Origin of the sequence: Xanthomonas melonis, from assembly GCF_020783655.1 — a bacterium.
In the GTDB taxonomy this organism is placed as follows: Bacteria; Pseudomonadota; Gammaproteobacteria; order Xanthomonadales; family Xanthomonadaceae; genus Xanthomonas; species Xanthomonas melonis.
In genome coordinates, this window is sequence record NZ_JAJGQH010000009.1 from 57,672 (window position 1) to 115,342 (window position 57,671).

Here is a 57,671-nt window from a genome sequence, read left to right on the forward strand (position 1 = left end):
CTGCCGCGGCCGGCGTGCTCACCCGCGCGGTGGGTGCGCAGGAACCGTTGTTCGTCGATTGGGTGCTCATGCCCAGTCTGCCCGGCACGCAGTTCGTGCTGTGCAGCGACGGCATCAACAAGGAAATCCCCGACCCGGAGCTGGATGCCGAAAGTCACCGCTTCGGCGATCCGCGCGCGCTGCTGGCGCGCTTGTTCGAACTGGCGATGGGCAGGGCGGCGCGCGACAACGTCACCGCCGTCGTCGTCCGTCTGCAGGAGTGAGCGCATGCACCACGACACCGCCACCGTGACCGAACTGGTCACCGCCATGCGCCGCGGTGCACTGGATCTGGAGGCCGTACTGGCCGCACTGGGCAAGCGTGCGGCGGTGCCGGAGGCCGAGTACCGCGATGGCGTGGAAACGCTGTGGCAACTGCAGCGACAACAGCTGCTGGACGATGTCACCGTCACCACCCTGGTGAGCCGCCTGGAGGCCTTGCGCGATGGCGCTGGCAGTCACGCGTTCGTCGCGCCCACCGCATCCACCTCCCCGCCGATCGACGACGACGCCACCGTGGTGATGCCGCGCCGCGACGCGGTACATGTCGCCGACGACGACATCACCCGCGTGCAACCGGCGCAGCCACTGCCCGGCGACGCGCCCAGCCTCACCAGTGTGGGTCTGGGCACGCAGACCGGCCTGGGCACCCTGACCGGAACCGGCACCGGCACCGGCACGGAAGGCACCGCCAGCCTGTCCAACTGGCAGCAGCTGGCCGATGCGGCCGGCGGCGATCACGCCGGCGTCGGCAGCCTGCTCAAGGGCCGCTTCCTGCTGGAGCGCGAACTCGGCCGCGGCGGCATGGGCGTGGTGTATCTGGCACGCGACGAACGCAAGGTGGAAGCGCGCGACCGCGACCCATGGCTGGCGGTGAAGGTGCTCAGCGACGAATTCCGCCGCCACCCGGACGCGCTGGTGGCGCTGCAACGCGAAGCGCGCCGTTCGCAGAAACTGGCGCACGACAACATCGTGCGCGTGTACGACTTCGACAAGGACCGCACCCTGGTCTTCATGACCATGGAGTACATCGACGGCTGCGATCTGAAAACGCTGATCCGCGAGCAGGCCTACAACGGCATGCCGCTCAAGCAGGCCTGGCCGTTGATCGAGGGCATGGGCCGCGCGCTGATCCGTGCGCATGCGGCCGGGGTGGTGCATTCGGATTTCAAGCCCGGCAATGTCATGGTCACCCGCGACAACGTGGCCAAGGTGTTCGACTTCGGCATCGCGCGCGCCGGCAAACACGCCGCTGATGCGGCGGGCGAACAGACCGTGTTCGATGCCGCCACGCTGGGCGCGTTGACGCCCGCCTACGCCAGCCTGGAAATGATCCGCGGCCAGGCACCGACCCCGGCCGACGATCTGTACGCGCTGGGTTGCGTGTGTTTCGAACTGCTCACCGGCAAGCACCCGTTCGACAAACTCAGCGCCGAAGTGGCACTGCGCGAGGGGCGCCGTCCACCGCCGGTCCCCGGCCTGACCCGGCGCCAGTACGCCACGCTGTGCGCGGCGGTGGCCTTCCCGGCCACCCATCGCCTCAAGCGCGTGGAGCAGCTGCTCGATGGTCTGCGCCAGGTGCCGCTGCGCGAACGCGCGCTGCCATTGCTCGGCTACGGCGCCGCCGCGCTGGCGGTGCTGGGCACGGGCGGGTGGGGGATCCACCGCTATCTGCATCAGCAGCATCTGGCCGAGGTGATCGCACGTTTCGGCGCGCAGGATCCGCAGCGCTATCGCGACGAAGCCCAGGCCATGCAGGCGCTGTCCAGTCTGGAGCCGGACGACCGCCGCCGCCTGCTCACCGACCGCAGCGACCTGATCGAGGATTTCCTGCTGCGCCGCCTGGATGCGCTGTGGAATCCGGCCAATGGCCGCGACGACTATCGCGGCGCATTGCAGGTGTTCGCGTTGCGCGATCGTCTGCGGCTGTACTCGCCATCGCTGGATGCGCGCCGCCAGACCATGGAGCGCGAGAAGAACGAACGCCTCAACGCACTCGATACCGCGCTCAATCGCCAGCTCGATGCCGGCCTGCTGTTCCGCAGCCAGCCGGACAACGCGCTGGCCACGCTGGATCAGGTGCGTCGTATCGATCCGCAGAGCAGCCTGTTGCGCCACTCGGCGCTGGAGGTGGGCCTGGACGAGGCCATCGCGCAGACGGTGGCCGCCGGGCAACTGAGCGCCGCGCGTCGTGAGATCGACCAGGCCCGTGCCGCCTTCCCGGACTCCTTGCGCCTGCAGCTGCGCAACGCCGACGTGCAGCTGGCCGAACAGCAGGCCAGCCGCGCGCCGCGCACGGCTACGCCGCTCGACGCCGCTGGCGCCCGCCAGGCGTTGGCCACCGCCCTGGCACAGCCCGCCAGCGACCCGGCCTGGCGGCAGCGCGTGGCCGCCGCCCTGGCGGCGCTGCCGCCGGCCGAGCGCAGCACGCAGGCGGGCGCGGTGGCCGAGGCCATCGGCGGCGTGGTGGCCGCGCAGTCCGATCCGGCGCAGCTGGCCGGCGCACAGGCGCTGGTGGCCTTCGGCCTGGGCCTTGCTCCGCAGTCGGCCGCCTTGCTGGCCCAGCGCACGCGCCTGCAGACCCTGGAGCAGCAACTGCAGCGGGCGCTGGCACGCGAAAGCGCCGAGGCCGAACTGGCCGGGCGGATCGAATCGCTGCGCCGCGCCGCCGCCGCCAACGACCTGGCCAAGACCGGCGATGCGCTGACGCGCATCCGCGCCCTGCAACCGGAGCATCCGCTGCTGCGCAGCGAAGGCCCGCAGTTGCTGGCGCAGGTGTATCGCAACACCGCCGCCGATGCGTTCGCGCAGGGACGTTACGCGCAGGCCGCCGAGCTGCTGGCGCAGGCTGTGCAGCGGCTGGGTCAGCGCGCCGAGCTGCGCCAGACGCAGGCCCGCTATGCGGTGGTCGCCGCGGTGATGACGGCGGCCACGCTGCCGGCCGGCGAGCGCCAGGCACTGGGCCAGCGCCTGCAGGCGCTGTATCGCAGCGATGCCACCGCCATGGCGCAACTGGAAGCGCAGATGAAAACCGCCGGCCAGCTTCCCGAGGGCACGCTGTCCGCACGCCTGCAACGCGCAGCCGCCTCCGATGCGCCTGCGCCCGACAACGTGCCGACCGGCAGCGCCACCGAGGCGCCCGCCGCGGCCACGGCAAGGCCGGCACGCGGCAGATCCGCCGCCAAACCCGCCGGTGCCGCCCCGGCGACCGCGCACAGTGCCAGCGCCGCGGCACTGCCCGGCAGCGCGGACGAAGATGCCAGCCTGCCGCCGCTGCCCACCGGCCCGGACCCGTGCGGCGGCGCCGGCCTGCCCGGGCGTGGCGCGGCCTGTTTCGACACCCTGGGCGACACCCGCGGGCCGATGCTGGTGGTCGTGCCTGGTGTTGCCGGCGGCAGGCCCTATGCGCTCTCGCGTGGCGAAGTGACGGTGGCCGACTTCAACCTGTTCTGCCAGGCCACCGGCCGCTGCACCGCGCAAGCCGCCAGTACCCCCGAGCTGGCGCGGGCACCGGTGCGCAACATCAGCCTGAGCCAGGCCCGCGCCTATCTGCGCTGGCTGACCATCGGCAGCGGCGGCTGGCGTTACCGCCTGCCCAGCGATGCCGAATGGCTGCATGCCGCGCAGGCCGCCGCCAACTGGCGGCAGGCCGAGGACAGCAACTGCATACCGCCCACCGCCAGTGCAGGCGATGCGGCGCGTGCGCCGGTCTCGGCGCGAGGACGCGATGCCAATCCCTGGGGGCTGATCAACCTCACCGGCAATGTCTGGGAATGGGTGTCCAGCGGCGCCGGGATACAGGCGCGCGGCGGCAGCTTCGCCAGTTACTGGTCCGACTGCAGCGTGCAGGCCAGCCGCGGCGATAACGGCTCGGCGCAGCCGGACGTGGGCTTTCGCGTCCTGCGGGAACTGCCATGAGCCACGACGGCCTGCCGCAGCACCCGGCCAGTGCGCAACTCCAGGCCCTGGCGCAGGCGCACCAGCAGGGGCAGCTCGACCGCGCGCAATACCGAGCGCGCCGCCGTCGCGTGCTGGAGGCGGCGCGGCAGGCGCAGGGGGTGACCTTGCGCAACCCGCGCTCGCCTGCCGCGGGCGAGCGGCCGGGTCTGCCGCCACCGGCTAATCGGTTCAGCCGGTTCAGCGCACGTGCGGGAGGAATGCTCGTATTAGTGATCGCCGTCGCACTAATCTTGCTAACATTCCATAAATGTACGTCGGGGTTAGACCGACGTTCAGTCAGGGGCGAGCGCAACCAGGTCGAGCGTCATGGGGGCACCACGCTCGCCGCATGCGCAGTAAAGCCGTTCGGGCACGCGCGACAACGGAAGTTTTCAGGGGTGAGTGACGTATGCGTATGACGTATCTGGCCGCGGCGCTGTCCGCGTGCCTGCTGCTGGCCGCACCAGCGTGGGCGCAGGGGCAGGAGGATTCGGCAGCACCGGCCGCCGGTGCCGCCTTGCCGGCGCTGAAGGATCGTGGCGACGCCGCAGCGACCCTGCCGGTGCGCGGCTTTCGCGTGCGCGACGTCGGCAACTACCCCGATGCCGGTATCGACCCGGCGCGCATCCAGGCCGTGGCCGATGCCGCCTTCGCCGCGCTGGCGCAGGGCCAGCCGGAGGCGGCATTGCGCTTCGACCAGTTGCAGGCGGTCGCCGACACCATCACCCGTGCCTACCGCGAGGCCGGCTTCATCGTCAGCACCGCCTACCTGCCGGCGCAGACCCCTGGCCCGGACCGGATCATCGAGATCCGGGTCCTGGAAGGCCGCATCGGCCAGATCACCGTGCAGGGCGCGGCGCGCTACCGTGGCTCGGCGCTGTCTGCGCCGCTGCGCCAGCTGCAAGGCCGCCCGCTGCGCAAGCAGGACGTGGATACCGCACTGCTGTATACCCGCGATCTGCCCGGCGTGTCGTTGTCTTCGGTGCTGCAGCCCGGCCAGAACGCCGGCGAGACCGACGTGGTGCTGGTCGCCAGCGAGTCCACGCGCCCGTACGTCATCAGCCTGGGCGGCAACAACTACGGCACCGAACTCACCGGCCGTTACCGCGCGCAGGCCGGCATCACCTGGAACAGCCCGCTCGGCCTGGGCGATGTGTTCGCCGCCAACTACGCGTATTCGCTGTCGCCGCGGCAGAGCCAGATCGGCGCGCTGTCGTATGCGCTGCCGGTGGGCCAGGTGTCCGGCCTGAGTGCGGTGGTCGGCGCCAGCCGCAGCGAGCTGGAAGTGCGCAATGGCGTGTTCGCCCGGCTCGGTCTGCGCGGGCCGACCGCGGTGATGTACGCCGGCGCCGACTGGAAGTTCATCAACCGCGACCTGCTGCAATTGCAGGGCTCGGCGCGGTATCTGCGCGAGACCTCGCGGCTGGAGGCGGCCGGCACCCAGCTCTCGGACCAATCCTTCGACGTGGCCGAACTCGGCGCCTCGTTGCGCCGCACCGATCTGCGCTGGCGCGGCGTGGATCTGCTGCAGGTGAGCGTACGCCAGGCCTTGCGCGACGGCTCGGCCGACCCGGATCTGGTCAGCCCCGATCGCGACAGCCATTTCACCCTGGCGCGGCTGTCCTACACCCGCCTGCAATACCTCACCCGCACCCAGCGGCTGTATTTCAAGTTCAGCGGCCAATACAGCGACGACACGCTGGCCCCGCTGGAGCAGTTCGCCGTCGGCGGGCCGGACAGCGTGCGCTCCTATCCGGTGTCCGATGCGCTGGGCGACCGCGGCTACTACACGGCGCTGGAATACCACGTCGATGCGCCGGGCTTTGCCGATGTCGCCTCGCCGTTCAACGGTCGCCCGTGGCGCGAACTGCTGGAACTGGACGTGTTCGCCGATCACGCCCGCGTGTACACAGCCAACGGCGTGGCCGCACCGTCGACCTTCGACGCCGCCGGTGTGGGCTTCACCTTCCGCCTGCCGCAGTACGCCAATTTCGAATGGCGCCTCACCGCCGCCCTGCCGACCGGACGCCGCAATGCGTCCGATGGACGCGACGACGCCCGCATCTACACGCGTTTCGGCTTCACTTTCTGAGGGATCTGCGCATGCACGCCACCACCCATCCTGCGACGTTGCCGCGCACGCTCCCGTTGCGTCATTGCCCGCTCGCCCTCGCGCTGGCCGCTGCCCTGATCGGCATGCCGGCCACTAGCCGGGCCCAGGCCGTGGCGGCGAACCAGTTGCCCACCGGTGGCAGCATCGCCGGCGGTACCGGCACCATCAACGCGGCCAGCGGCGCGACCCTGACCATCGACCAGACCTCCAGCCGGATGGCGTTGAACTGGTCCGCCTTCGACATCGGCTCGGCGGCCACGGTGACCTTCAACCAGCCCTCCACCAACGCCGCCGTGCTCAACCTGGTGCAGAGCGGCAATCCGACGCAGATCTTCGGCAATCTCAACGCCAACGGGCAGGTGTTCCTGCTCAACAGCAACGGCATCATCTTCGGCAGCACCGCCAACATCAATGTCGGTGGACTGGTGGCCAGTACCCTGGGCACGACCGCCGCCAACTTCATGAGCGGCAACGACGTCCTCGACGCCGGTGGCAACACGGTGGCGCTGACCTCCAACAGCGGCACCATCAATGCCGCCGCCGGTTCGGTCAACCTGATCGGCGGCAAGGTGGTCAACGACGGCACCATTACCGCCACCGCCGGCAACATCAACCTCGCCGGTGCCGACCGGGTCACCCTCACCTTCGAAACCGGCGGCTTCGGCGTCGTCGTCGACAGGGGGCTGCAGCTGGCGCTGGACAGCCTGGCGGTGGACAACCGCGGCACCTTGAGCGCACCCGGCGGCACCATCACGCTGCAGGCGCGCGCGGCGTCCGGCATCTTCAACCAGCTGATCAACAACAGCGGCGTCATTCGTGCCGCGGCGCTGTCCGGCAGCGATGGCAACGTGTCGCTGGTGGCCAATGGCGTTTCCGGCGTGGCGATCGGCGGCAATGGCAGCATCGACGTCGATAGCGGCAGCATCAACTATTCCACCAACGGCAGCGTGCAGCAGACCGGCGCGTTGACCGCCGGAACCCTGTTCAGCCAGACCAGTGGCAGCGCCAGCTTCACCGGCAGCAACCGCATCGCCACGCTGGGCGCGGTGGATGCGCTGGGCAACCTGAGCGTGTCCAACACCATCGGCCTGACCCAGTCGGGCGCGCTGACGGTGGGCGGCACCAGCACCTTCTCGCTGGCTGGCCAGACGCTGACGCTCACCGACGGCGGCAACCAGTTCACCGGTGCGGTGAACCTGAGCAGCGGCGCCACCCGGATCACCGACAGCGGCGCGCTGACCCTGGGCACCCTGACGACCGGCAACCTCACCGCCATCAGTACCGGCGCGCTGAACCTGGGCAGCGGCACCGTGACCGGCACGCTGGAGGCCACCAGCAACAACGGTGCGATCACCCAATCCACCGGCAGCGGCCTCACCGTCACCGGCACCAGCAACCTGCAGGCCGGCACCGGTGCCATCACCTTGACCACCGGCAGCAACGACTTCCAGCAAGCGGTGAGCCTGACCGGCGGCGTCACCCAGATCACCGACGGTGGCGCGCTCACATTGGGCACGCTGGCCACCGGCAACCTCACCGCGACCAGCACCGGCGCAATGAACCTGGGCAGCGGCACGGTAAACGGTGCCTTGCTCGCCACCAGCAACAACGGTGCGATCACCCAATCCACCGCCAGCGGCCTGACCGTCACCGGCACCAGCAGCCTGCAGGCCGGCACCGGTGCGATCACCCTGACCACCGGCAGCAACGACTTCCAGCAGGCCGTCGGCCTCAGCGGTGGCGCGACCCAGATCGTCGACCGCGATGCCTTGCAGATTTCCAGCCTCAACACCGGCGCGCTCAGCGCCACCACCACCGGCGCCCTGACGCTGGGCAACGGCACCGTGGGCGGCGCACTGACGGCCATCAGCAACGGGGGCGTGATCGGCCAGACCGGCACCTTGAACGTCACCGGCAACAGCACCATCAACGCCGGTAGCGGTGCCATCGCGCTGGGCAACGACAGCAACGACTTCACCGGCGGGCTCAGTCTCACCGGCACCGACATCAACGTGCACGACCGCAACAATCTGTCGATCACCGCACTGAGCAGCGGTGCCAATGGCGCGGTCGATCTGTTCTCCAACGCCACCCTGACGCTGGCCGCCTTCGCCATCGACACCGGCACCGCATCGCTGCGGCTGGCCTCCAACGGCGGCGCCTTGAGCACCGCCGGCAGCTTGCGTGGCGGCACGGTGAACCTGCGCGCGCGCGACGGCATCGGCATCGGCCACGACATCGACGCCGGTACGCTGATCCTGACCACCGGCAATGCCGCGGTCACCCAGACCGCCGGCGACATCACCGTTGCCGGCGTGACCACCGCCGTCACCGGCACCGGTGCGCTCACATTGACCGGGGCTGGCAACAATTTCAGCGGTGCGCTCAACCTCACCACCGGCAACGTGCAACTCAACGACCGCGATGGCCTCACCCTGGGCACGCTAAGCACCGGCGCGCTCTCGGCCACCAGCACCGGCGCGTTGACGCTGGGCGGCGGCCGGGTCAGCGGCAACCTGAGCGCCGCCAGCAACGGCGGGCCGATCACCCAGACCGGCGTGCTGACCGTGACCGGCAGCAGCACCCTCGATTCCGGCAGCGGTACCACCACGCTGATCAATGCCGGCAACGACTTCCAGGGCGCAATGCGCCTGGCCGGCAACGGCATCTCGGTGCGCGACGCCAACGATCTCACCGTCGCCGGGCTCACCCCCGCCAGCAACAGCGCCGTCAGCCTGTTGGCAGGCGGCACCCTCAGCCTGCCTGCGCAGGCGCTGGACACCGGCACCGGCGATCTGTCGCTGATCTCGCTCGGCGGCGCACTGCGCACGGCCGGCGCGCTCGGCGGCAACCAGGTGACCCTGCGTGCGCGCGATGCGCTGGGCCTGGGCCACAATCTGCGCTCCGGCAGCGCGCTGACCTTGACCAGCGACGCCGGGGCGATCGTGCAGACCGCCGGCGCGATCGTTGCCGCCGGTTCCGCCACCGCCACCGCGGCGGTCGGCAGCGGTGGCATCAGCCTGGACGGCGCCGGCAACGACTTCGGCGGCCTGCTGTCGCTCACCGGCGCCACCGTGCGGGTGACCGACAGCGGCGCGCTCACCCTGGGCACGCTGACCACCGGCGATCTCACCGTCACCAGTGCCGGCGCATTGCAGCTGGGCAGCGGCACGATCGACGGCGCGCTGGTCGCCATCAGCAACAATGGCGCGATCAGCCAATCCACCGGCAGCGGCCTGACCGTCGCCGGCACCAGCAATCTGCAGGCCGGCACCGGTGCGATCACGCTGACCACCGGCAGCAACGATTTCCGGCAGGCGGTCAGCCTGGCCGGCGGTACCACGCAGATCGCCGACAGTGGTGCGCTGACGCTGGGCACCCTGAGCACGGGCGATCTCACCGTCACCAATAACGGCGCGCTCGATCTGGGCAGCGGCACGGTCAACGGCGCGCTGGTCGCCACCAGCAACAACGGTGCGATCGTCCAGTCCGCAGGCAGCGGCCTGACCGTCACCGGCACCGGCACCCTGCAGGCCGGTACCGGCGCGATCACGCTGACCACCGGCAGCAACGATTTCCGCCAGGCGGTGAGCCTGACCGGCGGCAGCACGCAGATCGTCGACAGCGGCGCGCTGACGCTGGGCGCGCTCAACACCGGCAACCTCACCGTCACCAGCAACGGGACGTTGAATCTGGGCAGCGGCACGGTCGCCGGTACTCTCGTCGCCACCAGCGGCAATGCTGCGATCGGCCAGGCAGATGAACTGATCGTCACCGGTGCCGCCAACCTCGATGCCGGGAGCGGCACGATCGCGCTCAATGACGTCGACAACGATTTCCGCAGCGGCGTCAGCCTGACCGGCACCGGCATCAGCGTGCACGATCGCGACGATCTGACGGTGACCTCGCTCACCAGCGGTGCCAACGGCGCCATCGCACTGACGGCCGAGGGGGCGCTGACGCTGCCCACGCAGAATCTCTCCACCGGCACCGGTGCGCTCAGCCTGACCGCCAATGGCAGCGCATTGAGCACGCTCGGCAGCCTGGCCGGCGGCAACGTCAGCCTGCGCGCGCGCGACGGCCTCAGCCTCAATCACGACGTCACCGCCAGCGGCACCCTGGGCCTGACCGCCAGCAACGCGGCAATCACCCAGACCGCCGGAGTTCTGGACGTCGGTGGTCTGGCCAGCGTCGATGCCGGCACCGGCGCGATCTCGCTCGAGCGCGACAACGACTTCAAGGGCGGGATCGCGCTGACCGGGCGCAACATCGGCGTGGTCGACGCGAACGACCTGAGCGTCACCTCCCTGGTCAATGGCGGAACCGGCAACATCGCGCTCACCGCACGCAATACGCTGTCGGCCACCGGCTTGACCAGCGACGGTGTCATGACGCTGCGCGCCGAGAACGGCGCGCTGGCGCTGGGCGGCGATCTCGTCGGCGACGCCATTTCGCTGTTCAGCGGCAATGCGCTGACACTGGCCACCAGCATCATCAGTCTCACCGGCAGCGGCACCTTGTCGGTGTCCACCAACAACAGCGCGATCAATCAGACCGCAGGCATCCTGAGCATCGGTGGCGCCTCCACCTTCAACGCCGGCAACGGCTCGATCGCGCTGGGCCGTATCGACAACGACTTCCGCGGCGTCGTGAACCTGACCGGCAGCGGCACCCTGGTGCGCGACAGCAACGCCTTGACGCTGGGCGCCGTGTCCACCGGTGCGCTCACCGCCATCAGCGACGGCGCGCTGACGCTGGGAAGCGGCAGCGCCGACAGCCTGGTGGCGATCAGCAGCGGCCATGCGATCACCCAGACCGGCGCATTGACCGTTCGCCAGGCAAGCGCGGTGATCGCCGGCGGCGGATCGATCACGCTGGACAATGCCAACAACGATTTCCAGAGCGGCCTGACCCTGGCCGGTTCCGGCATCACGGTGCAGGACCGCAACGATCTCACCCTCACCTCCTTGACCAGCAACAACAACGGCAATGTCGCGGTGACGGCCGGTGGCAGCCTGACCCTGCCGGCGACCAGCGTGAACGCCGGCGGCGGCGATCTCAACCTGACCGCCAACGGCGGCAGGGTGAACATCGGCGGCAGCCTGAGCGGGCGTAACGTGGCGCTGTCCGCGCGCGACGGCATGACGCTGAGCCAGTCGATCAACGCCACCGGAAACCTGGCGCTGAGCAGCACCAATGCAGCGATCACCCAGAATGCCGGCGCACTGACCGCTGGCGGCGCCACCACGGTCGACGCAGGCACCGGATCGATCGCCTTGCTTGGCGCCGGCAACGACTTCAACACCGTCAGCCTGGCCGGCAACGGCATCGGGCTGACCGACAGCAACGATCTCGGCATTGCCGCGCTGACCAGTACCGGAAACGGCGATGTCGCCGTGACTGCCGGCGGCACCTTGAGCCTGCCGGCGCAGCCCATCGCGCTCGGCAACGGCAACCTGACCCTGAGCTCCAATGGCGGCACGCTGAGCACCGGTGCAGCGCTGAGCGGCAATACCGTCACCCTGTTCGCCCGCGATGGTTTGACGCTCGGCCACACCGTCTCCGCCAACACCCTCGACCTGCGCAGCAGCAATGCCGCGATCGCCCAGAGTGGCGGCGCACTCAACGTGGTGGGTGCCACCACCGTCGATGCAGGCAGCGGCAGCATCGCGCTGAACGGCGCCGGCAACCGCTTCGGCACCGGCATCGGCCTCACCGGAACCGGCATCGCCGTTGCCGACAGCGGTACTCTGACCATCACCGCCTTGAATGCCGGCGCCAATGGCTCCATTGCGTTGACCGCGGGCGGCGCATTGAATCTTTCCGCACAGACCCTCGACACCGGCAGTGCGGACCTCAGCCTGATCGCCAACGGCGGCAGCGTGAGCACCGGCGGCGACCTGCGCGGTCGCAACGTGGCCTTGTCCGCGCGTGACGGCCTGACCATCGGCCACGGCATCACCGCCACCCAGGCGCTGACGCTGAGCAGCACCAATGCGGCGATCACCCAGACGGCCGCTGCGCTCGCCGTCGGCACCACCACCACCATCGATGCCGGCAGCGGCAACGTTGCGCTCGGTCAAGCGGGCAATGCCTTCGATGGCGTCATCGACCTCACCGCAGGCGATGCACGGATTACCGGCAATGCGCTCACCTTCGGCACGCTGTCCACCAATGCACTGACTGCCAGCAGCAATGGCGCATTGACTCTCGGCCGTGGCGTGGTGCGCGGTGCATTGAACGGCAGCAGCGGCAACGCCGCGATCACCCAGAGCGGCGCGCTCTCGGTCGGCGGTGCGTCAACCTTGAACGCCGGCGGCGGCGACATCTCCCTGATCAATCCCGATAACGACTTCGTGGGTGCGATTGCGCTGCAAGGTAACGCCATCGCGCTGCGTGATCGCAACGATCTGAGCATCGCTGCCGTGCAGGGCGGCGCCGATGCAGCCGTATCGCTGGTTGCAGGTGCAGGCCTGAATCTGCCCGCCAGTCGGATCGACACCGGCAACGGCGCACTGACCCTGATCGCGAACGGCGGCAGCCTGCGCACCAACGGCGCCTTGCGCGGTGGCGATGTGCAAGTGACCGGTGCCAATGGGATCGTCCTGACCGACGCGCTCACCGCTGGCGGCACGCTGAGCTTGAACACCACCAATGCGGCGATCACCCAAACCGGCGGTGCGCTGCTGGTCGCGGGCAACACCGTGGTCAACGCCGGCAGCGGCACCATTGCGCTGGACGCGGCGGGCAACGATTTCCAGGGACTGCTGGCGCTGACCGGCGGCGCCACGCGCGTGCGCGATGCCAATGCGCTCACCCTGGATGCACTCGACACCGGCGCAATGAGTGTCGCCAGCAACGGTGCATTGAACCTGGGTCTTGGCCTGGTCAATGGCGATCTGGATGCCGCCAGCAACGGCGGTGCGGTGACGCAGACCGGTGCGCTGACCGTGACCGGCGCCACCCGCATCGACAGCGCCGGTGCGACCATCGTGCTGGCCGATGCAGGCAACGATTTCCAGTCGGCCCTCAGCCTAAGCGGTGGCGATGCGCGTGTGCGCGATCGCTCAGGGCTGACGCTGGGCAATCTGGACGTTGGCGCGTTGGACGTTGCCAGCGGCGCCGGCCTGGATCTGGGCCAGGGGCGGATTGGCGGTGCGCTGGTCGCGCGTAGCGGCGGCGCAGCGGTATCGGCCACGCCAGGCGCGATGACTGCCCAGGCGCTTGCCGTGCCTGCAGCCGATGCTGCAGGTATCAACCAGCAAGGCGCATTGACAGTGGTCGGTACCAGCACGCTCGATGCCGGCACCGCCGCCATCGTGCTCACCGATGCCGGCAACGATTTCCAGGGCAATGTGCAGGCCCGTGGCGGCCGCATCGCCATCGTCGACCGCAACGATCTCGCCGCTGCCGTGCAGGCCAGCGGTGCGGTGGACCTGCAGGCCGGCGGCCAGTTCTCCAGCAGCGGCGCGATCGCCGGCGGCACCGTCGCAGTGGCCAGCGGCGGCGCGCTGCAGCTGGGTCACGACCTCACTGCCGGCACCGTCAGCCTGCGCAGCGGCGGTGCCATCGCCCAGAGCGCCGGCAGCCTGCGTGCCGGCCAGCTCGGCGGCAGCGCCGCCGGTGCGGCCACGCTGACCGGCGCCGGCAATGCCATCGGCACCCTGGCCGATTTCAGCGCGCAGGGCCTGGACGTATTCAGCGCCGGCACGCTGCAGGTGAGCGGGCGCGTGGATGGCGGTGCCCTGCTGCGCCTGAACAGCGGCGGCACCCTGCTGCTGGATGGCCAGCTCAGCGGCGCCACCAGCTGGCTGCAGGCTGCGGCCGGCATCCGCCAGCGCGCTGGCAGCACGCTCACTGCCAGCCTGCTCGGCGGCAGCGCCAACGGGCCGGTGACGCTGGGCGATGCCGACAGCTTCCTCGGTAACCGGGTGGTACGCCTGGGCAACTTCACCGCCAACGACGGCTTCAGCCTGACCAACGCAGGCGACCTCACCCTGGTACTGGCCAACGGCAGCGTCTACAGCGTGGACGCCGGCAACAGCGCGCTCTACCTGTCGGTACGCGGCGATCTGCTGCAGGAAGGCCGCGCCACGCTGCGCGACGGCACCGGCAGCTTCTCGGCCACCGGCCGTATCGGGACCCAGCAGGATCCGATCTATCTGATCGGCACCGGCAGCCAGACCATCGGCTTCGTCGGCATGCCGCCGGCGTACTTCAATGCCACCACCGCGGCCGGCGGCCTGCTCGATCTGAGCGGCGGCTCCAGCTTCAACGTGCCGGCCTCCGCGTTCGCCGGCCGCGCGCAGAGTTCGGCCAGCCGCACCATCGCCTTTGTCGATCTGTCCGCCTCCGGCACGCCGTATCGCGCCTTCGGCCTGATCCGTCCGGGCCTGCGCCTGCCCGACGACCAGCAGCCGGCCTGCGATGCCGGCGACCCGGACGCGGTCTGCGCCCCCCAGTGATCGCCTCGCTGCCGCCGCACCGCGGCAGCTTCCAGACGGAGCCTGCGCCATGCACGACACCACCACCCTGCAGACCCTGCTCGCACCGGTCAGCGACGACGCTCCGGCCGGCCCGGACCTGGAGTACGACCCGGATTTCCTGCGCCTGGAACGCGAAGCGGCGGTGCGCGCCGAGCGCAGCCTGGGCGATGCGGTCATCGCTGCCGAAGAGCCCGACTGGGACAAGGTGCAGACGCTGGCGCTGGAGTTGAGCCGGCGCAGCCGCGACCTGCGCGTGGCCAGCCGGCTCGGCGCGGCCTGGCTGCGCCTGCGCGGGCTGCCGGGCTGGGCCGACACCCTGGCGCTGATCCATGGCCTGCTCGACCGGCACTGGGACAGCGTGCACCCGCAGCTGGATGCCGAGGACGACAACGACCCCACCTCGCGCGTCAACGCCCTGGTCGGGCTGAGCGACCCGATGGGCCTGCTCGGCGTGCTGCGCACCACTGCCTTCGTGCAGTCGCCGCGGTTGGGCCGTTTCAGCCTGCGCGACCTGCGCGTGGCCAACGGCAGCATCAAACTGCCCGACGGTCAGAGTGGCCACAGCCTGGCCGAGATCGAGGCCTGCTGCCAGGACTGCGCACCGGAGATCCTGGCCGCCGCTGCTCAGGCCATTGGCGATGCCTCGGCCCAGGCGCGCGCGATCGATGCGCTGCTGACCGAGCGCCTGGGCACGGCCGCGCCGGACCTGCGCCCGCTGCTGAGCGACCTGCGCGAACTCGAACGCTTCGTGCTGCCGCACTGGCAGGCCCGCGACGGCAGCGCCACCACCGGCCTGCCGGAAGCCGACGCCACATCGGCAGGCGAGGGCAGCGCCACCGCAGCCGGCAGCGCCCGCCCGCCCGGCGCCATCGCCGGCCCGGACGATGTGCTGCGTCGCCTGGACGAGATCTGCGCCTACTACGCGCGCTGCGAGCCTTCCAGCCCGGTGCCGATGCTGCTGCGCCGCGCACAGCGTCTGGTGGGCTGCGACTTCCTGGCCTTGATGAAGGAACTGGCCCCAGCCGGCATCGACGACCTGCAGCGCGTCACCGGCCCGCTCGATGACGGCTGAGCGCCCCGCACAGCCGACGCGTGTCACGCCTCCGGCTGTTGCCAATCCCGAATCCCGAATCACCAGCTATACAGCTGCCAATACACCTTGTTGACCTTGTCCTTCTCCGCATCGGTATGCCCGTCGTGGTCGCGGTCGTACAGGAAGTACGGCGCTCCGCGCGCCGGCGTGATGCGCACCATCTCCAGCTGACCGTTGACGCGGTATTCGTCCACCTTGTCGCCATTGCCCATGGTCTTGCTGGTGACGTCCGCATTGGCCGGCACACTGCCGCCGCCGGGATTGGTGGTGGCACAGCCGCCGAGCAGCAACAGCGGCAGCAGCAAAAGACATGCTCTCTTCATCGTGATGGTCCGTGTGAGGTCGCCTCCGAGTATGCGCCGGCCGGGTGTGGCGTGGACGTGCAGCGTAGAATCGGGCCATGAGCAGATTAGTCCTGATCGACGGGTCCAGTTACCTGTACCGCGCGTTCCACGCGCTTCCGCCGCTGACCAACGCCCAGGGCGAGCCCACCGGCGCCTTGTTTGGCGTGGTCAACATGTTGCGCGCCACCTTGAAGGAGCGCCCGGCCTACGTCGCCTTCGTGGTGGATGCGCCCGGTAAAACCTTCCGTGATGACTTGTATGCCGACTACAAGGCCAGCCGCCCGTCGATGCCCGACGACCTGCGCGCGCAGGTGCAGCCGATGTGCGACATCGTGCATGCGCTGGGTATCGACATCCTGCGCATCGATGGCGTGGAAGCCGACGATGTGATCGGCACGCTGGCGCTGCAGGGCGCGGCCGACGGCCTGGCCGTCACGATCTCCACCGGCGACAAGGACTTCGCCCAGTTGGTGCGCCCGGGCGTGGAGCTGGTCAACACCATGAGCGGCAGCCGCATGGATTCGGACGAGGCGGTGGTGGCCAAGTTCGGTGTGCGGCCGGACCAGATCGTCGATCTGCTGGCGCTGATGGGCGATGCCATCGACAACGTACCCGGCGTGGAAAAGTGCGGCCCCAAGACCGCCGCCAAGTGGCTGGCCGAGTACGACTCGCTCGATGGCGTGATCGCCAACGCCGACAGGATCAAGGGCAAGATCGGCGACAACCTGCGCGCCGCGCTGCCGCGGCTGCCGCTCAATCGCGAATTGGTCACCATCAAGACCGACGTGGCGCTGGCCAGCGGCCCGCGCGCGCTGGAGCTGCGCGAGCCCAACACCGAGGCGCTGGCGGCGCTGTATGCGCGCTACGGTTTCAGCCAGGCGCTGCGCGAACTTGGTGGCGCTGCCGCAACCGGGGCGCAGACCGATGCGATGGCGGTGGCGCGCACCGAACCCGGCCGCGCCCGCGGCACCGGCTTCGTCTCCGGCCCGGCCAGCGCGCCGGTGGACCTGGACCCGGCATTGGCCGCGCCCGGCCAGTACGAGACCATCCTCACCCAGGAACAGCTGGACAGCTGGATCGCGCGGCTGCGCGCCGCCGGCCAGTTCGCCTTCGATACCGAAACCGACAGCCTGGACGCCCTGCAGGCCAACCTGATCGGCCTCAGCGTCGCCGCCGAGCCCGGCCAGGCCGCCTACCTGCCGTTCGGCCACGACTTCCCCGGCGCCCCGGCCCAGCTCGACCGCACCCAGGCGCTGGCGCAGCTGGCGCCGCTGCTCACCGACCCGGCCGTGCGCAAGCTCGGCCAGCACGGCAAGTACGACCTGCACGTGATGCGCCGTCACGGCGTGGAACTGGCCGGCTATGCCGACGACACCTTGCTGGAGAGCTTCGTGCTCAATTCCGGCAGCGCCCGGCACGACATGGACAGCCTGGCCAAGCGCTACCTGGGCTACGACACGGTCAAGTACGAAGACATCTGCGGCAAGGGCGCCAAGCAGATCCCCTTCGCCCACGTCAGCCTGGAAGACGCCACCCGCTACGCCGCCGAAGACGCCGACATCACCCTACGTCTGCATCAGGTCCTGGGCCGGCGGCTGGCCGACGAGCCCAGCCTGGAGCGTGTGTACCGCGAGATCGAAATGCCGCTGGTGAGCGTGCTGGCGCGCGTGGAGGCCAATGGCGTGTGCGTGGACGCGGCCGAACTGCGCCGCCAGAGCGCGGACCTGTCCAAGCGCATGCTCGCCGCCCAGCAGAAGGCCACCGAGCTGGCCGGGCGCAGCTTCAACCTGGACTCGCCCAAGCAGCTGCAGGCGCTGTTGTTCGACGAACTCAAGCTGCCCGCGGTGGTCAAGACGCCCAAGGGTCAGCCGTCGACCAACGAGGAGGCGCTGGAGGCCATCGCCGACCAGCACGAGCTGCCACGGGTGATCCTGGAGTACCGCGGCCTGGCCAAGCTGCGCAGCACCTACACCGACAAGCTGCCGGAGATGATCCACCCGCAATCCGGGCGCGTGCACACCAGCTACCACCAGGCCGGCGCCGCGACCGGGCGCCTGTCCTCGTCCGACCCCAACCTGCAGAACATCCCGATCCGCACCGAGGACGGCCGCCGCATCCGCCGCGCCTTCGTCGCCCCGGCCGGGCGCAAGCTGATCGCCTGCGACTACTCGCAGATCGAACTGCGCATCATGGCGCACCTGTCTGGCGACCCCGGCCTGGTGGGCGCGTTCGAATCCGGCGCCGACGTGCACCGCGCCACCGCCGCCGAAGTGTTCGGGCGCACCATCGACACCGTCAGCGGCGACGAGCGCCGCGCCGCCAAGGCGATCAACTTCGGCCTGATGTACGGCATGAGCGCCTTCGGCCTGGCCCGCCAGCTCGGCATCGGCCGCGGAGAGGCGCAGGACTACATCGCGCTGTACTTCAGCCGCTACCCCGGCGTGCGCGACTTCATGGAGAGCACCCGCCAGCAGGCGCGCGACAAGGGCTACGTGGAAACCGTGTTCGGCCGTCGCCTGTATCTGGACTTCATCAACGCCGGCAGCCAGGGCCAGCGCGCCGGCGCCGAGCGCGCTGCGATCAACGCACCGATGCAGGGCACCGCCGCCGACATCATCAAGCGCGCCATGGTCAGCGTGGACGGCTGGATCGCCGACCATGCGCAACGCGCGAAGATGATCCTGCAGGTGCACGACGAACTGGTGTTCGAAGCGGACGTCGATTTCGTCGACACGCTGCTGGGCGAGGTCACGACACGCATGGCAGCGGCGGCCGAATTGAGGGTGCCGCTGGTGGTGGATTCCGGTATCGGCGATAACTGGGACCAAGCGCACTGACGCCGCGATTCACGCGGATATGCTGGACACACAGATTAGCTATACAAAGCGTCCATCATAATGCGACCGCACGCAGCGGCAAGGGAATGAATAACCGCTAAATTCTACATTTTTTTAACAGTAATCTTCACGATCCATCAATGTAGAAAATGGTGTTATATCCCTCGACGGGCGCAACGCCTGTCGGCAGATCTCTCCCATCCCCTGGAGCAGATCTCGGAGCGGAAACTCCTCCCCAAGTTTCCGTTCCCTGGCCCCGCCGACCTCCCCCTGGTCTGCGGGGCTTTTTTATTTGTGTTCGCAACCCGGATTGCATTGCGCCGCAGCATGGAAACGGCACGCAGCGTCGTCCCGATCAATCACAAATTTAAATAGGGGCGATTAATGCATTGAATCAACACAGCGTTTCATTTCCCCAATTCAGATTTAACCGATTGGGTGCCGAATGCGGCATTGCAGAATGAAACTGCCGAAGACGGCGCTGCTCCAATGGCAAGCGATGGCGGCTCGTCTGCGCTTGCGCCACCTCGGGCGAGTCAACCCAGCCAGTCGCGAGGCACCAGGTAATCCAGCAGGCGCGCCTCGGCGCTACCCGGGTCGGCCGCATAGCCATACTCCCAGCGTACGCGTGGCGGCAGGCTCATCAGAATGCTCTCGGCGCGCCCGCCGCTCTGCAGCCCGAACAGGGTGCCGCGGTCGTAGACCAGGTTGAACTCCACATAGCGCCCGCGGCGGTATAGCTGGAACTCGCGTTCGCGTTCGCCGAACGCGGTGTCCTTGCGGCGCTCCACGATCGGCATGTAGGCGTCCAGGAACCCATTGCCCACCGCCTGCTGATAGGCGAAGTCGCGCTCGAAGTCCTGGCCCAGGTCGTCGAAGAACAGCCCGCCCACGCCCCGCGTCTCGTTGCGGTGGCGCAGGAAGAAATACTCGTCGCACCAGCGCTTGTGCGCGGCATAACGCTCCTCGCCGAATGGCGCGCAGAGTGCCTGCGCGGTGCGATGCCAGTGCTGCACGTCTGCGTCCACGGGATAGAACGGCGTGAGATCGAAGCCGCCGCCGAACCAGGCCGCGACCACTGCGCCGTCGCGTTCGGCACGGAAGTAACGCACGTTCATGTGCGTGGTCGGTACGTGCGGATTGTGCGGATGGAACACCAGCGACACACCGCAGGCGCGCCAGGTCGCGCCGGCCAGTTCGGGCCGGTGCGCACTGGCCGATGGCGGCAGACGGGTGCCGGACACGTCCGAAAACCCGATACCGGCCTGCTCGAACACCGCGCCATCGCGCAGGATGCGGGTGCGCCCGCCACCGCCTTCCTCGCGTTGCCATAAGTCCTCGGAGAAGCGCGCTCGGCCATCGGCGGCTTCCACCGCGGCGCAGATGCGGTCCTGCAGGTCGGTCAGATAATCGCGTACACGGTCGAATTCGTTCATGACCCAATTCTAAGCGGTGCATCGCAGCCGATGCGCCGACCCGCGCGCGCCCGTTTGTCGCAGGGCGATGCGCCACAGTTGCCAGGTGTCGGGCGCGTAGGGCAAACGCAGGCCGGGACGTCGGCGGCGTATCACCCGCCAGGGCTGGATGGAACGACCGCAGGGCGCTGTGCGCCGACCGCAGGTTCGGTCAACCGAACTCCGCGCGCACCGCAGGCGTACACAGCCGCCAGGCCAGCGCCGCGTGCACGCCGCCGATCGCCAACGCACCAAGGCCCGCCAGCACCAGTGCGATCTGCCGGGTGGCCTGCAGGCGCGCCTGCAGTTGCGGCCACTCCTGGCTGTGCAGCAGTTCGGCCGGCAGCATCGCCTGCACGCCGTCGAACAGCGGTCCGATCAGCGCCAGCCCGGCGAAATTCAGCACGCCGGTGGCGACCAGCACCACCACGAAGCCGATACGTGCCCATTCGCGCCGGTGCAGCAATGCCCAGCTCAACCAGGCGAACAATGCCGACAGCACCGCGCCGAGGACCGACAGCGACATCGCGTGGTCGATCAGCCACTGCCAGGACGACGGCAGGACGATGCCCGCGGGCAAGGCCAGCCTGGCCGCGTCGGGCATCGCCACGAGCATCAGCACCTGGAGCAGGTTGCCCAGCGTGCTGACCACGCCCAGCAGCAGCGACACCCATGCCAGTGGCGTCACCAGGCCGCCGGGGGAGGGGGCATGCGTGGAAGGCGCCGTGCTCATCGCAGCGACGCGATGTGTACCGCCACCGCCGCTTGGCCGGGCGGATCCAGCGACGGCTGCAATTGGGCGTACCAGGCCGCGACGGCGCCGGCCGGCAGACACTGCTGCAACAGCGGAGCGCTGCGTTCGAGAAAGGTCTCCAGGAACGGCAGGCCACGGACATAGAGGAAATGGCTGTCGGTGATCGACATGCCGGCGTAGGCCTCGCGCAGCCATTCCAGATGCGGAAGGGCATGCGCGCCATGGCCGGCGCGGGTTAGCGCGGTGAGAAAGCTGGTGCGTGCGGTGGCCGGCGAGGTGGAACGCTCCTGCGCATTGAGATCGTCGAAGGTCAGCAGCCACTGCTCGCCGCGCGCGATCTCGTCGCACATCACCGACGTGGTGGCCAGCTGCAGCGCGTTGTGCGCGCTCGGCTCCAGTTCGTACAGCGCCAGCCAGTGCGGGTGGGCCTCGGCGTAACGATCCAGTGCGCTCAGGGACAGGGCACACAGGCGCTGCGCATCGGCGCCGCGCTGCAGATGCGGCTGCGCGGCTGCGTAGGCGGCCAGATGCTCGCCACGTTGAAAGGCCGTCAGCGCCGGCTGCAATACGGGATCGATGGGGGGCGCCGATGCTGCGTCGTCGGCCTCTGGCGCAGACGCAAGCGTGGGTTCTGCCCGCTGCGTCGTCGCTGCGGCGGTCTTGCGTCCAAACAAACGGTCCCACAGGCCCATCGCCTCTCCCTCGTGTGCGCCGGGTGGATGGAAGCTGCCGCAAGCCCGACGACGCAACGAGCAGGCGGAGCATCGGTGCAGCCGGGCGTCGCGCCCGTCACTGTACCGCGCTGCGTGCAAGCTTAGAGCGACCTGCGTCCATGCAGGTGAGCGCCGTACAACCGGCGCCTGCCGTCGGGTCGTCGTCGGCCCGGATCCAGGCCCGCCGTCCGGACGGCAGCGTGCACGCAGCGCAGCCGTGGCGGCTGCCGAAGACCTGCCGGCCGCCGCGCGGAACGCCGGCGATACGCCGCAGCGGCTCCGGCGCGCTGGCACCGCACCCGCGCAGTGGCTGCACGCGTGCGGCCACGCGTGCAGTACCTGGCTCAGCGCTGTGGCTTCACCTGTTCGTTGAACAGCTTGAGGATGCGCTTGTACTCGTCCAGCCAGGCATCGGCGCGGGTGAAGCCATGGCGTTCCAGCGGATACGGCGCCACCTGCCAGTTGTCCTTGTGCAGCTCGATCAGCTTCTGGGTCATGTCCACCGAATCCTTGAAGAACACGTTGTCGTCGATCATGCCGTGCGCGATCAGCAGGTGGTCGCGCAGGCCATCGGCGTAGTTGATCGGCGACGAGGTCTTGTAGGCCTGCGGATCCAGCTCGGGGGTGTTGAGGATGTTGGAGGTGTACTCGTGGTTGTACTGCATCCAGTCGCCCACCGGGCGCAGCGCGGCGCCCGCCTTGAACGTGCCGGGGCTGCGGAACAGGGCCATGTAAGTCATGAAACCACCGTAGGAACCGCCGTAGATGCCGGCACGCGTGCGATCGCCCTGCTTGGTGCTCACCAGCCAGTCCAGGCCGTCCAGATAGTCTTCCAGCTCCGGGTGGCCCATGTTGCGATAGATCGCAGTGCGCCAGTTACGGCCATAGCCCTCGGAGGCGCGGTAATCCAGATCCAGCACGATGTAGCCTTGCTGCACCAGCAGGTTGTGGAACATCTGCTCGCGGAAGTAGGGCGTGTAGCGCTGCGACACGTTCTGCAGATAGCCGGCACCGTGCACGAACATCACGATCGGATACTGCTTGCCCGGCTCGGGCGTCTGTGGCCCGTAGTACTTGCCCCAGACGGTGCCGGCGCCGTGTTTGGACGGCACCTGCACGTACTGCGGTGCGATCCACGGCTGCGCCTTGAAGGCCGGCGTGCGCGTATCGGTGAGCACGCTGGCCTGGCCGCCTGCGGCCGGCACCACCGCCAACTGCGGTGGCAGGTAGGCGCCGGAATAACGCACCAGCAGTCGCTGTCCGTCCGGCGACAGGCTGAAGCCTTCCACGCCGTTCAGCGCGGTCACCTCGGTGAGCGCATCGGTGCGTAGATCGAGCTTGCACACCTCGTAGTCGCCCGGCCACTGCTGGTTGCACAGGAAGTACATGCCGCTGCCATCGGCGCTGGGCACCGGCATCGACACTTCCCACTTGCCGCGTGTGCGCTGGCGCGGCTTGCCGTTGCCTTCGATGGTGTACAGCTGGGAATAGCCGGATTCTTCGGACAGCAGCCATAGCGTACGGTTGTCGGGCAACCAGCCGAAATCGTTGAAGTCCCAGTTGATCCAGGCACCATCGCTCAGGCGGTGCCGCGGCTGCAGCTTGGCTGCATCCAGATCCACGCTGGCGATCCAGCGATCCTTGTTGTCCACCGCGCGGATTTCCACCGCCGCGTTGCGGCCGTCGTCGCTCCAGTGCACTGCCGGCCCGCTGCCATCGCCGTCGCTTTCCACGCGCACCGCGCGGTTGCCCTTGAGCGCATCGCGCTTGGCCGCCTTGCGCAGGCTCGCCAGCGGATCGGTGGCGATGCCCGGCAGTTCGTCGAACGCCAGTTGTCGTGCGCTGCCGGCGGCGACATCCACCAGCCACAGCGTGTGCGCAACCGGCGCATTGCGACCCACGCGGGTACGTACCTCCTGGAATTCTTCGTAACCGGATTCGGTGATGTACTTGGGCATCTTGCCGGCCTGGCCTTCCTCGGCGTTCTTGGCCTGGGTGACCACCAGCAGGTGACGGCCGTCCGGCGACAGGGCGCTGTCGACGATCTCCACGTCCTCGCCCAGGTATACCGGCGCGGCGGCGCGAGTGGCATCGGCACGGCGCCAGGCGTCTTCCTGCGTGCGCAGCGCATCGCGCTGTTCGCGATCGCGGCGTAGCGTGGCCAGCGTGGCCAGTTGCTGCTCGCGCAGCACATCGGCCTTGGGTGCAGCGTTGGGGTCGCGCTCGGCCTTGACCACGGCAACCTGCGCGGTGCCGCCATCTGCACGCCAGTGATACCAGTTGTTGCCGGCGCGCCAGATCGCACCACCATCGCTGGCGAACTGCGGGCGCGATTCGACCTCGTTGCTGCGGGTGAGCTGGGTCAGCGCACCGGAACGCAGATCGCGCAGGAAGATATCGCCATTGCGTGCGAACAGCATGCGCTGGCGGGTGGCGTCGTAACTGGGGTTGATCGCATCCAGACCGGCGCGTGCGCTATCGGCCACACGTTCGGCCGCTCCACCGTCGATGCCCTGACGATAGGTGTCGCGGACCGGACTGCCGTTGCGCTTGAGCAGGTACTGCACCTGTTTGCCGTCCCATTGCCACCACGCCTGCTCGACCGATGGTCCGATCCAGTCCGGATCGGCCATCACCTGTTCGATGGTGAGCGGTGCGGCGGACTGCGCATGTGCGGTGGCAGTCAGCAGCAGAAGGGTCAACGGCAGCAATCTGGGCATCGGTAACGACTGGATACAATGAGAGCGGGCAAGCCTAGCAGCTCGTCTGCGCGAGGGGCTTGGGCCACAGGTCATGCGGCGTTGTTCCGAGCATGAACACGATGGAGGAAGGCGAGCGCGACCGTGAGGCATCGCACGTGGAGCACGTCGGCGCAGCATGGTGTGCGCTGTGCAGCGATGCGATGTGCGCAAGGATTCACGCAGGCGCGCTGCCGCAGTCGCATGGCAGGACGCTCCGTTGCTGCAGTTCGCGCCGTTCCGTGGCGTGGACGGTATCGGTGTTCCACTGCGTCGCGTGCATGCGTCGGCAGCGTGGCGCGCGGCCTGTCGGTGCGTGCGCGATGAGGGGCGCCTCCACCGCGTGCTGCTGCCGGAAACCTCCCGACTTGCCAGCGGCCCGGGGGGCGGCCAAGCTAGCGCGCTTTTGCGATCGTCGGTGTCCATGTCCAGCCTGCCCGCTCCCTCGGTTTTTCATCCCATGGCCGTGGGTGCGCCCGGCAGGGCGTTGGCATGGCGTGCCGGGCAGTCGGTGGACCTGGCCACGTTCATCGCGCATGTGCATGGCGTGGCGCAGCAGCTGCCGGATGGGCGTTATGCCGTGAATCTGTGCGAAGACCGCTACCGCTTCATGGTGGCGTTCTACGCCTGCGCGCTGCGCGGGCAGGTGTCGCTGCTGCCGTCCTCGCGCGCGCCGGCCGTGGTCGGCGAAGTGCAGGCGCGTCATGCCCAGACCTATTGCCTGGGCGATCTTCCGCTGGAGCTGGCGCCGCCGCAGTACTGGCAGCTGCCGGCCGAACTCCCGCAGGCCGACGGTCCGATCCCGCAGTTGGCCGACGACGCCTTGGTCGCGATCGGTTTCACTTCCGGCAGCACCGGCAGTCCGCAACCCAATCCCAAGACCTGGGGCAGCTTCCTGACCAGTACGCGGCAGGATCTGGTCGCGCTGCAAAGCCTGTGGGCGCACACCGATGCGGTGCCGCATGTGGTGGCCACGGTACCGCCGCAGCATATGTATGGCATGGAGTTGTCGGTGCTGTTGCCGATGGTGACGGAACTGGCAGTGCATGCCGGGCGCCCGTTCTTCCCGGACGATGTCGCGCGCGCACTGTCGGAGATTCCGGAGCCGCGTGTGCTGGTGACCACGCCGGTGCATCTGCGCGCGCTGGTCGAATCCGGCGTGGTGCTGCCGCCGCTGGTGGGCATCGTCTCGGCGACCGCGCCGTTGGCGCAGGAGATCGCCGCGGCGGCCGAAGCGCGCTTCGGCGGCGAGGTGCGCGAGATGTTCGGCTCCACCGAAACCTGCGTGTTCGCAGTGCGCCGCACTGCACTGGAAGCGGCGTGGACCCCGCTGCCGGGCGTGCGGCTGCAAATGCAGGAGGCCGGCACCCTGGTGCATGCACCGCATCTGGCCAAGCCGGTGTTGCTGGCCGATATGATGGATGTCGGCAGCGACGGGCGCTTCCAGGTGCGCGGGCGGCAGGCCGACCTGCTGGAAATCGCGGGCAAGCGCGCGTCACTGGCCGATCTCACCCGCCGCCTGCTGGCCGTTCCGGGCGTGATCGACGGCATCGTCGTGCAGCTGATGCCCGAATCCGGACAGGCGGTCGGACGCATCGCTGCGTTGGTGGTGGCTCCGGCGCTGGACGAAGCGCAGATCCTTGCCGCCCTGCGCGTCAGCATCGACCCGGTGTTCCTGCCGCGCCGCCTGCGCAGGCTCGCCGCACTCCCGCGTAACGAAACCGGCAAGCTGCCACGCGATGTGGTGCTGGAATTGCTCAACGGCTGAGGCCGACGTGCGGACCGCAGCCGTGGCGCGGCTCGCAGTGCGGTCGGTGCGTTGCGCTGACGCGGGGCGAGTCAACGCCAGCTGCGATCCCGCGCCGGGCAGGTAGTCCACAGATCGGCTTTACGCGCCTCGCCGTGCGAGGCGAGGCGGTGTCAGCCATGCACTCCATCGATCTCCACCGCCAGTTCATCGCGGCAGATCACTGCGTGCAGCAGCAGGCGCGGCACGGCGTGGCCGAAGCGCGCGTCCAGCGCTTGCGCGACCCGTTCCAGGTCGTCGCGCTCGCGCACGTACACCTTCAGGCGGGTGCCGGCGCCGAACCGTGCGGGCAGGGCAGGCACGTGCTGACGCGCGGCGCCGAGCAGGGCGTCGAAGTTGGCGAAGGTTTCTTCCAGCTGCGCCAGCAGCTGTCCGGTGTGCATCGATGCGTGCCCCACGACGGCGGCCGTGCCCGATAGCAGCAGCGGCATGTCGCTGCCGGCCGGCGGCAGCATCGCGCGGGCGAAGCTCGGCGGCTGCGGGCCGTATTGGCGCGGGTAGTTGTAGGCGCTGACCTGGCGCGGATTCTCCAGCGGGGTGCCGGCATCGGCGGCGGCAAGCCAGTAGATCTGGATGACGCGCTCGGCGTCGCAACGGCCCACCGCGGTGGCGGCCGGTAGTTGCGCGGTGTCGAAGGCGCCCAGCCCGCGCGCGCGGCCTACGCAGAACTGGCGGTAGCGCTCACGGTCGCCGCTGCCCAGGGTGATGGCATCCAGATAGTTCCAGATACGCAGCAGGCGCGGGGTCTGGCTGGCGCCGACGAAGGCGGTGATCTGGGCGTAGGCCCTGGCGGCGGCTTCTTCGATCTCCACGTCCTGTTCGTCGATCTCGATCACGCCGAACTGCAGGCGACCGTCGCTGGACCAGGCGATGTCGCCATCGCGTCCGCTGCGCACCGCAGCATCGGTGCGCCACACCTCCAGCACGCGCGCCTGGTGGGGCTGCAACGGCACGCGCAGGTAGCGCGGGTCGTCCAGCCGTGGCGCAGCGTCGCCGAAGCCGAACACCGCCAGTACCTGCGGATCGGCCAGCAGCGTGGCCGGGTCGGTCTGGTCGACATAATCGACCTGCAGGCGTGGGTGGCGCAGTGGCTGGGTGGTGTGGGCCGGGAAAGCGGTCATTGACTGTCTCGTTGCAAGGTGTCGCCGTCGAAACCGAGCCTGGCCTGGCGCCGACGCTGGCGCCACGACTGCCAGGCACGCGGCATCATCGACAAGGTGGTGAGCGCATAGATGGCGCGGAATGCGCGCAGGCGCAGGCGGACGGCGGGGCTGTCGAAGACATCGCCGGCCAGCATCGCCACCACGGCCTGCTCCAGCTGCAGCACGTTCTGCGGCTGCGCGAACAGGCTGCGCATGGTCGGCGAGGTGAAGCGGTAGATGAACCACTTGAATTCATCCACGCCGCGTTTGAGTTCGCGTTGCAACGCGCGCTGCAGCCTGGCTTCGTGCTGTGGCGCGCGCAGCACGGCATCGACCATCGCCGCACCGCGCTCGGCGCTGTGCATGGCCAGGAACACGCCGGAGGAAAACATCGGGTCGACGAAGGTGTAGGCATCGCCCAGCATCAGCCAGCGCGGGCCCGCCATGCGCGTGCATTCGTAAGCGTAATTGCCAGTGGCGTGCACCGGCGCCACGCGCTCGGCTCCGACCATGCGCGCACTCACTTCGGCATTGAGCGCCAGCGTGCGCATCAAAAATCCCTCGCTGTCGCCCTTGCGCGTTTTCATGTACTCCGGATAGCAGACCGCGCCCACGCTCATGATGTCGTCGGGCAGCGGGATCAGCCACATCCAGCCGTGCGCGTGCCGGTAGATGCTGATGTTGCCGGCATCCTCGCCCGGGCGCCGGGTCACACCGCGGAAGTGGCTGAACAACGCGGCCGATTGATGCTTCGCATTGGCGCGTTTGAGCTTGAGCCGGTTGCCCAGGAAGGTGTCGCGGCCGCTGGCGTCGAGCAGGTAGCGCGGGCGGAACTGCTGCACCTGGCCGTCGGCAGTGCGTGCCTGCAGTAACGGCTGTTCGCCATCCAGGTTCACCTGCTCCACCGCGATCTGCTCGCGCGCATCCACGCCCACCGCACGTGCGCGCTTGAACAGCACCTCGTCGAACTGCGCGCGCGGAACCTGGAAGGCGAAATCGGCCTTGGCATCGAGCGCATGTGAAAAGCGAAAGGTGTTGTAGCCGCCGCGATCGTTGGGAAAGTCGGCGCCGCGCTTGAGCACGCCGATGCTGCGCACATGCTCGAGTACGCCCAGGCGTTCGAGGATGGGCATGTTCATCGGCAGCAGCGATTCGCCGATGTGAAAGCGCGGATGCTGGGCCTTTTCGAGCAGGGTCACCGCCCAACCGAGCTCGGCCAGCACGATCGCCGCAGCGCAGCCGGCCGGCCCGCCGCCGACGATCAACACGTCCGGACACTGCGGTCCGGGAGCCGGCCCGGCTGCCGGCATGGCGGTCGGGGTGGGGCGAACAGCTGCGGAAGTCATCCTGGAACGAACCTGCGGCGGGCGAGCGTCATGCAGTCATGATAGCCTGACCGGCGGCCCGGACAGCTGTGCGGGCCGTAGATCCCTTTCATGACCACCGACGCAAGCGCAGGCAATCGCCGGATGCGACGTGGGCCGGACGCGCGGACCCGCCAGGTACGGCAACGCTGCCGACCGGACGCCCCCGCCCGCCACCGCCATCGGCCGCGCACTGCCGGCGCGCTGGTCCTGTCCTGCACCCCTTTACCCTGGAAACCTCTGGATGTCTTCGCAAACCGCTGCCGAACGTGAACTGGCCGAACTCCTGGTCGAAAGCCTGAACCTGGAAGACGTCCAGCCCGCCGACATCGATCCGGAGGCGCCGTTGTTCAACACCGGGCTGGGGCTGGATTCGATCGACGCGCTGGAACTGGCGCTGGCGATCAGCAAGCGCTACGGCTTCCAGCTGCGCTCGGACAACGACGAGAACCGTCGCATCTTCGCGTCGCTGCGCGAGCTGTCGGCGCATGTGCAAGCCAACAAGACCGTCTGAGGCCGCCGCCGCGGCCCCCGGCGAGTCGCCGCCCTGGGTGCTGGGCGTCGGCGTGCTGCTGGCGGTGGCGTATTCGCCGCTGGCGCACTGGGCCAATGCCAGCCATCGCCCCGAACTGGCCGTCGTGGCGGGTGGCCTGCTGGTGCTGATGGTGCTGATCGAACCGATGGTCGCGCGCCGGCCGTGGGCCTGGATCCTGGCGGTGGCCACCCTGGCCGGCCTGGGCGCGTTGTGGCAGTCGCCGCACGCGATGCTGCTGCTGGCCGCACCGCCGGTGGTGTTCACCGGCTGGATCGCCTGGTTCTTCGGGCGTAGCCTGCGGCGCGGGCGTACGCCCTTGATCACGCGCATCGTCGAAGGGCTGTACCGCCAGGCGGACATGCCGATCACGCCTGCACAATACCGCTATACGCGCCGGCTCACCCTGGCCTGGGCCCTGCTGCTGTGTGGCTTGACCCTGGTCAACCTGGCGCTGGGCCTGTGCGCAGAACCCAGCGGCGTGCTGGCGCAACTGGGCCATGCCTCGCCGCTGCCGATCAGCGATGCGCGCGCCTCGTTGTTCGCCAATCTGCTGGCCTATGGGGTGGTGGGCGGCTTCTTCGTCGGGGAGTATCTCTTGCGCGGCCGCTGGTTTCCGCAGCGGCCCTATCGTAATCTGCCCGACTTCATGCGGCAGATGGCGCGGCTCGGGCCGGACTTCTGGCGCGATTTGCTACGCTGACGGCGTGGCCTGAGGGCACCGACGTTCGTGCACAGTTTCGGGGACAAGACAAAAATGCCGCTGGCAAGGATGCCGTCGCGCTTGGCGTGGACCGTATTCAATCTGCTGCAGTTGATCTTTACGCTGGTGTTTACCGCCGGCGGCATCATGTATGCGTTGCTGCTGCTGGTGCTCACCCGCGATGCCGACCGCCTGCTGCGCATGGGCGCCTGGATGTGGGCGCCGGTGCTGTTCCGCGGTGCGGGCGCCCGGGTGATCGTGGAAGGGCGCGAGCGGGTCGACTGGTCCAGGAACTACCTGTTCGTCAGCAACCACCAGTCGATCATCGATATCTGTGCATTGTTCCATGCGTTGCCGGTGCCGCTGCGGTTCCTGCTCAAGGACGAGATGCTCAAGGTGCCGTTCCTGAACTGGTATGCGCGCGCCACCGGCATGTTGTTCCTGGACCGCGACAGCCGCCGGGCCGGCGCGCTGGTGCGCCGCCAGGCGGCCGCGCTGCTGCGCGAAGGCAAACAGTTGTGTCTGTTTCCCGAGGGCACCCGCAGCCGCAGCGGTGCGTTGTTGCCATTCAAGGCCGGGCTGCTGCAGGCCGCTATCGATGCTGGCGTGCAGGTGGTTCCGGTGGCGCTGGACGGGTGCGGCAAGGTGTTGCCGGTGGATGGTGTGTTCAGGGTACGTCCCGGCATCATTCGCGTGCGCATCGGCGCGCCCATCGCGGTGACCGGGCCGGATGCGCCGGATCGCCAGCAACTGACCGAGCAGGCACACAAGGCCGTGGCTGCAATGCTTCAACCCAGGATCTGAGTTCTAAGCTTATGGATTTCGTCGTGCCGCATGATCATCCCTGCCTGCCCGGACACTTTCCGGGGCGTCCGGTGGTGCCTGGCGTGGTCGTGCTCGACCATGTGCTGCAGGCGGTGGAGGCATTGCATGGCCCACGCGTGGCGGCGCGGCTGCCGCAGGTGAAGTTCGTGCAGCCGCTGCTGCCCGGGCAGACCGCTTCGGTCACGCTGGAAGGCGATGGCCCGCGCTGGCGCTTTCGCGTGCAGCGTGCCGAGCAACTGCTGGTCAGCGGCGAACTGGTGGCAGAGGCGGCGGCATGAGCAATCACTGGAAACAGCGACCCGAGGGTGGCGGGCGCTTCGCGCTGTGGCTGATCCGCGGCATCGCACGGCATGCCGGACGGACGGTGGGCCGGGCGCTGCTGTACCCGATCACCCTGTACTTCCTGCTGGTGCGTGCGCCCGAGCGCGCCGCTTCGCGGGCCTATCTGGCACGGGTACTCGGACGCGAGGCCACGCTGCGCGACGTGGCCCGGCACATCCATACGTTCGCCTCCACCATCCTGGACCGGGTGTACATGCTGTGCGGGCAGATGCAGCGCTTCCGCGTGGACATCACCGGCCTGGACCAGCTGCATACGCAGATGGATCGCGGCCGCGGCGTGCTGATCTTCGGTTCGCATCTGGGCAGTTTCGACGCGCTGCGCGTGCTGGCCACCGAGCGCCCGGACGTGCAGGTCAAGGTGGTCCTGGACAAGGCGCACAACCGCGCCATGACCGACCTGCTGGGCGCGCTGAACCCGCAGCTGGCGGCCAACATCATCGACGCCGGGATGGACGCCACCTCGATCGTCATGGCGATCAAGCAGGCCACCGACGCCGGTGCGCTGGTGGCGTTGCTGATCGACCGCCCGCGCGAGGGCGACCCGGCCCTGCCGGCAACCTTCCTCGGCCGTAACGCGATGTTCCCGACCTCGCCGTGGCTGATCGCCGCTGCGCTCAAGGTCCCGGTGGTGCTGGCGTTCGGCCTGTATCGCGGCGGCAACCATTACGAGCTGGCATTCGAGACCTTCAGCGAAGGCCTGGATCTGCCGCGCCGCCAGCGCGCGCCGGTGCTGGCGGTACTCATGCGCGATTACGCTGCCAGGCTGGAACATTACACGCGCTACGCGCCGTACAACTGGTTCAACTTCTACGATTTCTGGAACACCCATCATGCCGATGCGCCGCACCCTGCCGTGGATGCTGACACTGCTGTTCAGCGCCGCACCGCTATGCGCCGCACCGCCTGAAGCGTTGGACGTGGGCCAGGTGCTGCAGCGCCTGGCGCGCCCGGCCCCGGTCAGTACCGAGTTCGTCGAACTGCGTGGCTCGGCGCTGCTGAAGACGCCGCTGCGCGTGCAGGGCCATTACCGCCGCCCGGATGCGCAGACATTGGTGCGCGAGGTCAGCGCGCCGTACCGCGAAACCACCACCCTGCAGGGCGATGAAGGCGTGCTGGAGCGCGAAGGCAAGCCGCCGCGCCGCTTTTCGTTGCGCCGCGTGCCCGAGCTGGCCGGGCTGAAATCCGGCTTCGGCGCGTTGCTGGCCGGCGACCGCGCGCTGCTGGAACAGCAGTACCGCGTCAGCGGTCAGGGCCGCATGCAGGCGTGGCAGCTGACGCTGCAGCCCAAGGACGCGGCGGTGGCCAGGCAGGTGCGCGAGCTGCGCCTGTATGGCCGCAACGACGAGCTGCGCTGCATCGAGAGCGTGCCGGTAAAGGGCGATGTGCAGCGCACGCTGCTGGCTGGCGCTGCACGCGAGGCGGCCAGTGTCACCGACGCGACGGCACTGACCACGCTGTGCCACGGCGCGGGCGCGTGAGCCGATCCGATGCAATGCCGACAGCGACGCTGCCGTTTGCCGCGTGCGCGGCCGTCGGAGATCTGATCGTCGTCGCAGGGCTGCGGCATGCGATTTGAATTGACCGCCAACCGTCGTATCGGTCTGGCGCTGCTGTGGTTGGCGGTGCTGGGCGTGGCCGGACTGTGGCTGAGCGACACGCTCAAGGTGTCCGGCGATCTGCGCAAGTTCATGCCCGCCCTCAGCAAAGGCAACGCACCGCTGCAGCCCGATGCCGCGCGCGCGGCCGGTGGACGTTCGGCCGCAAGTGCAGGACATGCATCCCATGGCGTTTGAATTGACCGCCAACCGTCGTATCGGTCTGGCGCTGCTGTGGTTGGCGGTGCTGGGCGTGGCCGGACTGTGGCTGAGCGACACGCTCAAGGTGTCCGGCGATCTGCGCAAGTTCATGCCCGCCCCGCGCACGCCAGCGCAGAAGTTGTTGATCGAAGAACTGGGCGAAGGCCCGGGCTCGCGGCTGCTGCTGATGGCCTTGTCCGGCAGCGATCCGGCCACCCTGGCCGCGCAGTCGCAGCAGTTGCGTCAGACCCTGGCGGCGCAGCCGGCGCTATTCGAACTGGTCGGCAATGGTGGCAGCGCGGGACTGGAGGCGATTCCGGAACGCTTGCTGCCCTATCGCTACCTGCTCAGCGACAGCTTCGACAAGACTCCGCTCGACGCCTCGGCGCTGGAAGCGGCCCTGCAGGCGCGCGTGCAGGACCTGGGCTCGCCGGCGGCGGCGATGGTGGAGCCACTGCTGCCGCGCGACCCCACGCTGGAAGTGCTGCACCTGGCCGAGACGCTGCAGCCGGCGGCCGCGCCGCAGCTGCGCAACGAGGTGTGGTTCGATCGTGCCGGCACCTCGGCGCTGTTGATCGTGCAAACGCGCGCAGCCGGGTTCGACCCCACCGGGCAGCAGCTGGCCTACGATGCAGTGCAGGCCGCGTTCGCCAAGGTCGCGCAGGGCAGCAGCACGCAGCTGACGCTTACCGGACCAGGCGCGTTTGCGGTGGAGATCACCGCGCGCACCCAGGGCGAGGCGCAATGGATCGGCACGCTGGACACGGTGGGGCTGGTGCTGTTGCTGCTGGTGGCCTACCGCAGCTGGAAGATTCCGGTGCTCGGCGTGCTGCCGCTGGCCAGCGCCGGCCTGGCCGGCCTTGGTGCGGTGGCGCTGCTGTTCGAGGGCGTGCATGGCATCACCGTGGCCTTCGGCTTCACCTTGATCGGCGTGGTACAGGACTATCCGATCCACCTGTTCAGCCATCAGCGCCCCGGACTGGAGCCGCGCGCCAATGCACGGCACCTGTGGCCCACCTTGGCCACCGGCGTGGTCTCCACCTGCATCGCCTACGTGACCTTCCTGTTCTCCGGCGTCGATGGGTTGCGGCAGCTGGCGGTCTTCACCATTGCCGGGCTGGCGACGGCCGCCATCACCACCCGCTGGCTGCTGCCATGGTTGATCGATCCAGCGCCGCGCGACCATGCCGATTCGCGCCTGCTGGCCATGCTGTGGCGTGGCATCGCACGGCTGCCGCGGCCGCGGATCAGCCTGGCGGTGACCGCGCTGATCGGCATCGCGGTGATCGCATTCGCGCCAGGCCCGTTCTGGCAGAACGATCTGTCCAAGCTCACGCCGGTACCGCCCAAGGCGCTGGCACAGGACACCCATCTGCGTCAGGAACTGGGTGCACCGGATGTGCGCTACGTGCTCGCACTGCCGGCCGCCAGCGATGAGGCCGCGCTGCAGGCCAGCGAGCGGTTGCGGCCACGCCTGGACGCACTGGTGCGCAATGGCGCGCTGACCGGCTACGACATGGCCGCGCGGTATCTGCCCAGCGCCAGGACCCAGCGTGCGCGTCAGGCGGCATTGCCGGATGCCACGCAGGCGCGCGCCATGACCGAGCAGGCGGTGGCAGCCACACCGTTCCGCGGCGACGCGTTTGCAGCCTTCCTGCAGGATCTGGACGCGGCCAGGCGTGCCGCGCCGCTGCTGCCCAGGGACCTGTCCGGCTCGCCGCTGGCCACCTCGGTCGGTGGCCTGTTGCTGAGCCATGGCGATCGCAGCACCGCGCTGGTGTCGTTGACCGGCCTGCACGATCCGGCGGTGCTGGCAACGGCGGTGCGGGGCAGCGGGGCGCAGCTGTTGGATCTGAAGGACGCCTCCGAATCGCTGGTGGCCGCCTACCGCGGCCGCGTGCTCGGCGCGCTGGTGTTGGCCGCGTTGCTGCTGGCGGCGACGGTGGCGATCGCGCTGCGCAGCCCGCGCCGCATCGCGCGCGTGCTGCTGCCGATGGCGCTGACCACGGTGCTGATCCTGGCCATCCTGCGCGGCAGCGGCGTGGAGCTCAACCTGTTCCATCTGATCGCGCTCATCCTGGCCGCAGGCCTGGGCCTGGATTACGCGCTGTTCTTCGACCACGCTGGCGACGACCACGCCGACCAGTTGCGCACGCTGCATGCCTTGATCGTATGCAGCCTGATGACGCTGCTGGTGTTCGCGTTGCTGGCCGCCTCCAGCATTCCGGTGCTGCGCGCGATCGGCAGCACGGTGGCGCTGGGTGTGCTGTTCAATTTCATTCTGGCCTTGCTGGTGTCGCGCGAACCGACGCTGGAACGCCTGGCCAACGGAGAGCCGCATGCAGGGACGTGACGCGATTGCCGCCTTGATTCCGCACCAGGGCAGCATGTGCCTGTGGGAAGCGGTGGTCGAATGGGACGCGCAGCGCATCGTGCTGTGCAGCCACGCCCATCGCAGCGACACACATCCGTTGCGTTGCAACGGGCGCCTGCGCGCGCTGCACCTGTGCGAATACGGCGCGCAGGCGATGGCGGTGCACGGCGGTCTGCTGGGCCGTGCCTCGGGCAGGCCGGTGCGTCCGGGCATGCTGGTGGCCCTGCGCGGCGTGGAACTGCAGGTGGCCTATCTGGAGCAGCTGCCCGACGCGATCGTGTGCGAAGCGCAGGTGTTGATGCAGGGCGAGGACAGCCAGCAGTACAGTTTTCGCCTGAGCCACGGCGAGCAGCTGCTGGCCGAAGGCCGTGCCACGGTCATGCTGGGCGCCGCCTGAGGCCTGCGCTCAGGGATTGACGGGTGTCTTCGCCGCGATCAGCGCGCTCAGATTGCCGACGCCGGGCAGGCGATGCGCATACAGCCGCGCGATGTCGCCGCCGCTGTGCAGATGCTCGAAATGCTCCAGACCGATCGACAGGAATTCCGCACTGCCATCGTGCGGCATCTTGATCTCGCCGACTTCGAGTGCCTTCAAGGCGCTGATCCAATGGAAGGACTGGCCAGCGTCTTCGCGATTGAAATAAGCGTACCAGACCGGAATGCGGAACAGCCGCTCGAACGCCACCGCGCGTCTGAGTTCATCCTCATAGGGCAGGCTGTAGCAGGTGTTCTTGTACCTGTTGCGGTTCTTGACGTCGATGGCGATCAAGCCGATCGACTCCAGCAGCAGCAGGAAATCCGGCCGTTTGACCGCTGTGCCGAACAACGGTGCGAAGGTCTCCGGCGCCTGGCAGATGGCTACATAACTGAAGCCATGTAACTGCAGCCACGCGTTCATCGCATCCTCGCCCTGCTTGCCCAGTTCGATCAGGGTCACTGCGCTCATGTGGTGCCGCTCCTTGTCGCCGCGCACGATCGCGCATGTCGAAACGCTAGCAATCCGACGCGATGGCGCTCAAGCGCCCATTGTCCGATGTGCGGCCTGGTCGAGAAAATGCGCCACCTCCGCGTGCTTCGATGCGCGTGCCTGTCTGCGCGCAGGCGGGTTGGTCTACGATAACGCTCCCACCCTGCGCATGCGGTCCTTGCCTTATGAACCCAGTTGCACGACGCGCCATCGTCACCGGCGGCAGCGGCGATCTTGGCGGCGCCATCTGCCATCAGCTGGCCGCGCAGGGCCGGCATGTGATCGTGCACGCCAACCGCAATCTGGCGCGTGCCGAAGCGGTGGTGGCGGCGATCCTCGCCGCTGGCGGCAGCGCCGAAGCGGTGGCCTTCGACGTGGCCGATGCGCAGGCCGCAACCGCTGCGTTGGAGTCCTTGCTGGCCGTCGGCCCGATCCAGATCGTGGTCAACAACGCGGGCATCCACGACGACGCACCGATGGCGGGCATGAACGCGCAGCAATGGCATCGGGTCATCGATGTGTCGCTGCACGGCTTCTTCAACGTCACCCAACCGCTGCTGTTGCCGATGGCGCGCACGCGCTGGGGCCGTATCGTCAGCGTATCGTCGGTGGCCGCGGTGCTGGGCAATCGCGGGCAGACCAACTACGCCGCGGCCAAGGCGGCGTTGCACGGCGCCAGCAAATCGTTGTCGCGCGAGATGGCCAGCCGCGGCATCGCGGTCAATGTCGTGGCGCCGGGCGTGATCGAAGGCGAAATGGTCGGCGAGAGTTTCGCCCCGGACGTCATCAAGCAACTGGTGCCGGCCGGACGCGTGGGTAAGCCCGATGAAGTGGCCGCGCTGGTGGCGTTTCTGTGTTCGGAGTCCGCCGGTTACATCAATGGCCAGGTCATCGGCATCAATGGCGGGATGGGCTGAGGGCGGCTGACAAACGCAGGCGCCTGGCGCTTGCCCACCATCGCAGGACACGCTGCAAGTACGTGCATGTAGCTCCTTGGCGGCAGCCATGCCGCCAAGGATCCCGCGACGGTGAGCAGATAAGGACCAGTGGAGATGGTCGTGCGCAGAGGCTTCAACAAGCAGCCGGCAAGCTGGTGACTTGGCATCTTCGGAAAACCACCAACCAACCGTCTGGCGTGGTGTCCTCGCCGATTGCGGGACCGTGTGGCGGCATGGATGCCGCCACTGAGCCTACATGGACGTACTTGCGGCGTGTCCCGCGAGCGGTGAGGGCGCCGCGCCCTCGACCAGACTCGAAGATGGCCAAGTGATCGCGCCACGCACAGTGCAGGCGTCTCGACCTGTTTGCTCAATACCGGCAGATCAGGTGGAGAGCGGATCACCTGCGCCTTTGCTGCAGAGCCCTTGCCCGCCCACCATCGCGGGACACGCTGCAAGTACATCCATGTAAGCTCCTTGGCGGTATCCATGCCGCCAAGGGGACCGCGCCGGTGAGCGGGCAAGGACCGGTCGAGATGGTCGATGTGCATGATTGCCAGCGGAGCATGCCGACGTCGCTGCTGGTCTGTTTGACTTTCTTGACCAGATCGCAGTTGCTCACACCACATGGGAGTCGAGCAAGTGCGTATCGAGCACGTAGCTGCGCATCGGCGCGTTCGCTACACCTCACGCCGCATCGGCATACCACGGGGCAGTCAGGATCGCCTCGCCGCTGGCATCGGCGGTCAGCGCGTCCAGGCCGTGGTCGGGCAGGTCCGGGTGGCGCTGGCGGGCCTGCTGCAGGATCTCGCGGGCCAGCACCGCCATCTGCGCGACATTGCCGTGGATGCGGGCCACGAACGCCTCGTCGTCGAGGCTGTCGTTCAAGGCGCCATTGAGTGCGTTGAACCAGCCGATCAGATACTGATCCAGCAGGCGGCCGGTGCCGGTGGTGATGCCCTGGGCGGTGTTGCGCGCGCCCCAGTCATGCAGCACGCGTTGCATGGCCAGGTTCATGTCGCGCGCGTGGAAGAAATCCGCCTTCATGCGCGCCAGCAGGCTCAGGTTGGCGATGCGCCCGGCGCAGAACAGCGGCGCCAGCAGCGACCAGTAATAGGTGTAATCCCAGATCACCTTGACCGGCATGACCTGCTCGTCGCCGAACAAGGCGTATTGGTCCTGGTACAGGGTCAGGGTGTTTTCGTAGAACGAGAAATACAGCTGCTGATACAGCTCCGCGTACTGGCTGAGCGATTTGCCAGCACGGTCTCGGCCGATCAGTTCGCAAATGTAGGTGTTGGAAATGGCAATGAAGTCGCTGCCGGGCGAATAGAACGGATCCAGGAACAGTCCCGCCTCTCCGGTGAGCGCCCAGCGCTGTGCGGAAAACACCTGCTTGCAGCCGTAGGAGAAATTGCGCAGGAACAGAAAGTCCTGCAGCCGGTAATCGGCGCCATCGAGCGTGGCGGCCACCTGCGGTTGATGCAGGCGCAGCCAGTCCATGGCCTTGTCGTGGGTGTTCATGGTCTCCAGCGGATGCATCGCGGCATCGCAGACGATGCCCAGCGAATGCGCGCCCGAGGACAGCGGAATCAGCCAGAACCAGTAGCCCGGCCCGCACATGTGATTGGTCGAACGCCAGCGGTCCGGGGGAGTGCAGCGCTGCAGCCAGTTGCTGTCCTGCGACCAGCCGTTGGGGTCGATCAGGCCTTCCACACGCCACCACACCGCGTTGGCGTTGTGCGCATTGTCCTGCGCCAGGCCGAGCTTGCGCTTGAGCAGGCCGGCGCGGCCGCTGGCGTCCACCACCCAGCGTGCGCTCAGCGCGCCGGGCGCGCCGCTACGCTCGTAACGTACCGCATGATCGGCGTCGTCCTCGGCCAGGTCCACGCCCTTGACGGTGCAGTCATCGAGGAAGGCGATGCCGTGCGCGCGTGCGCGCTCGCCAAGGAAGTTTTCGAAGCGGCCGCGGTCGATCTGCCACGACGGCGTCGGCAGGATCTTGCTCACGCCCAGCTCGGTGCAACGGTCGATGTCTTCGCGCTTGTCGGAGAAGAAGAAGCGGAACCCGAACTTGCGGATCTGTTCGGTCTCCAGGTGCTCGCGCAGGCCCAGCACGTCGGCGAAATAATGCGCGCCGATCTCCACCGTGGATTCGCCCACCTTGAATGCGGCTTCGCGTACCGGATGCACGCGCCGTTCCAGCACGGTGATGGCAAGGTCCGGATCGCGTTGTTTCAACTGCAGGGCCAGGCTCAGGCCGGCCAGGCCACCGCCGGTGATGACGACATCGGCACGCTGTGCATTCATGGGGAGTGGTTGTTGTTGGTGACCCTCGGCACAGTAGCAAATTCGCCGTCGGCGTCGTCGACGATGACCGGATTGGCACGCACGCGGCGATACTCGCGCCAGACGTGGCCATAGGCCCACACCTGCCTGACCACGTGCGAGGTGATGTTCCACAGATCTCGCACCAGCCGGAAATGGCTCTTGCGGAAGGTGCCGGGCGCGCTGCCGGCATAGCGGGTCTCGATCGGCACTGCCACTACCCGCGCACCGGCCTGGCGGGCGGCGGAGATCAGCAACTGTGCTTCGAACACGAAGCCTTCGCCGGGCACGTTCGGAAGGGTGAACACCGAGGCCGGATACAGCCGTTGACCGCTCTGGCTGTCCACCAGCCGGAAACCGCAGCCCCAGGCGATGCCCCAGTCGCCGAAGTCGTTGCCGATGCGGCGGATGGTGGGCTGGGTGGCGCGTTTGCGCATGCGCGCACCGATGATCACGCAGCCTGGGTGGCGGTTGGCCGCGGCCAACAGACGTGGGAAATCGGCCGCCTTGTGCTGGCCGTCGCCGTCCATCGTCATCACTGCGCGCATGCCCAACTGCTGGGCCTTGGCAAAGCCACTGCGCAGGGCGGCACCCTTGCCCATGCGGTGCGGATGGCGGAGCAGCGTCACCGGCAGGCCGGCGATGCATTCGGCAGTGCCATCGTCGGAACCGTCGTCGATCACGATGACGTTCGGGCAATGGGTCAACGCGTCGGTGACCACCTCGTGGATGCGCAGCGCCTCGTTCAGGGCCGGCACCAGGATGGCGGTGTCTTCGCGGGTCAGCGGCAGCCGGCTCATCGTTGAAGCTCGATGCGCAGGACGCGGCCTGGACCGGCATATAGCGCCACGCTGTCGCCGCTGCCGGCCAGCAGTTCGAACAACGGCAGCATCGGCGCCATCGCATTGTGGGCGGCGTGCCGGGACAGCGGGGCGTCGCCGGGCGACGGAACGCCATCGTCCAGCCGCGCGTGCAGCTGCGGCTTGCCCGGTTGACCGGGCGAGCCGAGCACCAGGGCGCCGCCGAGCAGGCCCTGGCTGGGTGCGATCCGGCCGAGCGGCCCGACCGAGCGCGCGTCGTAGCCGGCCAGCAGCACCGCCTGCACGCCGGAGGCGAGCTGCACCAGCGCTTCCAGCAGGCCTTGCGCGAAGCTGGCGTTGGACGCGCTGATCGCGGTGGCCGGCGTCATCGCGCCGGTACCGATGGTCCAGTAGCCGGCGGCGGCGTTGTGCACCGAGTTGTGGAACTTGGTCGGCGAGATCGCCAGCGGGTCGCTGGCCAGGGTGGTGCACATGTAATCGGTGATGGCCAGATCGCCATGGGTGGAGGTGAATACCGACGGCAGGCTGGCCGGGTCGCGAGCAGCGGCGGTGCAGGCGGCCAGCGCTGCCTCCAGCGATACCGCCACCGTATCCGGTGCGCGGCGACGCTCGTTTGCGGCCAGCAGCTGCGGCGCCGGGCGAGCCGGCGTTTCCTGCGTCGCGGCCCCGTGCACGAAGGCCTGCGCCGCGTCCCAGTTGGGCAGGCCCTGGGTCCAGAAACCGATGCCTTCGATGGTGGCGGCGAGCATCAGCGTGCCCGCCCGAACAGCAGCGAGCAGTTGTTGCCGCCAAAGCCGAAGGAATTGTTCATGGCGTAGTCGATCCGGGCATGGGCGTTGTCGAAGCGGATCTGCGGTCCGCAGGCGGGGTCGGGCAGTTCGCTGTTGAGCGTGCCCGGCAGCAGACCGTCGCGCAGCGCCAGCAGCGCGATCACCGATTCGACGATGCCGGCCGCGCCCAGGGTGTGGCCGGTCCAGGCCTTGGTGGAACTGGCGTGCAGGGTGTCGGGAAAGATCGCCGCCACCGCCGCCGCCTCCACACTGTCGTTGGCCGGCGTGGCGGTGCCGTGCAGGTTCAGATACCCCACCGCGGCCGGCGCCAGGCCGGCGCGTTCGAGTGCGCCGCGCATCGCCAGCTGCGCACCCAGGCCCTGCGGGTGCGGGGCGGACATGTGGTGTGCGTCGCTGGATTCGCCATAACCGTACAGCCACAACGCGGCGTCCGGTGCGGCGGCGGTGCGTTCGACCAGTGCAAAACCGCCGGCTTCGCCCAGGCTGAGGCCGACCCGGCGCGCATCGAACGGCTGGCACGGTTCCGGTGCCACCACCTGCAGGGAGTTGAAGCCGAACAGCACGCTGCCGCACAAGGTGTCCACGCCGCCGACCAGCGCCGCATCGATCACCCCGGCCTCGATCAGCCGCGCGGCCTGGGCGAACACCTTGGCGCTGGACGAACAGGCGGTGGCCACGGTCACCGCGGGGCCGCGCAGGCCGGTGGCGTGCTGTACGAAGTCGCCCAGCGAATGCGGGGTGTGCACGATCGGGCGTTCCAGATCCGGCGGGAAGCGCGTGCCATCGGCGTCTTCGACCAGCCGCGTGTACGCCTCTTCGCTGGCGCCGATGCTGGAGGTGGAGGTGCCGATGATCACCGCCACGCGCTCGGCGCCGTAGCGCTGCGCGGCGGCCTGCGCCGCTTCCAATAGACCGTCCTGCTGCAGTGCCAGCCAGGCCAGGCGGTTGTTGCGGCAGTCCCAGCCTTGCAGCGCATCGGGCAGGACCACGTCTTCCACGCCATCGACGCGGCCAATCCAGCACGGCAGCGGTTGCGGTCCGAAATCGTTGCGGCGCAGGCCGCTGCGGCGCGCCTGCAATGCAGCGGCCTGGGCCGCGAGCCCGGCGCCGAGCGCGGTGGTGGAGGTATAGGCGGTGACGGCGACCGGGGCCATCGGGGACGGATGTTGCGCTTGGCTCACGGTGGTCTGGCTGGCAAAAAGTGCTGGCAGTATATCGGTGGTATGCGCATGTCCCAGCGCCGGCACGACTGAACGCGTCGGTCATGTGGCTGACGCGGCTGGAGTTTTTCGCATCGGCCGCGCTTTCGCCATGGCCGCAATTGGGACACAATCGACGCGACCTACCGCTCTTCGAGCGCGATCACGCGCGCATGCACGCCTACGTCTACAAAAGCCAACGCAAGCAGGACACCTTCGTCTACCTCGCCACTCGCGACGATTTCGCCGGCCTTCCTGCTGCCGTGCACGCGCAGCTGGCGCCGTTCGCCTTCGTGCTGGAGGTGGCGTTGACGCCGGAGCGCCGGCTGGCGCAGGCCGATGCCGCCACGGTGCGCGAGGCGCTGGGCAAACATGGCTTCTACCTGCAGCTGCCCAAGACCGTGGTGCTGGCGGGCGAGTGCGACCATGACTGATCCGCAACGCGCTGCGCGCCTGCGCACCGTCGCGCTGGCGGGTGCGGCCGGCGTGGCATTGACGCTGTTGGGCGGACTGGGCGGTGGCCTTGCCGCGCTGAGCCTGTGGCTGGCCCAGCCGGCCTTCGCGCTGGCGGTGTCGTGGGCGCGCGGGACACGTGCGCTGCCGGCGCAGCCGCGCGCCATCGCGCAGGCGCTGCCGCCGCTGCTGGCGATCTGGGGCGTGGGCCTGCTGGCGCTGGCCGCATTGATCAGCTGGCCGCTGACCGCCCTGCGCGACAGCGGCAGCCTGGCCGCTGCGCTGGCCTTGAGCGTGGCGATCAGCGCCGCGCTGTTGGGCCTGTGGCGAACCTGGCCGTTGTGGGGCGAGGTGGAACGCGACGGCGGCGCACTGGCGCCACGCTGGCACGCCTTGGCCACCCAGGAACTGCATGCCTGGCGCGGCCTGCTGGCCGCGGCGCTGGTCCTGGCGATGTGCACGCTGTGCGCGACCCTGGCCTGGCCGGGTGGCGTCTCCGACGGTCTGCGCTGGGGCCTGGCGATCGCCGCCTGCCTGGCGTTGCCGGCCGCCCATCTGCTGTTGCAGCGGACCGCCGCGCCGGCACGTAGTGCTGCACCGGCCGCTCCGCAGGCCGCCGATTTCTTCAACGAAGCGGCGGCCGAACCGCGCCCGCTGGAGCCGGTGGCACGGCATCAGCTGGTGCCCGAGCTGTTCGAGGCCGCGCGTAGCGGCCGGGTGGACCGCGCCCTGCAACTGCTCGACGCCGGCGCCGACCCGCAGGCGCTGCCATTGCCGGAATGGCGCGACCAGCGCAGCCTGCCGGCGCTGGCCGCCGTGCTGCCGGATCTGCGCCTGCTGCGCGAACTGATCGTGCGCCGCGTGGACGTCAACCAGCCGCATCGCGGCATGACCCCGTTGCTGGCGGCCACCCGCGACAGCTGGCATGGCCGTCCGGATGCGGTGATGACGCTGCTGGCCAATGGCGCCGACCCGCGCGCCAGCGACAACGACGGCAATACCCCGCTGCACCACGCGGTGCGCAGCTCCGATCCGGGCGTGGCCGCGCTGCTGCGCGATGCCGCCGCCGAGCTGGACGCGCTCAACCACGACGGCCACTCGCCATTGGCGATGGCCTGCCAGGTCGGCAACTGGCGGTTGGCGAAGTTCCTGCTGGAGCGCGGTGCGCAGTCCGAACCGGAGGGTGGCGCGCCGGTACTGCTGGCCGCGGCCGGCACCGAAGAGGACGATCCGGCCGGCGTGCAGTTGCTGCTCAAGCACAAGGCGCGCGTGGATGCGCGCGACCGCCAGCGCCGCAGCGCCCTGCACGAAGCCGCGCTGGCCGGCCACGGCGACATCGTCGAAGCGCTGCTGTCGGCCGGCGCCAATCTGGAAGCGCGCGATCTGCTCGGCCGCACCCCGTGGCTGGATGCCGCCCGCCAGGCGCGCAGTGCGGTGCTGGAGCGCCTGGTGGCGCGCAAGGCCGACGTGCTGGCCATCGATGGCGAAGGCCGCAACGCGGTGATGCTGGCCTGCGCCGCCGACAGCGTGTCGCCGGCCTTGATCCGCCGCCTGCTCGACCTGCAGGTACCGGCCGCCGCTGTCGATGCGCACGGCCGCCGTGCGGTGGACGTGGCCGCCGAAGCCGGGCGCTGGGCGATCGTGCAATTGCTCGACCCCGCCTACCCGCTGCCGGCGGCGGTCAGCGATGCGCCGGGCGACACGCCGGGCGTCGCCGTGCTGCCCGACCGCCCGCCGCTGGTGCTGCTGCGCGAAGGTCTGCAGTTCGGCCAGCGCGACGGACTGAACGCCCTGGCCCGGCTGTGCGGCCCGGAAGAACTGGGCGGCCTGCTGCACGATGTGCATGTGGCCTTGAACGCCGAGGCGGTGGATTGGTTGCTGCGTCACGGCGCCGATGCCGAAGTGCGCGACGCCTGCGGCGATGTGCCGATGTTCGCGCTGCTGTCGCGCGGGGTGGAGGCGGTACCGGCCCTGCAGGTGCTGCTGCGCCACGGGGTGTCGCCGGCTGGCGCGGGCGGCCTGACCCGGCTGCTCAGCGCCTGCGTCCAGCACGATGCCGCCTCGCGTGGGCTGGAACAGTTCGCGCTGGAGTTGCTCGAGCGTGGCGCCGATCCGTTCGCCCCCTCGGCCGCCGGTGACCCGCCGCTGTCGCTGGCGGTACGCCTGGGTTGGCTGCGCCTGCAGCAGTGGTTGCTGGAACACGGCGTGGACCGCGAGGCGCGCGACAGCCATGGCATGACCGCGCTGCACCTGGCCACCGCGCTGGGCCGCGAGGCCGCGCTGAAACTGCTGGTCACGCAGGGCGCCTCGCCGGACGCACGCGCCGCCGACGGGCAGACGCCGTTGGGCGTGGCGCTGTCGATCGGGCGGCGCGATCTGGCCGACTGGCTGGACTGGCGGATCTGGCCACTCCCGCGTCGCGCACTGCGCGAGGCCGATCTGCCAGCTGCGGCGATGACCGGCGACACCGACGCGGTGCGTCGCCTGATCGATCTCGGCCTCACCGTCGATGCGGTGGATGCGCAAGGCTGCACCGCGCTGCTGCGCGCGGCCGGCGGCGGTCACCTCGGCGTGGCGAGCCATCTGCTCGGCCGTGGCGCCGATCCCCAGCGCGCTGCCCATAGCGGGGCCACCCCGCTGTCGGCGGCGGTGAGCATGCGTCAGACCGAGATCGTGGCGGCCCTGCTGCAGGCCGGCGCGCAGATCGAGCATCGCCTGCCGGGCGGGGTCACCGTGCTGATGCTGGCCTGCGCCCTGGGCCTGCCGGATATCGTGGCGCGTCTGCTCACCGCCGCGGCCGATGTGCACGCCACCGACGACCAGGGGCTGGCACCGCTGCATTGCGCCGCGCTATACGGTTTCACCGCACGCGATACCACCCGCCTGCTGGCCTTGCTGGACACGCTGCTGCTGGCCGGTGCCGACCCCGAACACCTGGCCGGCGGCCGGGTCAGCCCGCTGCTGCTGTTGTTGGGTGCGCGCGCCGAACCGGGCACCGCCTGCGACGAGAAAGTGGTGTTGGCCGGGGTCGAGCGCCTGCTCGACGAAGACGTCTCGCTGGAGGTGGCCGACCAGCGCGGCTTCGGCCCGCTGCATCTGGCTGCGCTGCACGGGCTGCCGCTACTGGTACAGCGCCTGCTGCGTGCCGGCGCCGACGCCGACCGGCGCGATGCGCTCAACCGCACCCCTCGCGAGATCGCCATCATGCGCGGCTTCATCGATGTGGCCGGCCAGTTCGAACCGGCGTTGCCGGGGGTCTCCTCGATGGCGCGCTTCCTGCGCGAAGGCCGCTGAGCCGGCGCGGCGGCGCCCCGTTGCGGGTGCTGTTCGTCTGCAGCCGCAACCGCCTGCGCAGCCCCACCGCCGAACGCGTGTTCGCCGACTGGCCCGGCGTGCAGACCGCGTCGGCCGGGCTGGCCGCCGATGCCGAGCTGCAGGTCACTCCCGAATTGCTGCACCAGGCCGATCTGGTGCTGGTGATGGAGCGCCGCCACCTGCAGCTGCTGCGCAGGCGCTTCGCCGCGCACCTGCGTCACTGCCGCGTGGTGTGCCTGCAGATTCCCGACGACGACGCCTACATGGACCCGGCACTGATCCGCCGGCTGGAACACACGGTGCCACCGCTGCTGCGTTGACCGGGCGGCTCGTAACCTGATCCAGACACCGCGCATGCAAGACTGGTGGTTCTTTCGCAGGAAGGAAGCCTCCCGACGATGAGCGTGCGTATCGAGGACCACGCCATGCTGGGCAACTGCCACAGCGCGGCCCTGGTCGACCACCGCGGCACCATCGCCTGGCTGTGTCTGCCAAGGTTCGACTCCGATGCGGTCTTCGCCTCGCTGCTGGGCGACGAGCAACACGGGCAATGGGCGCTGGCGCCCACCGCCGACTACCGCAGCGAACGCGCCTACGAGGACGACAGCCTGGTGCTGTGCACGCGGTTGATCACCGACAGCGGCACCGTGGAACTGGTCGACTTCATGGCGGCCAGCGAGAACGGCGAGATCCACCAGCATGTGGTGCGCATCGTGCGCTGCGTGCAGGGCGAGGTAGCGATGCACATGCGGTTGACCCTGCGCTTCAACTACGGCCGCACCGTGCCATGGGTGACGCGGATCGTCGACGGCATCCGCGCCATCGCCGGGCCCGACCAGCTCGCCCTGCGCTCGCCGCAGGAGCTGCATGGCCAGGACCTGGGAACCGAGGCAGATTTCACCCTGCGCGCCGGCCAGAGCACCTGGTTCGTGCTCAGCCACGGCGCCTCGCACCTGCCCGCTCCGCCGCCGATCGATCCGCAGCAGGCGCTGCACGCCACCACTGCGTTCTGGCACGGCTGGGCGCGGCGTTGCACCGATGTGGGCCCGTGGACCCAGCAGGTGCGCCGCTCGCTGGTGGTGCTCAAGGGCCTGAGCTATCTGCCCACCGGCGGCATCGTCGCCGCCCCCACCGCATCGCTGCCCGAACATCTGGGCGGCACCCGCAACTGGGATTACCGCTACTGCTGGCTGCGCGATTCGGTGTTCACGCTGATCGCCTTGCTGCAGGCCGGTTATCGCGACGAGGCGGCCTCGTTTCGCGACTGGGTCCAACGCACCATCGCCGGCTCGCCGGACCAGCTGCAGGCGCTGTACGGCATCGGTGGCGAGCGCCGCCTGCAGGAATGGGAAGCGCACTGGCTGCCCGGCTATGAGAATTCCGGGCCAGTGCGGATCGGCAACGGCGCGGTGGACCAGTTCCAGCTCGACGTCTATGGCGAGCTGATCGGCGCGTTCCATTACGCACGCGAGAAGGGGGTGACGCCGCCGCCGGACGACGACGGCTCCTCGGCCGCCTTGCTGGAGAACATCCTCGACACGCTCGAGGATCTGTGGCGGCAACCGGACGAAGGCATCTGGGAAATCCGCGACGAACGCCGCCACTTCGTGCATTCCAAGGTGATGGCGTGGCTGGCCTTCGATTGCGGCACGCGCGACGGCATCACCAACGCCGATGCCGACAAGCGCGCGCGCTGGGGCCGGATCGCCGAGGAAATCCGCGCAGAGGTGCTGGACAAGGGCGTGCATCCGGATGGCCACTTCGTGCAGAGCTACGGCTCCGAACGCCTGGATGCTGCTTTGCTGCTGATCCCGATCGTGGGCTTCCTGCCGCCGGACGATCCGCGCATCGCCGCCACCGCCGATGCGATCGCGCGCGAGCTGACCATCGACGGCCTGGTCGAACGCTATCGCGCCGACGACAGCGCCGACGGACTGCCGGCCGGCGAAGGCACGTTCCTGGCGTGCAGCTTCTGGCTGATGGAAAACTACGCCTTGATCGGGCGCACCGATCAGGCGCGCGCCTTGCTCGAGCGGCTGCTCGGCTTGTGCAACGACGTGGGCCTGCTCGCCGAAGAGTACGACCCACGCGCCAAACGCATGCTCGGCAATTTCCCGCAAGGGTATTCCCACGTGGCCCTGGTCAATGCGGCGCTGCGCCTGCATGGACGCATGGGCGAAAAGGAAACGCATCCATGAATGAGCAACAGACCACGCCGCCCTGCATCATCGTGGTGTTCGGCGCCCGCGGCGACCTGACCCGGCGGCTGGTGATGCCGGCGCTGTACAACCTGCGCCGCTCTGGCGCCTTGGGCGAGCAGTTCGCCATCGTCGGCATGGACCACGGCGACATCAGCGAGCGCGCCTGGCGCACCAACATGGGCAAGGCGATGACGCAGCTGCTGAGCAGCCGCGATGCCGAATTTCAGGCCGATGCCTTCGATACCGCCACCTGGGACTGGCTGCGCGAACGCATGCATTACCTGCGCGGCGACTTCACTGACCAGGGCGCCTATCAGGCGCTGGGCGGCGTGCTGGACAAGCTGCACAAGCGCTACGGCACGCAGGGCAACGTGCTGTTCTACTTGGCCACCGCCGCGCGCTTCTTCGAGCCGGTGTTGCTCAACCTGGGCGAAGCCGGGCTGGTCCGGCAACGCGAAGGCGAGGGCTGGCGCCGCGTGATCGTGGAAAAACCCTTCGGCCACGATCTGCCCAGCGCCGTCGCGCTCAACGCCACCGTGGCCAAGGTGCTGCACGAGGATCAGGTGTTCCGCATCGATCACTTCCTGGGCAAGGAAACGGTGCAGAACATCCTGGCGTTCCGCTTCGCCAACGGCCTGTTCGAGCCGGTGTGGAACCGCGACCGCATCGACCACGTACAGATCACCGCGGCCGAAACCATCGGTGTGGAAGGCCGTGGCCGCTTCTATGATCCCACCGGCTGCCTGCGCGACATGGTGCCCAACCATCTGTTCCAGTTGCTGGCGATGATTGCGATGGAGCCGCCGGCCGCCTTCACCACCGAGGCCATGCACCGCCGCCGCGCCGAGGTGATCGAAGCGGTGCGCCCGATCCGGCCGGAGGATGTCGTGCGTGGCCAGTACGCGTCCGGCGCGGTCAACCGCAGCGCCGTGCCCGGCTATCGCGAAGAAGACACCGTGCCCGAGGATTCGGACACCGAAACCTATGTGGCGATGAAACTGCAGGTCGACACCTGGCGCTGGGCCGGCGTGCCGTTCTATCTGCGCACCGGCAAGCGCCTGCGCGAACGCACCACCGAAATCGCGATCCGCTTCAAGCCCGCACCGCTGGCGCCGTTCCGCAGCACCGAAGTTGGCGGCTATGGCCCCGACTGGCTGGTGCTGCATATTCAACCTGATGAAGGCATCTCGCTGCAGTTCGACGTCAAGCGCCCGGGCGCGCAGGTCGCATTGGCGCCGGTACGCATGGACTTCCGTTATCGCGACTGGTTTCCCAAGGAATACACGGTGGGCTACGAGCGCCTGCTGCAGGACTGCATGAACGGCGAAGCCGGCCTGTTCCAGGACGCGGCCATGGTGGAAGGCGCCTGGCGCATCGTGCAGCCGATCCTGGACGCCTGGAAACAACCGGCCAGCGACTTCCCCAACTATGCCGCCGGCAGCGCCGGCCCCTCGGCCGCCGATGCGCTGCTGGCGATGAACGGCGGCCACGCCTGGCGCGCCCTCACGCCCGGCCGCAAACCGCCACCGCGCCGCCCGCCGGAGGTACGTGCGGGTGCCGCAACGCCGGTGAAGAAAGCCCCCAGGAAAGCTGCGAAAAAGACCAGCAAGTCGCCAAGCAAGCGTGCCTCGCCAGCGGCTTCGGCATCGAGTGAAAGTACCGCTGGCGCCAGCCGCAAGATCGCCAAGAAGGTGGTCACTAAATACTCAAGTAAGAAGGCCGCAAGAACTCCGGCCAAGTCGCTGGGTAAATCAGCGGTAGGCAAGACGGCAAAAGCGCGCAAGCCGCGCAGCTGACCCGCACGCGTCAGCCATGGGCAGCATGGTTGACGCATTCTTCGGGTTTGCGGTGGAGCGCGCCGTTTGCCGCGTCATGATGCGCCCAGGGTTTCTCAGGCACTACGTGCATCTACGTGACGATGCGTCGGATGTGTCGCGAGGGTTACGATACCGATGGCGGGAACGGTGCGCTGACTCACTGCGTGCAGTACTTGCGTGGTGAGTGCGACAGGCGATGCGTGCAGACCACGCATCGCCGATCCGCAACGCAGGAAATCAGTGGCTTTTTAGCAGGAAACGCCGATCCAACGGCTGCAGCGGACGCGCATTGAACGGATAGACGCGTTCGAAGGCGTTGATCTGTTCTTCCGACACCTGCACCGGCTGCGCCAGTACCACCCAATCCACCGTTTCGCTGCACGGCGGTGTGGTCAGCGATCCTTCGTAGCGGAAGAAGTTGCGGCGATCGGTGGGCAGGAAGTCGCTGGCGCGCACCGTTGCATCGGCGACGCGCTGGATCTGGTGTTTGTCCTTGGGCATGGCATCCAGCACGCGCTGGAAGGCCGGGTTGGCTTTGCCGGTTTCGAAGAAGATCGCCAGCACGCCCAGGGTGCCGTCCGGGCCCTGATGCACGATGTGCGCCTCCATCGGAAAGCGCCGGCCATTCAACAGGTGTTCGCTGGGGTGGTGGAAGTGCAGCTGCATCGCCTGGTACTGCTTGCCGCCGGTGGACATGCTGCCGCCGTCGTGCAGGTCCAGTTGGATGGAGTGGCCGGTGTTGTTCACCACCAGCGGAACGGCGCCGTAGTGCAGCAGCAGGCTGCCCAGGTTGGCATCGATGGCGGCTTTCAGGTCGATCGGACTATTCTGCTGGCCGTTGCCGCAGAGCGCGTTTTCCTTGGCCAGGTCGGCCCAGTGTTCGGCACCTTCCGGACCGGTATAGCCCCATTCGTGAGCGTCGTGCGGGGCAGTCTCATGGGCCTGTACGGGTGCGCTGGCAGGCAGTTGGGTCTGCGCGGTGGCAACTGCTCCCCAGCCGGCCATCAGGCACAGGCACGCTGGGCTGACACGACGCAACAGCGACGACAAGGAGGACGGCATGGGTGGCTCCGAAGATAGGGTGGTGGCGGTGTGGTGGATGCCGGCGCCGTCGCGCGACGCACTCGACGGCCGTGCCGGAAGCGGACTCTAGCAGCGAGCGCAGCAACCCGTTGCCACTTTGCGACGACCGGTAGCGGCAAATGGATGACCGCGACGGCAGCGCTAGCGGCGAGGGATGCGGCGGTGACAAGGGCCGCCTGGCGAAGTCCGGCATTCCGGCATTCCGCCGGCCGCTGTGGCCATCATGCGCAGTGCTCGATGCCGCGGGTCGGCACAGCGGATGGTGCTGGCCCGCTGTGCCAGTGCCGTGTGGCAGGCTGCTGCCCAGCCCATGCCCCCGTTTCGGAGGCGAACATGAGCGGGCATCGCACAGGGCATTGACCAAGCTGCCTCATGCGCGCAGACTGCGCCGCGCCGCCGCCCGGATCACCGGCCGGTGCGCACCTTTCGGAGCCTTTCACCATGTCCAGCGACAGTCACCCTAGACCCGGGTCGATGACCTGGTTGGCGCGCGCCTGAGGCTTTGAGGTTCGCCAGCCGTCATCGACGACGGTCGTCACCAGGCGAACCACCATGTACGACGAGACCCTGCGCCTTGCCCAAGGCGTCGATGCATTGACCGCCCCCCTGGCCGAACTCAACACGGCCGATGCGGTGGAGTACCTCAACACCCTCGATCGCGCCGCTGCCGCGCAGCTGTTGGCCGCGTTGCCTTTGCCGCGTGCAGTGAAGTTGCTCGAGCAACCCGAGCTGCGCGATGCGAGCGCGCTGGTCGCGCAATTGCCCGCCGAACAGGCCGCGTCCCTGCTCGGGCAGATGGCCGCCGACCGCGCTACCGATATCTTCCATGGACTGGATGCCGAGCAACGCCAGCCGTTGCTGTGGCTGCTCAGCGCCGAGGCACGGTTGTCGATCCAGGCGCTGATGCGCTACCCGCCCAACACCGCCGGCGCGCTGATGACCACCGAGTTCGTGGCGGTGCCGGCCGACTGGACGGTGGGCCGCACCCTGCAGCACATCCGCGAGGTGGAGCGTAGCCGCGAGACGGTCTACGCGATCTATCTGCTCGATCCGCACAGCCGTGTGCTGCAGCAGGTGGTGACCATGCGCCGGCTGATCACCGGCGCTGCGGATGCGCCGATCCTGGAGGTGGCGCAGGTCAATCCGCCGATCAGCGTGGATCCGGCGCTGGACCAGGAAGAAGTGGCGCGGTTGATCCGCCGCCACGATCTGCTGGCGATCCCGGTGGTGGATCGGCATGGCCATGTACTGGGTATCGTCACCGTGGACGATGTGCTGGATGCGCTGATCGCCGAATCCACCGAAGACGTGCACAAGTTCGGTGGCATGGAAGCGCTGGACAAGCCCTATATGCAGATCGGCTTCGGGCAGATGATCAAGAAGCGCGCCGGTTGGCTGAGCGTGCTGTTCCTGGGCGAGATGCTCACCGCCAGCGCGATGCAGCACTTCGAGGACGAGCTGTCCAAGGCAGTGGTGCTGACCTTATTCATTCCCTTGATCATGAGTTCGGGCGGCAATTCCGGTTCGCAGGCCACCTCCTTGCTGATCCGCTCGCTGGCGTTGCGCGAACTGCGTCTGCGCGATTGGTGGAAGGTGGCCCTGCGCGAGCTGCCCACCGGCGTGACCCTGGGCGCGATCCTGGGCGTGCTGGCGATCGTGCGCATCGCGATCTGGCAGAACGCCGGCCTGTACGACTACGGCCCGCACTGGCAGATGGTGGCGTTGACCATCGGTGCGGCGCTGGTGGGCATCGTCACCTTCGGTTCGTTGTCCGGTTCGATGCTGCCGTTCGTGCTGCAACGCTTCGGCTTCGACCCGGCCAGCGCCTCGGCGCCGTTCGTGGCGACCCTGGTGGATGTCACCGGGCTGGTGATCTACTTCAGCATCGCCGCGCTGATCCTCAGCGGCACGCTGCTGTAGCGCTGCAGGCGATGGCATGGTGCGCGGCCAGCGGCGCGCATCATGCCATAGCCGATGGCTGCGATGGTCGAGGTGCCGCATGCGTTGCGGCACCTCCTCCCTGTCGATTGACCCGGCGTATCGGCGCCTCGCGCAGCGCAGCATGCGCAGCTCACCCGGTACTCTCCATTCGGTCCTGCACCGCTGCACGAATGCCGTGCAGCGGTGCGCCGCGGCTGTTGCGTTTCAGAACGTGACGTACACCGTGGCGCGCAGGTTGCGCCCCGGCTCGCTATAGCGGCCGATACCGTCGTCGGTGGCATAGCCATACAGATAGAAATCGCCACGGGTGACATTGCGGATACGCGCCCATTGCCAGTAGCGCTCATCGAACAGGTTATAGACGCCGAGATTGAACCGCATATGGGCGTTGAGGCGATAACTGCCAAACAGGTCGACCACGCTGTAGGCATCGCTGAGGAACGACTCTGCCGCGGCGCCGAACACATCGTTCTCCACACTCACATCCCTGGCCTTCTTGGCCAGCGCATGGGTGATGTTGGCGGTCACGCGCAGGCGCTCGTCCAGCCCCTGCCAGCTCAGCCCCAGGACGCCGCGATCGGGATTGATGCTGTCCAGTGGACGGCCGTCTTCCAGCTCGCCCTGGTTGTGGGTCCAGGCCGCGCGTAACAGCCAGGCGTCGCCCATCCGCACCAGTGCCTCCAGTTCCACGCCCTCGACCCGGACCTGGCCCACGTTGAGCAGCGTGGTATAGGCATAGCCGTTGCGCGCAGTGCACACGCCGCGCGTACAGGTCTGGTAACGCGTGCCCGGATTGGCGGTCACGGTCTCGCTCTGGATGAAGTTGTCGTAGCGGTCGCGGAATACCGACAGGCCGACACGGGCCCAGTCGCTCTCCCAGCGCCAGCCCAGCTCCAGATTGAGGCTGCGTTCCGCCTCCAGGTTCGGGTTGGCCGCCACGGTCGGCACGTTGAGGGTGTTGCCGGTGGCCACCTCGGTCAGTGCGGTGATGCTGGTAGGTGCGTACATCTCTGCGGCGGTCGGTGCGCGGAAGCCGCGCCCGGCCTGGAACCACAGCGTCTGCTGCGGCGTCACGGCGTAGCTGATGCCGGCCTGCCAGGTCGGGGAAGCAAAGCTCACCTCGCGCACGGTGCCGGTCGGATCCACGAAGGTCGGCGACAGCGTCGGCGTGTAGCGGTAGTGGTCGTAGCGCACGCCCAGGGTGAGCTGCAGGCGGTCCTCGTGCAGGCCGATGCGGTCGCGCAGATACACGCTCCAGGTGTCGGCATCGGTCTGCGGTACCTGCGCCGGGTCGATGGTGGCGGTGTCCAGCGTGCCGGCGTTGTTCCAGCGGTAATCGATCGCGCTGAAATCGATGCTGCGGCGCTGCCAGGCCGCTCCGTACAGCAGCGATTGCGACCAGCCGCGGCCATGCAGCTGCTTGTCCAGGTCCAGCGCGATGCGGTCCAGAGTCTGCTCGGTGTCGCGGTCCTCGGCGCGCCGGCACGGCAAGGCGACGCTGCAGCGCGTGGTGGCAGCGGTGGCGGGCGTGCTGGAGGTGCCGCTCTGGGTGAGGATGCGCGTGGTGCCGCGGCTTTCGGTCTGCTGGCGGTCCAGCTGCGCTTCCAGGGTGTCGAACACCGCGTTGTCGGCATTCCAGATGTAACGCAGGCCATAGCGGTCGCGATCGTTGCTGTCATCGCCAACGCGTTGCGCATAACTGGGCGCGCTGACGCGGCTCAGGTTGTCGATCCGGTTCTGCGAGCGGTTGCGCTCGTAGACCACGCCGACGCGGTGCTGTGCGTTCGGCACCACGTCGAGCTTGGCCAGCACGTTGTCGCTTTCGCTGTCGATCGGGTCGGGTGTGCGCCGTGCGCTGCCGGTGTCGATGGCGGTGCTGGAATACCAGCCCTCCGATGCGTGGCCCTCGCGGCGGGTGTAGCTCAGCATCGATTCGACGATGCCGCTGCGGTTGGCGACGGTGAGGTTGCCGAGCAGCTGATCGTTGTGGCCGGTGTAGCCGGTCTTCAGGCCGACATGGCTGTCGTTGCCCTGGGCCTCGAGGTAGTCGTAGGGGTCCTTGGTGGTAAAGACCACTGCGCCACCGAGCGCGCCGCTACCGGCGCTGATGGAGTCGGCACCCTTGACGATGTCCACGCGCTTGAGCGTGTCCACGTCCACGCCGCCGCGGCCGGCGCGGAAGAACTCGTAGTCGCGCGCGGTTTCCACGCCCTCCGCCATCGACAGGCCATCGATGGTCATCGCCACGCGGTCGCCCTCCAGGCCGCGGATGTTGAAGCCGTTCTCGCCGAAGCGGCCCATGTCGGCGATGCTCACGCCGGGGATGTAGCGCACCAGGTCTTCCATGCTTTCGACCTGTTCCTGCTGCATCTGCGTCGTGTCGATGGCGGTGACGTTCTGGTTGGCCGATGCGTGCCTGTCGCGCGTGGCTTTGACTTCCACCGGGTCGAAAGTGGTGGCATCGGCAGGTGCCGGTTCGGCATGCAATGGGAAGGCCAGGCCGGCGGCGATCGCCAGCGCCAGCAGGGTAGGGGTCGAGGTCATCGTGAAGTCCACAGTCGGAGAAGGAATGGACGCGCGAAGGCGCGGACCTGGCTGCGGGCGGCACGAGGCGGTCGCGTGGCTGGGTGGGCCCGCCGGTGGCGGGCCAGGGGCGCGGGCGGCAAGGCCCGCGTCGGGAGGTCAGTCGGCCTGGGCCGGCGTGGTGGCTGGCGCGGTCGCAGGCGCCGGCGGCGGCAATGCGGCGTCGCCGGCATCGACCACGCCGTCGCGGTTGCGGTCCACGCGGGCGAACGTGCGCAGACCCGAGGCCTGGTACTCGGCGAAGGTCATGCGCTTGTCCTTGTCGGTGTCGAGCACATTGAAGCGCACGTGCACCTGGCGATCGTCGGCCTGCTCGAGCGCGGTGATGCGGCGGTTGAGGCGGTCTTCGAATTCGGTCCGGTACTCGTCCTTCGACAGCATGCCGTTGCGATCGGCGTCGGCGCGGGCGAACTGCGCCGCGCGCAGGTCCGCGTATTCCGTGCGGTCCACCCTGCCGTCGCCGTTCTCGTCGTAGAGCGCGAGGAAACCGTCGGCAGACCGGCTATCCGGCAGGCCGGGGCGGCCGCCGTCGCGATCCGATGCCAGCGCGCGGTCGGTACCGGTCTGCGTGGTGGCTGCCGCCAGCGCAGCCTGCCCGTGCGACCAGTCCTGCGCGCCTGCGGCGTCGAATTCGGCGCGCGCGATCTGCCCGTCGGCATCCAGGTCCAGCGCGGCAAAGCGTGCCTGGCCCTGGGCTGCCTGGATGCCGCGTTCCTGCTCAAGCGCCTGTTGGCGGCGTTGCCTGAACTCACTGACATATTCGTCCTCGTCGACGACGCCATCGCGATTGCGATCGGTGGCGTCGAAGCGGGCCTGGCGGAACGCGGTGAAATCGGCCGCGGTGATCCGGCCGTCGTGGGCGTCGTCGTGTTGCGTGATGAAGGCCTGCACATTGTTGCCGTGCCCGCCGAGCAACGGACGCGGGGCGGATTGGGCGGTGGCGAGGGTGGGAAGCAGCAGCGCGCACAGGCACGCGCCGGCCAGGGAGCCAGGGTTCATGGATTGCCTCGTGGGGGAACATGTCGGGCCGCGGCGCCGGGTCTACCTGTACATCGCCGCGTGCGGGTGAGGGTGTGGCCGGCCGATGCGTGCGCGCCGACACCGGCATGCCGCGTGGAACGCGCAGCCGCCGCAGCGGTTGCGTAGCGCTACTGCTCCAGCACCTGGAAGGTGAGCGTGGTGCTGTTGCTGTATTCGCGCACCGGCGCGTCGGCCGGCGCGGGGGTGCGATGGCGGGTCAGTGCCAGCCAGGTGCCGGCCTGGTCCAGTTTCAAGCGTGCGCGGCCTGCGGCGTCGGTGGTCACGCTGACCAGCTTGGGCTTGCGGTCGGAAGTCCACACCGCCTCGCTGATCTCCACGTTCTGATTGGCCAGCGGGGCGCCGTCGTACTGCACCGTGAAGTCGAGCGTCTCCCCGACGTACAGATCGTTGGGGTGCGTGACCGGGATCAGCTCCAGGCCGCGGTTGCTCGCGGCCAGGGCGGTGCGATCGGGCTTGCCGACGCTCAGATAGGTCTGTGCCAGGGTGCGCGACTGGAAGCTGGCAACCAGCGTGGCGCCCTGCGGCATCGGGATCTTCGGATCACGCACCGTTTCGCGTTTGCCGTTGTGCTCCCAGGTGCGGAATTGCGCACCCACGCGCAGGCCGGTGCTGAAACGATAGGTGCCGGCTTGTTTGCCCAGGGTGTGTTCGACGACGGTGCGGGTATCGAACCCCTGCACACGCGATGGTGCGGTATCCCCGCCATCGGGTCCGGTGATGCTGAAGCGGCTCTGGTCGAACGCCGCTTCCGGAACGAAGAAGGTCTCGGCGAACGCTGCATCCAGGGTTACGGTCTGA

General features: G+C 68.7%; 39 protein-coding genes (2 of these 39 cut by a window edge). 23 read left to right on the forward strand and 16 right to left on the reverse strand.

Annotated elements, in window-relative coordinates; all coding sequences use genetic code 11:
- From LL964_RS10480 to tssA, 5 genes are all read left to right on the forward strand, one after another.
- A protein-coding gene (locus LL964_RS10480; protein ID WP_104587779.1) for a PP2C family protein-serine/threonine phosphatase crosses the window boundary here: on the forward strand, nt 1–263 show its end. It extends 454 nt beyond the left edge of the window; 263 of the gene's 717 nt are visible here — the last part of the coding sequence; its start codon lies off the left edge, out of view; its stop codon occupies nt 261–263.
- Between the two features lie 4 nt (nt 264–267).
- Complete coding sequence (locus LL964_RS10485; protein ID WP_104587778.1) at nt 268–3,957, forward strand: bifunctional serine/threonine-protein kinase/formylglycine-generating enzyme family protein; 3,690 nt, start codon at nt 268–270, stop codon at nt 3,955–3,957.
- 436 nt (nt 3,958–4,393) lie between these two features.
- Nucleotides 4,394–6,070 (forward strand): ShlB/FhaC/HecB family hemolysin secretion/activation protein, encoded by a 1,677-nt coding sequence (locus tag LL964_RS10490; protein ID WP_104587776.1) that lies wholly within the window; start codon nt 4,394–4,396, stop codon nt 6,068–6,070.
- Nucleotides 6,071–6,081: 11 nt separating this feature from the next.
- Nucleotides 6,082–14,556, forward strand: coding sequence for a two-partner secretion domain-containing protein (locus LL964_RS10495; protein WP_104587775.1), 8,475 nt, complete (start codon nt 6,082–6,084; stop codon nt 14,554–14,556).
- 49 nt (nt 14,557–14,605) lie between these two features.
- Nucleotides 14,606–15,649: a type VI secretion system protein TssA gene (gene tssA, locus LL964_RS10500; RefSeq protein WP_104587774.1), complete on the forward strand. Its 1,044-nt coding sequence runs from the start codon at nt 14,606–14,608 to the stop codon at nt 15,647–15,649.
- Nucleotides 15,650–15,708: 59 nt separating this feature from the next.
- Here tssA and LL964_RS10505 read toward each other — a convergent pair whose 3' ends face one another.
- Nucleotides 15,709–15,993, reverse strand: coding sequence for a DUF2782 domain-containing protein (locus tag LL964_RS10505; RefSeq protein ID WP_104587773.1), 285 nt, complete (start codon nt 15,991–15,993; stop codon nt 15,709–15,711).
- Between the two features lie 77 nt (nt 15,994–16,070).
- Here LL964_RS10505 and polA point away from each other — a divergent pair, with 77 nt between their 5' ends.
- The gene (gene polA / locus LL964_RS10510) at nt 16,071–18,851 is read left to right on the forward strand and encodes a DNA polymerase I (RefSeq protein ID WP_104587772.1); all 2,781 of its coding nucleotides are present in this window, start codon (nt 16,071–16,073) and stop codon (nt 18,849–18,851) included.
- A gap of 536 nt (nt 18,852–19,387) precedes the next feature.
- On the opposite strand, the gene hemF is transcribed toward polA, so the two are convergent.
- The 4 genes from hemF to LL964_RS10530 form a co-directional block, all read right to left on the reverse strand.
- A complete protein-coding gene (gene hemF / locus LL964_RS10515) occupies nt 19,388–20,287 on the reverse strand; it encodes an oxygen-dependent coproporphyrinogen oxidase (protein WP_104587771.1) in 900 nt (299 codons plus the stop codon).
- 190 nt (nt 20,288–20,477) lie between these two features.
- The gene (locus tag LL964_RS10520; protein ID WP_104587770.1) at nt 20,478–21,038 is read right to left on the reverse strand and encodes a hypothetical protein; all 561 of its coding nucleotides are present in this window, start codon (nt 21,036–21,038) and stop codon (nt 20,478–20,480) included.
- Nucleotides 21,035–21,751, reverse strand: a complete 717-nt coding sequence (locus tag LL964_RS10525) for a hypothetical protein (protein ID WP_104587769.1) — start codon at nt 21,749–21,751, stop codon at nt 21,035–21,037. Before LL964_RS10525 ends, LL964_RS10520 begins: the two co-directional genes overlap by 4 nt.
- A 365-nt stretch (nt 21,752–22,116) precedes the next feature.
- Nucleotides 22,117–24,483, reverse strand: a complete 2,367-nt coding sequence (locus tag LL964_RS10530; protein WP_146092383.1) for a S9 family peptidase — start codon at nt 24,481–24,483, stop codon at nt 22,117–22,119.
- Nucleotides 24,484–24,934: 451 nt separating this feature from the next.
- On the opposite strand from LL964_RS10530, the gene LL964_RS10535 reads away from it, so the two are divergent.
- Nucleotides 24,935–26,278 (forward strand): AMP-binding protein, encoded by a 1,344-nt coding sequence (locus LL964_RS10535; protein WP_208621453.1) that lies wholly within the window; start codon nt 24,935–24,937, stop codon nt 26,276–26,278.
- 152 nt (nt 26,279–26,430) lie between these two features.
- Here the strand turns inward: LL964_RS10535 and LL964_RS10540 are convergent, their stop codons facing one another.
- Complete coding sequence (locus LL964_RS10540; protein WP_167395358.1) at nt 26,431–27,438, reverse strand: chorismate transformation FkbO/Hyg5 family protein; 1,008 nt, start codon at nt 27,436–27,438, stop codon at nt 26,431–26,433.
- On the reverse strand, nt 27,435–28,769 hold the full coding sequence (locus LL964_RS10545; RefSeq protein ID WP_104587766.1) for an NAD(P)/FAD-dependent oxidoreductase: 1,335 nt from the start codon (nt 28,767–28,769) through the stop codon (nt 27,435–27,437). Before LL964_RS10545 ends, LL964_RS10540 begins: the two co-directional genes overlap by 4 nt.
- Before the next feature lie 298 nt (nt 28,770–29,067).
- Here LL964_RS10545 and xanC point away from each other — a divergent pair, with 298 nt between their 5' ends.
- The 9 genes from xanC (at nt 29,068) to LL964_RS10590 (ending at nt 35,792) form a co-directional block, all read left to right on the forward strand.
- Nucleotides 29,068–29,337, forward strand: coding sequence for a xanthomonadin biosynthesis acyl carrier protein XanC (gene xanC, locus LL964_RS10550; RefSeq protein ID WP_104587765.1), 270 nt, complete (start codon nt 29,068–29,070; stop codon nt 29,335–29,337).
- A 37-nt stretch (nt 29,338–29,374) separates the two neighbouring features.
- On the forward strand, nt 29,375–30,058 hold the full coding sequence (locus LL964_RS10555; protein ID WP_167395361.1) for a COG4648 family protein: 684 nt from the start codon (nt 29,375–29,377) through the stop codon (nt 30,056–30,058).
- Between the two features lie 54 nt (nt 30,059–30,112).
- Nucleotides 30,113–30,862 (forward strand): lysophospholipid acyltransferase family protein, encoded by a 750-nt coding sequence (locus LL964_RS10560; protein ID WP_104587763.1) that lies wholly within the window; start codon nt 30,113–30,115, stop codon nt 30,860–30,862.
- Between the two features lie 11 nt (nt 30,863–30,873).
- Nucleotides 30,874–31,161, forward strand: a complete 288-nt coding sequence (locus tag LL964_RS10565; protein ID WP_104587762.1) for an ApeI family dehydratase — start codon at nt 30,874–30,876, stop codon at nt 31,159–31,161.
- Nucleotides 31,158–32,132, forward strand: coding sequence for a lysophospholipid acyltransferase family protein (locus LL964_RS10570; RefSeq protein ID WP_104587761.1), 975 nt, complete (start codon nt 31,158–31,160; stop codon nt 32,130–32,132). The genes LL964_RS10565 and LL964_RS10570 overlap by 4 nt, the downstream gene beginning before the upstream one ends.
- Nucleotides 32,056–32,703 (forward strand): LolA-related protein, encoded by a 648-nt coding sequence (locus LL964_RS10575; protein ID WP_104587760.1) that lies wholly within the window; start codon nt 32,056–32,058, stop codon nt 32,701–32,703. The genes LL964_RS10570 and LL964_RS10575 overlap by 77 nt, the downstream gene beginning before the upstream one ends.
- Nucleotides 32,704–32,790: 87 nt before the next feature.
- Nucleotides 32,791–33,018, forward strand: coding sequence for a hypothetical protein (locus LL964_RS10580; RefSeq protein ID WP_104587759.1), 228 nt, complete (start codon nt 32,791–32,793; stop codon nt 33,016–33,018).
- Nucleotides 33,008–35,374, forward strand: a complete 2,367-nt coding sequence (locus tag LL964_RS10585; RefSeq protein ID WP_104587758.1) for an MMPL family transporter — start codon at nt 33,008–33,010, stop codon at nt 35,372–35,374. The genes LL964_RS10580 and LL964_RS10585 overlap by 11 nt, the downstream gene beginning before the upstream one ends.
- Nucleotides 35,361–35,792, forward strand: coding sequence for a hotdog family protein (locus tag LL964_RS10590; protein WP_104587757.1), 432 nt, complete (start codon nt 35,361–35,363; stop codon nt 35,790–35,792). The genes LL964_RS10585 and LL964_RS10590 overlap by 14 nt, the downstream gene beginning before the upstream one ends.
- Before the next feature lie 9 nt (nt 35,793–35,801).
- On the opposite strand, the gene LL964_RS10595 is transcribed toward LL964_RS10590, so the two are convergent.
- On the reverse strand, nt 35,802–36,341 hold the full coding sequence (locus tag LL964_RS10595; protein WP_104587756.1) for a hypothetical protein: 540 nt from the start codon (nt 36,339–36,341) through the stop codon (nt 35,802–35,804).
- Nucleotides 36,342–36,547: 206 nt separating this feature from the next.
- Here LL964_RS10595 and fabG point away from each other — a divergent pair, with 206 nt between their 5' ends.
- A complete protein-coding gene (gene fabG, locus LL964_RS10600; protein WP_104587755.1) occupies nt 36,548–37,279 on the forward strand; it encodes a 3-oxoacyl-ACP reductase FabG in 732 nt (243 codons plus the stop codon).
- 708 nt (nt 37,280–37,987) lie between these two features.
- Here fabG and LL964_RS10605 read toward each other — a convergent pair.
- From LL964_RS10605 to LL964_RS10620, 4 genes are read right to left on the reverse strand one after another with little or no spacing between them, the layout of a single operon-like run.
- Nucleotides 37,988–39,610, reverse strand: coding sequence for an NAD(P)/FAD-dependent oxidoreductase (locus tag LL964_RS10605; protein WP_104587754.1), 1,623 nt, complete (start codon nt 39,608–39,610; stop codon nt 37,988–37,990).
- Nucleotides 39,607–40,428, reverse strand: coding sequence for a glycosyltransferase family 2 protein (locus LL964_RS10610; protein ID WP_104587753.1), 822 nt, complete (start codon nt 40,426–40,428; stop codon nt 39,607–39,609). The genes LL964_RS10605 and LL964_RS10610 overlap by 4 nt, the downstream gene beginning before the upstream one ends.
- Entirely contained in the window at nt 40,425–41,198 is a 774-nt protein-coding gene (locus LL964_RS10615) for a beta-ketoacyl synthase chain length factor (protein WP_104587752.1), read from the reverse strand. The genes LL964_RS10610 and LL964_RS10615 overlap by 4 nt, the downstream gene beginning before the upstream one ends.
- Entirely contained in the window at nt 41,198–42,394 is a 1,197-nt protein-coding gene (locus tag LL964_RS10620; RefSeq protein WP_104587829.1) for a beta-ketoacyl-[acyl-carrier-protein] synthase family protein, read from the reverse strand. The genes LL964_RS10615 and LL964_RS10620 overlap by 1 nt, the downstream gene beginning before the upstream one ends.
- Nucleotides 42,395–42,612: 218 nt before the next feature.
- Between LL964_RS10620 and LL964_RS10625 the strand changes: the two genes are divergently transcribed.
- The 5 genes from LL964_RS10625 (at nt 42,613) to zwf (ending at nt 50,204) form a co-directional block, all read left to right on the forward strand.
- Nucleotides 42,613–42,873, forward strand: a complete 261-nt coding sequence (locus LL964_RS10625; RefSeq protein ID WP_104540691.1) for a YcgL domain-containing protein — start codon at nt 42,613–42,615, stop codon at nt 42,871–42,873.
- The gene (locus tag LL964_RS10630) at nt 42,866–46,186 is read left to right on the forward strand and encodes an ankyrin repeat domain-containing protein (RefSeq protein WP_104587751.1); all 3,321 of its coding nucleotides are present in this window, start codon (nt 42,866–42,868) and stop codon (nt 46,184–46,186) included. The genes LL964_RS10625 and LL964_RS10630 overlap by 8 nt, the downstream gene beginning before the upstream one ends.
- 26 nt (nt 46,187–46,212) lie before the next feature.
- The gene (locus tag LL964_RS10635) at nt 46,213–46,527 is read left to right on the forward strand and encodes a low molecular weight protein tyrosine phosphatase family protein (protein WP_104587750.1); all 315 of its coding nucleotides are present in this window, start codon (nt 46,213–46,215) and stop codon (nt 46,525–46,527) included.
- A 78-nt stretch (nt 46,528–46,605) separates the two neighbouring features.
- Entirely contained in the window at nt 46,606–48,405 is a 1,800-nt protein-coding gene (locus LL964_RS10640) for a glycoside hydrolase family 15 protein (protein WP_104587749.1), read from the forward strand.
- A complete protein-coding gene (gene zwf / locus LL964_RS10645) occupies nt 48,402–50,204 on the forward strand; it encodes a glucose-6-phosphate dehydrogenase (protein ID WP_167395357.1) in 1,803 nt (600 codons plus the stop codon). Before LL964_RS10640 ends, zwf begins: the two co-directional genes overlap by 4 nt.
- Before the next feature lie 258 nt (nt 50,205–50,462).
- Here zwf and LL964_RS10650 read toward each other — a convergent pair whose 3' ends face one another.
- The gene (locus tag LL964_RS10650) at nt 50,463–51,287 is read right to left on the reverse strand and encodes a carbonic anhydrase (RefSeq protein ID WP_104587747.1); all 825 of its coding nucleotides are present in this window, start codon (nt 51,285–51,287) and stop codon (nt 50,463–50,465) included.
- Nucleotides 51,288–51,860: 573 nt separating this feature from the next.
- On the opposite strand from LL964_RS10650, the gene mgtE reads away from it, so the two are divergent.
- The gene (mgtE, locus tag LL964_RS10655) at nt 51,861–53,228 is read left to right on the forward strand and encodes a magnesium transporter (RefSeq protein WP_104587746.1); all 1,368 of its coding nucleotides are present in this window, start codon (nt 51,861–51,863) and stop codon (nt 53,226–53,228) included.
- Between the two features lie 225 nt (nt 53,229–53,453).
- On the opposite strand, the gene LL964_RS10660 is transcribed toward mgtE, so the two are convergent.
- The 3 genes from LL964_RS10660 to LL964_RS10670 form a co-directional block, all read right to left on the reverse strand.
- Nucleotides 53,454–55,793, reverse strand: a complete 2,340-nt coding sequence (locus LL964_RS10660) for a TonB-dependent hemoglobin/transferrin/lactoferrin family receptor (RefSeq protein WP_104587745.1) — start codon at nt 55,791–55,793, stop codon at nt 53,454–53,456.
- Nucleotides 55,794–55,931: 138 nt separating this feature from the next.
- Entirely contained in the window at nt 55,932–56,831 is a 900-nt protein-coding gene (locus LL964_RS10665) for an EF-hand domain-containing protein (protein ID WP_104587744.1), read from the reverse strand.
- A gap of 149 nt (nt 56,832–56,980) precedes the next feature.
- Nucleotides 56,981–57,671, reverse strand: partial view of a DUF4198 domain-containing protein gene (locus tag LL964_RS10670; RefSeq protein WP_104587743.1) — the 3' portion only. Its footprint extends 95 nt past the window's final position; the window shows 691 of its 786 coding nt (coding positions 96–786); its start codon lies off the right edge, out of view; the stop codon is at nt 56,981–56,983.

What these genes read in the sequence shown, in the direction of transcription:
- LL964_RS10620 (WP_104587829.1), bottom strand. Translation starts at nt 42,394, where the DNA reads ATGGCCCCGGTCGCCGTCACCGCCTATACCTCCACCACCGCGCTCGGC.
- LL964_RS10540 (WP_167395358.1), bottom strand. Translation starts at nt 27,438, where the DNA reads ATGACCGCTTTCCCGGCCCACACCACCCAGCCACTGCGCCACCCACGC.
- LL964_RS10665 (WP_104587744.1), bottom strand. Translation starts at nt 56,831, where the DNA reads ATGAACCCTGGCTCCCTGGCCGGCGCGTGCCTGTGCGCGCTGCTGCTT.
- zwf (WP_167395357.1), top strand. Translation starts at nt 48,402, where the DNA reads ATGAATGAGCAACAGACCACGCCGCCCTGCATCATCGTGGTGTTCGGC.
- LL964_RS10535 (WP_208621453.1), top strand. Translation starts at nt 24,935, where the DNA reads ATGTCCAGCCTGCCCGCTCCCTCGGTTTTTCATCCCATGGCCGTGGGT.
- LL964_RS10580 (WP_104587759.1), top strand. Translation starts at nt 32,791, where the DNA reads ATGCGATTTGAATTGACCGCCAACCGTCGTATCGGTCTGGCGCTGCTG.
- LL964_RS10485 (WP_104587778.1), top strand. Translation starts at nt 268, where the DNA reads ATGCACCACGACACCGCCACCGTGACCGAACTGGTCACCGCCATGCGC.
- hemF (WP_104587771.1), bottom strand. Translation starts at nt 20,287, where the DNA reads ATGAACGAATTCGACCGTGTACGCGATTATCTGACCGACCTGCAGGAC.
- LL964_RS10505 (WP_104587773.1), bottom strand. Translation starts at nt 15,993, where the DNA reads ATGAAGAGAGCATGTCTTTTGCTGCTGCCGCTGTTGCTGCTCGGCGGC.
- LL964_RS10575 (WP_104587760.1), top strand. Translation starts at nt 32,056, where the DNA reads ATGCCGATGCGCCGCACCCTGCCGTGGATGCTGACACTGCTGTTCAGC.
- LL964_RS10490 (WP_104587776.1), top strand. Translation starts at nt 4,394, where the DNA reads ATGACGTATCTGGCCGCGGCGCTGTCCGCGTGCCTGCTGCTGGCCGCA.
- tssA (WP_104587774.1), top strand. Translation starts at nt 14,606, where the DNA reads ATGCACGACACCACCACCCTGCAGACCCTGCTCGCACCGGTCAGCGAC.
- LL964_RS10595 (WP_104587756.1), bottom strand. Translation starts at nt 36,341, where the DNA reads ATGAGCGCAGTGACCCTGATCGAACTGGGCAAGCAGGGCGAGGATGCG.
- fabG (WP_104587755.1), top strand. Translation starts at nt 36,548, where the DNA reads ATGAACCCAGTTGCACGACGCGCCATCGTCACCGGCGGCAGCGGCGAT.
- xanC (WP_104587765.1), top strand. Translation starts at nt 29,068, where the DNA reads ATGTCTTCGCAAACCGCTGCCGAACGTGAACTGGCCGAACTCCTGGTC.
- LL964_RS10650 (WP_104587747.1), bottom strand. Translation starts at nt 51,287, where the DNA reads ATGCCGTCCTCCTTGTCGTCGCTGTTGCGTCGTGTCAGCCCAGCGTGC.
- LL964_RS10605 (WP_104587754.1), bottom strand. Translation starts at nt 39,610, where the DNA reads ATGAATGCACAGCGTGCCGATGTCGTCATCACCGGCGGTGGCCTGGCC.
- LL964_RS10640 (WP_104587749.1), top strand. Translation starts at nt 46,606, where the DNA reads ATGAGCGTGCGTATCGAGGACCACGCCATGCTGGGCAACTGCCACAGC.
- LL964_RS10590 (WP_104587757.1), top strand. Translation starts at nt 35,361, where the DNA reads ATGCAGGGACGTGACGCGATTGCCGCCTTGATTCCGCACCAGGGCAGC.
- mgtE (WP_104587746.1), top strand. Translation starts at nt 51,861, where the DNA reads ATGTACGACGAGACCCTGCGCCTTGCCCAAGGCGTCGATGCATTGACC.
- LL964_RS10610 (WP_104587753.1), bottom strand. Translation starts at nt 40,428, where the DNA reads ATGAGCCGGCTGCCGCTGACCCGCGAAGACACCGCCATCCTGGTGCCG.
- LL964_RS10525 (WP_104587769.1), bottom strand. Translation starts at nt 21,751, where the DNA reads ATGGGCCTGTGGGACCGTTTGTTTGGACGCAAGACCGCCGCAGCGACG.
- LL964_RS10495 (WP_104587775.1), top strand. Translation starts at nt 6,082, where the DNA reads ATGCACGCCACCACCCATCCTGCGACGTTGCCGCGCACGCTCCCGTTG.
- LL964_RS10585 (WP_104587758.1), top strand. Translation starts at nt 33,008, where the DNA reads ATGGCGTTTGAATTGACCGCCAACCGTCGTATCGGTCTGGCGCTGCTG.
- LL964_RS10545 (WP_104587766.1), bottom strand. Translation starts at nt 28,769, where the DNA reads ATGCCGGCAGCCGGGCCGGCTCCCGGACCGCAGTGTCCGGACGTGTTG.
- polA (WP_104587772.1), top strand. Translation starts at nt 16,071, where the DNA reads ATGAGCAGATTAGTCCTGATCGACGGGTCCAGTTACCTGTACCGCGCG.
- LL964_RS10630 (WP_104587751.1), top strand. Translation starts at nt 42,866, where the DNA reads ATGACTGATCCGCAACGCGCTGCGCGCCTGCGCACCGTCGCGCTGGCG.
- LL964_RS10660 (WP_104587745.1), bottom strand. Translation starts at nt 55,793, where the DNA reads ATGACCTCGACCCCTACCCTGCTGGCGCTGGCGATCGCCGCCGGCCTG.
- LL964_RS10615 (WP_104587752.1), bottom strand. Translation starts at nt 41,198, where the DNA reads ATGCTCGCCGCCACCATCGAAGGCATCGGTTTCTGGACCCAGGGCCTG.
- LL964_RS10570 (WP_104587761.1), top strand. Translation starts at nt 31,158, where the DNA reads ATGAGCAATCACTGGAAACAGCGACCCGAGGGTGGCGGGCGCTTCGCG.
- LL964_RS10520 (WP_104587770.1), bottom strand. Translation starts at nt 21,038, where the DNA reads ATGAGCACGGCGCCTTCCACGCATGCCCCCTCCCCCGGCGGCCTGGTG.
- LL964_RS10560 (WP_104587763.1), top strand. Translation starts at nt 30,113, where the DNA reads ATGCCGCTGGCAAGGATGCCGTCGCGCTTGGCGTGGACCGTATTCAAT.
- LL964_RS10565 (WP_104587762.1), top strand. Translation starts at nt 30,874, where the DNA reads ATGGATTTCGTCGTGCCGCATGATCATCCCTGCCTGCCCGGACACTTT.
- LL964_RS10625 (WP_104540691.1), top strand. Translation starts at nt 42,613, where the DNA reads ATGCACGCCTACGTCTACAAAAGCCAACGCAAGCAGGACACCTTCGTC.